The sequence below is a fragment of the Neptunicoccus cionae genome (genome assembly GCF_002860325.1).
Classification (GTDB): Bacteria; Pseudomonadota; Alphaproteobacteria; order Rhodobacterales; family Rhodobacteraceae; genus Amylibacter; species Amylibacter lutimaris.
The window spans coordinates 1-57671 of the sequence record NZ_PKOJ01000007.1; the positions used below are offsets into that span (position 1 = coordinate 1).

General features: G+C 56.1%; 44 protein-coding genes, 1 tRNA gene and 1 pseudogene (1 of these 46 running past the window's edge). 30 read left to right on the forward strand and 16 right to left on the reverse strand.

Annotation, left to right across the window (positions count from 1 at the left end):
* The 11 genes from C0U40_RS15235 to C0U40_RS15285 form a co-directional block, all read left to right on the forward strand.
* Positions 1-2457 (forward strand): type VI secretion system contractile sheath domain-containing protein (locus C0U40_RS15235; protein ID WP_180957723.1); only part of this gene is annotated, 2457 nt, incomplete at its 5' end.
* A gap of 52 nt (positions 2458-2509) precedes the next feature.
* The gene (locus tag C0U40_RS15240; protein ID WP_101656674.1) at positions 2510-4561 is read left to right on the forward strand and encodes a type VI secretion system Vgr family protein; all 2052 of its coding nucleotides are present in this window, start codon (positions 2510-2512) and stop codon (positions 4559-4561) included.
* A gap of 11 nt (positions 4562-4572) precedes the next feature.
* On the forward strand, positions 4573-5169 hold the full coding sequence (locus tag C0U40_RS15245; RefSeq protein WP_101656675.1) for a DUF6931 family protein: 597 nt from the start codon (positions 4573-4575) through the stop codon (positions 5167-5169).
* 69 nt (positions 5170-5238) lie between these two features.
* Entirely contained in the window at positions 5239-5532 is a 294-nt protein-coding gene (locus C0U40_RS15250) for a PAAR domain-containing protein (protein ID WP_101656676.1), read from the forward strand.
* Between the two features lie 19 nt (positions 5533-5551).
* Entirely contained in the window at positions 5552-7150 is a 1599-nt protein-coding gene (gene tagH, locus C0U40_RS15255) for a type VI secretion system-associated FHA domain protein TagH (RefSeq protein ID WP_101656677.1), read from the forward strand.
* A 15-nt stretch (positions 7151-7165) separates the two neighbouring features.
* Positions 7166-7606, forward strand: a complete 441-nt coding sequence (gene tssJ / locus C0U40_RS15260; protein WP_101656678.1) for a type VI secretion system lipoprotein TssJ — start codon at positions 7166-7168, stop codon at positions 7604-7606.
* Positions 7607-7620: 14 nt separating this feature from the next.
* Positions 7621-8961 carry a type VI secretion system baseplate subunit TssK gene (gene tssK, locus C0U40_RS15265; RefSeq protein ID WP_101656679.1) on the forward strand — a complete coding sequence of 447 codons (1341 nt, stop codon included), beginning with the start codon at positions 7621-7623 and terminating at the stop codon, positions 8959-8961.
* 24 nt (positions 8962-8985) lie between these two features.
* On the forward strand, positions 8986-10350 hold the full coding sequence (gene tssL, locus C0U40_RS15270; protein ID WP_101656680.1) for a type VI secretion system protein TssL, long form: 1365 nt from the start codon (positions 8986-8988) through the stop codon (positions 10348-10350).
* A complete protein-coding gene (gene tssM, locus C0U40_RS15275; RefSeq protein ID WP_101656681.1) occupies positions 10351-13929 on the forward strand; it encodes a type VI secretion system membrane subunit TssM in 3579 nt (1192 codons plus the stop codon). It abuts the gene before it with no gap.
* Between the two features lies 1 nt (position 13930).
* Positions 13931-14503, forward strand: coding sequence for a type VI secretion system-associated protein TagF (tagF, locus tag C0U40_RS15280; protein WP_180957724.1), 573 nt, complete (start codon positions 13931-13933; stop codon positions 14501-14503).
* 10 nt (positions 14504-14513) lie between these two features.
* On the forward strand, positions 14514-15224 hold the full coding sequence (locus tag C0U40_RS15285) for a PP2C family protein-serine/threonine phosphatase (RefSeq protein ID WP_286135026.1): 711 nt from the start codon (positions 14514-14516) through the stop codon (positions 15222-15224).
* Positions 15225-15405: 181 nt separating this feature from the next.
* Here the strand turns inward: C0U40_RS15285 and tdh are convergent, their stop codons facing one another.
* From tdh to C0U40_RS15300, 3 genes are all read right to left on the reverse strand, one after another.
* Positions 15406-16443 carry an L-threonine 3-dehydrogenase gene (gene tdh, locus C0U40_RS15290; RefSeq protein WP_101656684.1) on the reverse strand — a complete coding sequence of 346 codons (1038 nt, stop codon included), beginning with the start codon at positions 16441-16443 and terminating at the stop codon, positions 15406-15408.
* Complete coding sequence (locus C0U40_RS15295) at positions 16440-17633, reverse strand: glycine C-acetyltransferase (RefSeq protein WP_101656685.1); 1194 nt, start codon at positions 17631-17633, stop codon at positions 16440-16442. Before C0U40_RS15295 ends, tdh begins: the two co-directional genes overlap by 4 nt.
* A 626-nt stretch (positions 17634-18259) precedes the next feature.
* Positions 18260-19183 carry a Hint domain-containing protein gene (locus tag C0U40_RS15300; RefSeq protein ID WP_101656686.1) on the reverse strand — a complete coding sequence of 308 codons (924 nt, stop codon included), beginning with the start codon at positions 19181-19183 and terminating at the stop codon, positions 18260-18262.
* A gap of 426 nt (positions 19184-19609) precedes the next feature.
* Here C0U40_RS15300 and C0U40_RS15305 point away from each other — a divergent pair, with 426 nt between their 5' ends.
* The 4 genes and pseudogenes from C0U40_RS15305 to C0U40_RS15320 all read left to right on the forward strand — a co-directional run.
* Positions 19610-20701, forward strand: a complete 1092-nt coding sequence (locus tag C0U40_RS15305) for an ABC transporter ATP-binding protein (RefSeq protein WP_101656687.1) — start codon at positions 19610-19612, stop codon at positions 20699-20701.
* Between the two features lie 92 nt (positions 20702-20793).
* Positions 20794-21894: an extracellular solute-binding protein gene (locus tag C0U40_RS15310; RefSeq protein WP_101656688.1), complete on the forward strand. Its 1101-nt coding sequence runs from the start codon at positions 20794-20796 to the stop codon at positions 21892-21894.
* A 78-nt stretch (positions 21895-21972) separates the two neighbouring features.
* The gene (locus C0U40_RS15315; RefSeq protein WP_101656689.1) at positions 21973-23277 is read left to right on the forward strand and encodes an ABC transporter permease; all 1305 of its coding nucleotides are present in this window, start codon (positions 21973-21975) and stop codon (positions 23275-23277) included.
* Between the two features lie 36 nt (positions 23278-23313).
* Positions 23314-24135, forward strand: a pseudogene (locus C0U40_RS15320) (ABC transporter permease); the annotation flags it as partial.
* Positions 24136-24201: 66 nt separating this feature from the next.
* Here C0U40_RS15320 and C0U40_RS15325 read toward each other — a convergent pair.
* The 7 genes from C0U40_RS15325 to C0U40_RS15355 all read right to left on the reverse strand — a co-directional run bounded on the left by C0U40_RS15325 (position 24202) and on the right by C0U40_RS15355 (position 30678).
* Positions 24202-25140, reverse strand: coding sequence for an AEC family transporter (locus C0U40_RS15325; RefSeq protein WP_101656690.1), 939 nt, complete (start codon positions 25138-25140; stop codon positions 24202-24204).
* A gap of 13 nt (positions 25141-25153) precedes the next feature.
* Positions 25154-25954: an MBL fold metallo-hydrolase gene (locus tag C0U40_RS15330; protein ID WP_101656691.1), complete on the reverse strand. Its 801-nt coding sequence runs from the start codon at positions 25952-25954 to the stop codon at positions 25154-25156.
* Positions 25954-26754, reverse strand: a complete 801-nt coding sequence (locus tag C0U40_RS15335) for a TatD family hydrolase (protein WP_101656692.1) — start codon at positions 26752-26754, stop codon at positions 25954-25956. Before C0U40_RS15335 ends, C0U40_RS15330 begins: the two co-directional genes overlap by 1 nt.
* Before the next feature lie 23 nt (positions 26755-26777).
* Positions 26778-27899, reverse strand: coding sequence for a DNA polymerase III subunit delta' (locus C0U40_RS15340; RefSeq protein ID WP_101656903.1), 1122 nt, complete (start codon positions 27897-27899; stop codon positions 26778-26780).
* Positions 27896-28519, reverse strand: a complete 624-nt coding sequence (gene tmk / locus C0U40_RS15345) for a dTMP kinase (RefSeq protein ID WP_101656693.1) — start codon at positions 28517-28519, stop codon at positions 27896-27898. The genes C0U40_RS15340 and tmk overlap by 4 nt, the downstream gene beginning before the upstream one ends.
* On the reverse strand, positions 28520-29647 hold the full coding sequence (locus C0U40_RS15350) for a D-alanyl-D-alanine carboxypeptidase family protein (protein WP_101656694.1): 1128 nt from the start codon (positions 29645-29647) through the stop codon (positions 28520-28522).
* A gap of 122 nt (positions 29648-29769) precedes the next feature.
* Complete coding sequence (locus tag C0U40_RS15355; protein ID WP_286135027.1) at positions 29770-30678, reverse strand: SPOR domain-containing protein; 909 nt, start codon at positions 30676-30678, stop codon at positions 29770-29772.
* Between the two features lie 262 nt (positions 30679-30940).
* Between C0U40_RS15355 and C0U40_RS15360 the strand changes: the two genes are divergently transcribed.
* The 3 genes from C0U40_RS15360 to C0U40_RS15370 all read left to right on the forward strand — a co-directional run bounded on the left by C0U40_RS15360 (position 30941) and on the right by C0U40_RS15370 (position 33117).
* Positions 30941-31028, forward strand: a tRNA-Ser gene (locus tag C0U40_RS15360).
* A 259-nt stretch (positions 31029-31287) separates the two neighbouring features.
* Positions 31288-32514, forward strand: coding sequence for a hypothetical protein (locus C0U40_RS15365; RefSeq protein ID WP_101656695.1), 1227 nt, complete (start codon positions 31288-31290; stop codon positions 32512-32514).
* A 147-nt stretch (positions 32515-32661) separates the two neighbouring features.
* Positions 32662-33117 carry a c-type cytochrome gene (locus C0U40_RS15370; RefSeq protein WP_101656696.1) on the forward strand — a complete coding sequence of 152 codons (456 nt, stop codon included), beginning with the start codon at positions 32662-32664 and terminating at the stop codon, positions 33115-33117.
* Between the two features lie 132 nt (positions 33118-33249).
* Here the strand turns inward: C0U40_RS15370 and C0U40_RS15375 are convergent, their stop codons facing one another.
* The 4 genes from C0U40_RS15375 to bcp all read right to left on the reverse strand — a co-directional run bounded on the left by C0U40_RS15375 (position 33250) and on the right by bcp (position 36516).
* Complete coding sequence (locus tag C0U40_RS15375; protein WP_101656697.1) at positions 33250-33774, reverse strand: bactofilin family protein; 525 nt, start codon at positions 33772-33774, stop codon at positions 33250-33252.
* Entirely contained in the window at positions 33764-35101 is a 1338-nt protein-coding gene (locus tag C0U40_RS15380; RefSeq protein WP_101656905.1) for a DUF5930 domain-containing protein, read from the reverse strand. Before C0U40_RS15380 ends, C0U40_RS15375 begins: the two co-directional genes overlap by 11 nt.
* A 144-nt stretch (positions 35102-35245) precedes the next feature.
* Complete coding sequence (locus tag C0U40_RS15385; RefSeq protein WP_101656698.1) at positions 35246-36058, reverse strand: ferritin-like domain-containing protein; 813 nt, start codon at positions 36056-36058, stop codon at positions 35246-35248.
* Entirely contained in the window at positions 36055-36516 is a 462-nt protein-coding gene (gene bcp / locus C0U40_RS15390) for a thioredoxin-dependent thiol peroxidase (RefSeq protein WP_101656699.1), read from the reverse strand. The genes C0U40_RS15385 and bcp overlap by 4 nt, the downstream gene beginning before the upstream one ends.
* A gap of 141 nt (positions 36517-36657) precedes the next feature.
* Between bcp and C0U40_RS15395 the strand changes: the two genes are divergently transcribed.
* The 7 genes from C0U40_RS15395 to lipA all read left to right on the forward strand — a co-directional run bounded on the left by C0U40_RS15395 (position 36658) and on the right by lipA (position 48212).
* Positions 36658-39945 (forward strand): YhdP family protein, encoded by a 3288-nt coding sequence (locus C0U40_RS15395; RefSeq protein WP_101656700.1) that lies wholly within the window; start codon positions 36658-36660, stop codon positions 39943-39945.
* 75 nt (positions 39946-40020) lie between these two features.
* Positions 40021-41079, forward strand: coding sequence for a tRNA preQ1(34) S-adenosylmethionine ribosyltransferase-isomerase QueA (queA, locus tag C0U40_RS15400; RefSeq protein WP_101656701.1), 1059 nt, complete (start codon positions 40021-40023; stop codon positions 41077-41079).
* A gap of 105 nt (positions 41080-41184) precedes the next feature.
* Positions 41185-42459, forward strand: coding sequence for an MFS transporter (locus C0U40_RS15405; RefSeq protein ID WP_101656702.1), 1275 nt, complete (start codon positions 41185-41187; stop codon positions 42457-42459).
* A 93-nt stretch (positions 42460-42552) separates the two neighbouring features.
* Positions 42553-43131 (forward strand): DUF924 family protein, encoded by a 579-nt coding sequence (locus C0U40_RS15410; RefSeq protein WP_101656703.1) that lies wholly within the window; start codon positions 42553-42555, stop codon positions 43129-43131.
* A gap of 130 nt (positions 43132-43261) precedes the next feature.
* The gene (gene lpdA, locus C0U40_RS15415) at positions 43262-44656 is read left to right on the forward strand and encodes a dihydrolipoyl dehydrogenase (RefSeq protein ID WP_101656704.1); all 1395 of its coding nucleotides are present in this window, start codon (positions 43262-43264) and stop codon (positions 44654-44656) included.
* 225 nt (positions 44657-44881) lie between these two features.
* Positions 44882-47089: a catalase/peroxidase HPI gene (gene katG / locus C0U40_RS15420; protein ID WP_101656705.1), complete on the forward strand. Its 2208-nt coding sequence runs from the start codon at positions 44882-44884 to the stop codon at positions 47087-47089.
* Between the two features lie 169 nt (positions 47090-47258).
* Complete coding sequence (gene lipA / locus C0U40_RS15425) at positions 47259-48212, forward strand: lipoyl synthase (RefSeq protein ID WP_101656706.1); 954 nt, start codon at positions 47259-47261, stop codon at positions 48210-48212.
* 45 nt (positions 48213-48257) lie between these two features.
* On the opposite strand, the gene C0U40_RS15430 is transcribed toward lipA, so the two are convergent.
* Positions 48258-49166, reverse strand: coding sequence for a c-type cytochrome (locus C0U40_RS15430; protein ID WP_101656707.1), 909 nt, complete (start codon positions 49164-49166; stop codon positions 48258-48260).
* 152 nt (positions 49167-49318) lie between these two features.
* On the opposite strand from C0U40_RS15430, the gene guaB reads away from it, so the two are divergent.
* From guaB to C0U40_RS15445, 3 genes are all read left to right on the forward strand, one after another.
* Positions 49319-50773 carry an IMP dehydrogenase gene (gene guaB / locus C0U40_RS15435; protein WP_101656708.1) on the forward strand — a complete coding sequence of 485 codons (1455 nt, stop codon included), beginning with the start codon at positions 49319-49321 and terminating at the stop codon, positions 50771-50773.
* Between the two features lie 3 nt (positions 50774-50776).
* Positions 50777-51946, forward strand: coding sequence for an RsmB/NOP family class I SAM-dependent RNA methyltransferase (locus tag C0U40_RS15440; RefSeq protein ID WP_101656709.1), 1170 nt, complete (start codon positions 50777-50779; stop codon positions 51944-51946).
* Between the two features lie 83 nt (positions 51947-52029).
* A complete protein-coding gene (locus C0U40_RS15445) occupies positions 52030-53802 on the forward strand; it encodes a hybrid sensor histidine kinase/response regulator (protein WP_286135053.1) in 1773 nt (590 codons plus the stop codon).
* A gap of 21 nt (positions 53803-53823) precedes the next feature.
* On the opposite strand, the gene C0U40_RS15450 is transcribed toward C0U40_RS15445, so the two are convergent.
* The gene (locus tag C0U40_RS15450; protein WP_101656710.1) at positions 53824-54426 is read right to left on the reverse strand and encodes a sulfotransferase family 2 domain-containing protein; all 603 of its coding nucleotides are present in this window, start codon (positions 54424-54426) and stop codon (positions 53824-53826) included.
* A 192-nt stretch (positions 54427-54618) separates the two neighbouring features.
* On the opposite strand from C0U40_RS15450, the gene recA reads away from it, so the two are divergent.
* Both recA and alaS read left to right on the forward strand, forming a co-directional pair.
* Positions 54619-55695 carry a recombinase RecA gene (recA, locus tag C0U40_RS15455; RefSeq protein WP_101656711.1) on the forward strand — a complete coding sequence of 359 codons (1077 nt, stop codon included), beginning with the start codon at positions 54619-54621 and terminating at the stop codon, positions 55693-55695.
* A gap of 186 nt (positions 55696-55881) precedes the next feature.
* Positions 55882-57671: the 5' portion of an alanine--tRNA ligase gene (gene alaS / locus C0U40_RS15460; RefSeq protein ID WP_101656712.1), read on the forward strand. Its footprint extends 862 nt past the window's final position; 1790 of the gene's 2652 nt are visible here — the first part of the coding sequence; it begins with the start codon at positions 55882-55884; its stop codon lies beyond the right edge, outside the window.

The window sequence follows — 57671 nt, forward strand, 5'->3', positions numbered from 1 at the left end:
GACGAGGGTACCTCTGTCGATAGCCTGTTGTCGGATATGGCTGAAGAATTGCCCGACGACGAAGAGGAAGACGATGTTGAAGAATTGCTGGCAGGTGTGACGCAAGACACTGATTTGGGCAGTGATGTCGGCGATGATGAGGGTGAAACCGACCTCGACGATCTGTTAGCGGGAGAAGAGGACAGTACCGACCTCGATGAGCTGCTGGCGGAAGGTGAGGGTGACACTGACCTCGACGATCTACTGGCGGAGGATGAGGACGACACTGACCTCGATGATCTGTTGGCGGAAGATGAGGGTGACGCTGACCTCGACGATCTGTTGGCGGAAGAACAGAGCGATACCGACCTTGATGACCTGTTGGCGGAGAATGAGGACGACACTGACCTCGATGAAATGCTGGCGGGAGAAGAGGACGATACCGACCTTGATGACCTGTTGGCGGGAGAAGAGGACGATACTGACCTCGACGATTTACTGGCGGATGTCGATGACGACACAGACCTTGAAGACCTGCTGGCGGATGACGGCGAGGAATTGGAAACGGAAGGGGAGGCGAGCGACATGGAGGCAGAGGCGACAGCCGCGAAGGCGCCTTACAATCCGGCTTTTGGCAAGATGACCGCCCCGAAACCGGAAATCAAGCCGGGGGACCGGCGCAAGATGCGGATAGCTATCCTCGGAGATTTTTCGGGCCGGGCCAATAACGGAGCGTTACAAGGTGGTGCCGATCTTGCCTCACGTAAGGCGATCAAGTTTGACATCGATACGGTCGAAGACGTTATTTCTCGATTTGCGACAACTCTGACGTTGCCTGTGGGCCGCGACGGATCCGCTATCGAGGTGGAACTGGGAGAGATCGACGATCTGCATCCCGACGAACTCTACGACAATGTAGAGCTGTTTGCCGAACTCTCGGGATTGCGCAGCCAGATCAAGCGGGGCAGCAATCTGGAAGCGCTGGCTGCCAAACTACGCGAATGGGGCGTGGAATTCGGTGATTTCAAACTGGCGCGCAAAGGGCGGGCCAAGGGGGCAGCAGCAAATGCGTCCCTGCAGGTCAGCGAATTTGCCGCGCTGATCGGGGCCGAAGCTGCGCCGAAACCAGAGGCCACCGCAATAGACGACATGATCCAGCGGATCGTTGCACCTTTTGTGGTGGCGGCACCCGATGCCGGCCAGGACTCCCTTTTGGCCGCTGTTGATCAGGCGCTGGGCGCGGCGATGTCCTCTATCCTGCACCACCCCGACTTTCAGGCGGTGGAGGCCAACTGGCGCACGCTCGACATGCTGGCGCGGCGGATAGAAACAGGCAGCCATCTGGAACTGGTGCTTTACGACGTGGCGGTAGAGGAATTTGCCGCCGATCTCGCCGCCCATGAAGATCTGGGGGAGAGTGCGCTTTATGATATGCTGGTGGAACGCCCGCGTCTGAGCGAGGATCAGGGGCCGCTTGCCGCTGTACTGGGGCTATACACATTCGAGGAAACGCCTCCTCATGCAGAACTGCTGGCGCGGATGTCCAAGATCAGTGCGCAGATGGACGCGCCATTTATCGCGGCGATGGGGGCGGGGTATCTGCAAACCAAGGCCGAAGACCTGCACCCGCTTATTGCAAAAACATGGGCGGCCCTGCGCGAAACACCCGAAGCAAAGTACATCGCACTGGCTACGCCACGTTTTCTGTTGCGGATGCCCTACGGCAAAAAGACCGATCCGGTAGAGCCTTTCGCCTATGAGGAATTCAACACCCGCGAAGGAATGCGTTCCCTGCTGATGGGCAATCCTGCGGCGCTGGTGGCGATCCTGCTGGCGCAGACACTGGCGCAGCAGGGGGCAGAGATGTCGCTTGGATCTATTATGACGCTGGACGATATGCCGTTCCATTACATGCAGGACCAGTACGGCGATCAGGTGGCGCTGCCGTCAACCGAACGTCTGATAAACGTGCGCATGGCAACCGAAACCGTACAGCGCGGCTATCTTCCGGTTCTTTCCATTCAGGGGCAGAACGTGGTGCGGCTTGGTTCTTTTAACGGGCTTGGCGGGGGCAAGTTGCTGGGCCTGTGGTCCGGTGAGGAAGCAAAACTGCTGCAATCGGGAAAAATTCAGCCCCGAACCGGTGTCGCATTGGGCGCAGGTCTGGCCAAAGCCCCGCCAGCAGATGCGGGCGGAGACGGTGTCGAAGAAGATGATGGCGAAAGTGCCGACGATGATGATGGTTTCGGCTTCGGGGGCGACGACGATTTGGATCTTGGAGGTGACGATGACGATTTCGACCTCGGAATTGATCTGGACGGCGACGATGATGATGACGCCCTTGATTTGGATCTCGGGGATGACGGAGATCTTGATGACCTGCTGTCGGGTTTTGACGACGATGATGATGACAGCGCTAATGATGGTGATGACGAAGATATGGATGAAGATCTGGCAGCCTTGCTGGCGGATCTCTGATTGAAAATGCACCGGCGGGCACCTGAGTGCTTCTGCCGGAAAGGAGATTAAAATGGCCGACCCACTGCCGCTTGAAGGCCGTTCGCAAAGGGTGACTTGCGAAGGCCAGCCCTGCGATCTTTACATGCTTTCGGCTGACATCAGCGAGGGCATCGACCGGTTGAGCGATTTCACGGTAGAGTTTCTTGCAGAGAAACCCGATCTTGAAAGCAGGGATTTTCTGGCGAAGTCCTTCACCATCGAAATGGATTTGGAATCCGGTGTGCGCAAGTGGTTGGGCACCTGTGTCGAGTGTACGTTTCTTGGCATGTCTGCGGGTATGGGGTTTGGAACCTATGCCCACTACAAGGTACGCCTGCGGGCCTGGCCGTGGTTGCTGACCCGCAATGCGAACTGCCGGATTTTTCAGGAGTTGACCGCTGATGAAATCATCAAGGCGGTGCTGCGCGATGCCGGTTTTAGTGATCACCGCTGGGTTGTCAGTGAAACACCGCCGGTGCGGGAATACTGTGTGCAATACCGCGAAAGTGACTGGAACTTCATCCGCCGCCTTTTGGAGGAAGAAGGTAGGTTCTTCTACTTTGATTACAGTTCCGGCAAGGACCAGCTGACAATAAGGGATGACAGTGCTGCTCTGCCACCGATTGACGGGGATCCGGAGATCGAAATGATCGACAAGGAAGCGGGCCAACGCTCTGAGATCGATTACATCGACAACTGGAAGGATGGCTACCGCGTCGATACGGATAAAGTCACTCTGGATGATTACGATTTTACCAAATCGAAAACCAAATTGACGGGGACCCGCAAGCACGAAGCCGAGAAACTTGAAGTGTTCGATTATCCGGGCCGGTTCAACGTCGGTGCAGATGGTACCAAACGGGCCCGTCGGCGGATGGAAGCGATCATAGCGGGCAAGAATCGCGTGTGGGGGCAGGGAATTGTCAAAGCCATGACACCGGCAGCAAAGTTCACGTTGAAAGAGCATCCTGCCCGCGCCCAAAACAAAGAATATCTGGTTCTGACGCTGGAGCAGAAGCTGCGCATTGAACGGACAGACGAAAAACGTGAAATGTCCCGCAGTGGGAAACACGACCCGCTGGCGCTGATTGAATCCCAAACTATCGAGCTAACCGCGCAGGATGCAAAAATCGCGTATGTACCGGTGTCTACAATTCCCTGGCCTGTCATTCACGGCGTCCAGACGGCTGTAGTGGTTGGCCCAAGCGGGGATGAAATCTACACCGACGAGCACGGACGCGTGAAAGTTCAGTTTTTCTGGGATCGTGGAGGAAAAACCGACGAAAAATCCTCCTGTTTTATCAGGGTTGCCACGCCAATTGCCGGAAAAGGCTGGGGGATGATCCATATTCCGCGCATCGGACAAGAGGTGGTTGTCCAGTTTCTTGAAGGTGATCCGGATCGGCCTTTGATCGTGGGCAGTGTGTATAACGATCAGCAAACCACGCCGTTTTCCTTGCCTGACAACAAAACCCAGATCGGTCTTGTTAGCGATACCCACCAGAACGAGGACACAAACGCCAAGCATGAATTTGTCATGGAAGAGAAAAAGGACGAAGAATACATACGTATGCAGTCCGAGCGGGATTACACCCAGATCATCAAAAACAGTGCGGATGTAAAGATCGGTTGCGCGGATAAACCGGACGGGGATTATACCCAGTCGGTCTGGCGCGATACCACACGGAAATACGGCGTCGAAAGCGGCGAGGGCAATCTAACCGAAACTGTTCAGACCAATTTCAGCAAAACAGTCAGTGACGGGGATTATACGTTGGCCGTGGAAACCGGAGGGCGCACGACAACCATTACATCCGACGATACACTGACGGTGGATGGTAATATTGATATGACCACGTCGTCTTCAGCTACGCTGACCGCCTCAAGCTCGATCACTCTGAAAGCGGATTCCTCGATCAAGCTGGTTTGCGGGGGATCGACAGTTGAACTAACGCCAAGCGCAATCAAGCTGACCTCCTCACAGATCAAAATCCAAGGTAGTCAGGTTAAGGTTGCTGGGAGCGTGGTTGATGTCGCGGGGAGTATGATCAAACTGGCGGGTGCATTGGTTAAAATCAATTAGGGGGCGATGTAATGGACAAAGCGTCAAGCAGTGCTGTAGATTTCAGCGGTTTGAAAAAAATTCCCGACGTTGCTTTCGGGCCGTTCTGCCGCGAAAACAAAATCAAGATCGATCCGGATTTGGGAATTGCTCCTGAGACACCATTAAAGGATGGGCTGGCTGCCTTATACGATGCACGGGCGGTTCCGTCATTCCTCCACGTGATGGCGCACGGGCTCCCAGTGCGGGAGTCCGTCTGGCTAGCTTGCCATGCAGCAGAACGAATGGTGCCTGAAGGGGCAGAACCGCCAAATACACTGCAAACCGCGCGGGCTTGGGTCTATAAACCAGACACGAAAACCCGTGCTGCCGTACAGCAGGCGATCGAAAAGGCCGATCAGGAAGATCCAACACTGATGGCGGCAGATGCCGCGTTTCACGGCATCGTTAAGGGGCTGGAAGACGAAGTGAAAAGCCCTCCAACGGCTACTCCGACACTGGTGTTCGCAGTGTTGCTGAGCGCTGCGCTACGGGAAGAGGACATGGAACAGGCAGAAGCGAACTGGCAGGATCTGGTCGCTCTCTCAGTCGATATCGCCTCCGGTGGCACAGGGGAAAAACATTCGTGACAGCGCTATAAAGATGGAGAAATTCATGAAAATACTTATAATGATCAGCAAAAGTGAGGAGCCAGCCCGATGAGCCTGCCTGCTGCCCGAGTAACCGATCTTCACGTCTGCCCTTTGGTGACGGGTGTCGTGCCGCATGTCGGTGGGCCCGTTCTGCCACCGGGCCAGCCGAATGTGCTGATCGGCAACCTGCCAGCCGCGAATGTCGGGACGATGTGCACCTGTGTCGGGCCACCTGACGTGATCGTCAAAGGCTCCATCTCTTGCTTTATAGGCAACAGACCTGCCGCCCGTCTGACAGATTCTACAGCTCACGGTGGTGTAATTACCGCACCGGGCTGTCCAACAGTTTTAATCTCGTGACGGAGCTCAGCCGATATTTATGACCCTCACGCTGCAAATTCTGTCCAGTGGTGCCCAGCCGGGCCGTGAAACCGCCTTTCCCTTGATCGGCGGCGCGTTAACCATCGGGCGGTCCGAGACCAATAACGTGGTTCTGCCCGATCCCACCCGCGAGATTTCCTCTTCTCATGCGGTGGTGCAGGAAAGGGCAGGGGATTACGTGATCGTCGATACCTCTACAAACGGCACTTTCCTCAATGGCGAAACCGAACCGCTCGGGGATTTTCCGACGCCCTTGAATGACGGGGATGTTTTGCGGATCGGACCTTATGAAATGCAGGTCGTGATTGCCACGGCCAGTGCCTCTTCTGATCCATTCGACGATCTGCCTCCCCCGCTGGGGGAAGAACCGATTGTAGAGGATAGGGCTCCGACGCTCGATACGTTGGCAGAGGTCGGCAGTCTGGACAATGACGGCGGAGATTTTCTCGATGATCTTCTGGGGGAAGCGCCGCCGAATGCAATGAATATGAAAACGCCGGAACTGTCAGATGATCCCGATAACACCATTGACGATTTTCTTGACGTGGCCCCCAACCCTGACCGCGAAGGCGGCGCGAGTGTTCCGGATCACTCAGGGCCCGGACATGATTTCTTCCATTCCAACAGCACCGCGCCCTCTATTCCCGATAATTGGGAAGACGATCTGTTGGGCGCGAAACCCGAACCGATGGGAGGGCCGCCAAATGCAAGCACGCCAACATCTCCTGCGCCTGCGGGGGGCGGGTTGATACCGGAGACAACGTTTTCTTCCGAGCCGTTCACCATACCGGACCCTCAGGCCGCTCCGGACAAGCCGGAAATTGTGGAAAACTCCAGCGGTGCTGATCCGATAGACGAATTGCTCGGCGGCCCGTTGGAACCTGCCCCGCAGGCGTCGTCAGAACCGGATATCCAGCCGGAGGAACAGGCCGAGCCGCAACCGGACCCACCAGCGGAGCCTGCGCCAGTTGCTGTGCCCGAGCCTGCTGACGGCCCTGTCTCCGGCAGTGACGCTGCGCTGGCACGACAGTTTCTGAGCGCCGCAGGCGTAGATCACAGCCGGATTGATGACATTGAACTCGGCCCGATCATGGAACGTACAGGTATCGCATTCCGCACCCTTGTCGAAGGCGCGCGGGAAGTTTTGATGGCGCGGGCCTCGATCAAGGACGAATTGCGGCTGGGCCAGACCATGATTTCGCCGGATGGTAACAACCCGATCAAGTTTTCCATCTCCGGTCAGCAGGCGGTTGAAGCGATGATCAAGCCGACCGTTGCAGGGTATCAGGCCGCTGACAAAGCCGCCGCCGAAGCGATGATGGACATCAAGGCCCATGAGGTGGCGATGATGTCAGGCATGGAAAGCGCGATAAAAACCCTGCTGTCGCGGTTCGATCCGGCGGAACTTGCAACCCGAATAGAGGACAGCGGCCGATTGGGAGGCTTGCTCAAAGGTAAAAAAGCGCAATACTGGGATGTATTTGAAAAACTCTACAAACAACTGTCCGAAGACGCAGAAGAAGATTTTAACACCTTGTTCGGCAAGGAATTTGCCAAAGCCTACAAGGATCAATTGCAGAAACTGAAATCGAATTAGGAAAGGACTGGAATTATGTTAGCGAAATTCAAGCTTACGGGCCTGTCTCTGGTCGTAGCCGGGTTAATGGCAGCTTGTACGCCATCACCGACCGAAGTTGCCATGAACATCACCGCCAGCGCAGGAGTAAACGGCGGACTGCCGGTCAAGGCGACGATCTACTATCTGAACTCGACCTCGAAGTTTAACGGTGCGGATTATGCCTCGCTTGCGGGCAGCCCCGAAGCGGTGCTTGGTGCAGATCTGGTGCGTACGCAATCTGTCCTCTTGTCTCCCGGACAAACCAAGAATGTATCCGCGGCCTTTGAAGGCGAAGGCCCTGCTGCCCTTGGCGTAGTTGTAGGGTTCAAGGCGATTTCAACTGCAAAATGGCGCACCACAACGGCTTTGGCCAGTGGGAAGGTCAATGCGTTGACGATCTCGCTCGGCGCAAACAGCGTGAATATCTCTAAATAGGAAGGACGCGCTACGTGTCTTGGGAAAGTAAAGTCATCTGGTCCGAAGGGTTGTTCTTGCAGCCCCATCACTTCCAGCAGAATGACCGCTATCTGGAAAGCCAGATTGCGGGTGTATCGCGGGGGGCTGCGCCCTATGTCTGGGGGCTGCGCGAGCTGACCATAGATGACGAATTGTTAAGGCTGGGTAAATTCGCCATCAAATCCTGTGACGGGATCACACCGGACGGCACCAGCTTTCGCATTCCGGCGGTGGATGACCTTCCGCCCGCGATGGAGGTTCCCACGACGGTTAAGGATTCCGTGGTTTATCTGGCAATCCCGACACGGCGTCACGGTGCGGTAGAGGTGGAACTGGAATTTCACGAAAACTCCGCATCGCGCTACCAACCCGCAGAGGTCGACGTGACCAATGCCGTCGGGCGGGATCGCAAGGCGACGACCATTGGCGTGGGCAAGCTGCGATTGCAATTCGCCCTTGATCTGGATGATCTGGAAGACCAGCTTGTCATCCCGATCGCCAAGGTGATCGAGGTGCGATCGGACGGGGAAATCCTGCTGGATCGCTCTTTTATACCGACAGTTCTGGACCAGCGGGCAGCAAAGCCGCTGACCGAGTTTCTGAGAGAAATCGAAGGGCTGCTCGGCCACCGTTGCGAAGCGCTTTCGGGGCGTCTGGCGGACAACGGGCCCGCCAAAGGTGTGGCAGAGCTGTCTGATTACCTGTTGTTGATCACAGTGAATCGCTACCTTCCGCAAATCCGCCATCTGGGGCTGGTGGAAAATACCCATCCTTGCGGGCTGTTCATGCTGCTTGTAGGGCTGGCTGGCGAACTGGCGACATTCATGGCGCCGGAAAAACGCCCTCCGGAGTTTCCTCCTTACCGTCACGACAGTCTGACAGAGACCTTCCAGCCGCTAATCCGCACGCTGCGCCAGTATCTGTCCGCAGTTCTGGAGCAAACGGCGGTGTCGATCCCGCTGCAACCGCGCAAATACGGCGTTTCTGTCGGCGTGATCGCGGACAAACGGCTGCTCAGCGATACGCAGATGGTGCTGGCTTGTAAGGCGGAAACCGCCGCCGAAAACATCCGCCGCCATATGCCGACACAAGCCAAGCTGGGACCGGTGGAGGATATCCGGCAGCTGGTGAATTCCGCGTTGCCGGGGATCGGCCTGCGCCCCTTGCCGGTGGCACCGCGCCAGATCCCTTACCATGCGGGGGTGGTGTATTTCGAACTCGATCCGGACAGCGAGTACTGGAAAAAGATGCGCACCTCGGGTGGGCTGGCAGTGCATGTGGCCGGGGAATTTCCGGGACTGGAAATGGAATTATGGGCGATCCGCAACGGATGAGCCGCTTGAAAACGAGGTGCTAGGGTGAACAAAGACGATCCTTTTGCGGAACCGGGGGACACCGAGAAAACGGTTGTGAACCTCAATCCGGGCGGTCGCTCTCCCGCCGCACCTGCTACGCCCGCGGCACCAGCACCAGAGCCAAGCCCGCCGCCGGTGGCTGCGACGCCTACGCAACAGGCGGCACCGGTTGATATAAATGCGGCGCGTTCCGGCCTGAACCCGTTAAACGCCGCCGCAGCGCCACTGTTCTCTCTTGTTGGGCGTATCCGCAACCGCGCCCAGCACAATGATCCGACTGCGCTGCGCAACGCGGTCGTGCAACAGATACAGACCTTCGAAACCACAGCCTTGCAGGCGCAAGTTCCGGCACAACAGGTTAAAATCGCGCGTTACGCGATCTGCGCCACCATCGATGACGTGGTGCTGAACACGCCTTGGGGCGGGCGATCTATCTGGGCGCAGCAGTCTATGGTCGGTACGTTCCACAAGGAAACCCATGGCGGTGACCGCTTTTACGAACTGCTGGCTCGGCTGGAAAAGGAACCGACCGTTAACCTTCTTCTCCTAGAGTTCATTTTTATGTGCCTCTCTCTCGGCTTTGAAGGGCGCTTGCGCGTCGAGGATCGGGGCGCGGAGAAACATGCAACCATTCGCGCAGGGCTCGCCAGCTTGATCCGCGCCCAGCGGGGACCACTGGAGCCGGAGGTCGCGCCGGTGTGGAAAGGATTGAAATTGCCACACAAACCGCTCAGCGCCTGGATGCCTGCATGGCTGATCTTTGGCCTGATGACGGTGGTTCTGGGTCTGTCCTATGTCGGTCTGGCTTGGGCGCTGTCGGGGGATACGGAGCGACTGCAAGGCCAGCTTGCGGCATTAGGCGCGCGGGAACAGGTAGAACTGAAACGGCAGGCACCACCGCCACCGGCCCCTCCACCTGTGGAAAGCGGCCAGAAGGAGCGTGTGGCCAAATTTCTGGAAAAAGAGATTGAGGAGCAGCTTGTCACCGTATTTGACGATGCCAATACAGTAACTGTCCGGATCAAGGGTTCGGGTATGTTCCAGCCGGCCTCGGACACATTGGTAGACCGGTTTGAACCGATTATGAACCGGATCGCCGAAGCCTTGAATGAAGAACCCGGAAAGATCATCATTGCGGGTCATTCCGATAACATTCCGATCAAGACCGCACGGTTTCCGTCCAATCTGCATCTGTCGCTGAAACGTGCGGAAAAAGTGATGCAATCCATTGCCGGCACTTTGAACGATCCTGCACGTATGTCTGCTGAAGGACGGTCCGACAAAGAGCCGATTGCCGATAACGGCACCCGGGAGGGACGGGCGGAAAACCGGCGGATCGAAGTAATTTTGATGAGAGAGAACAACTAGATGGCGGTTTTCCGGCGGATATTTCAGTGGATTTTCCACACCAATGGCATTCTCGCTATTGTAGCGGGCCTGTTGATGGCGTCGGTCTGGTTTCTCGGGCCAATTCTCGGGATTGGTGGCAGCTTTCCACTGGAAACGGTAACGGCCAGACTGATCGCCATCGGTATCATTTTTGTCTTTACCCTGTTCCTAATGCTGCTTCTGGCTCTGTTGCGGGCACGCCGCGAAGGTAAGATGGCAGACGAGATCGTCGAGGTGGAGGACGATCCTGCGGAAGAACAGGATGAAGCCGTCAAAGCCGAAATGGCGGAAATGCGCAACCGGATGCGCGACGCGCTCAAAACCCTGCGCAAATCCAAACTGGGCGGGCGCGGGCGCAGCCAGAAGCTCTATCAACTGCCGTGGTATCTGATGATCGGGCCACCGGGAGCGGGCAAAACCACAGCGATTGTTAATTCGGGTCTGAAATTCCCACTGGCCGAAAAAATGGGGATGCAGGCGATTGGCGGTATCGGGGGCACGCGCAATTGTGACTGGTGGTTCACGGATGAGGCGGTTCTGATTGACACGGCCGGCCGCTACACCACGCAGGACAGCGATGCAGAGGCCGACAGTCGCGCGTGGAACGGCTTTTTGAACATGTTAAAGAAATTTCGCAAACGCCAGCCGATCAACGGGGCGATAGTTGCGATTTCCCTGTCCGATATTGCGGTGCAAAACGAAGCACAACGTAAGGAATACGCCACCGCAATCCGGCTGCGTCTGACTGAGTTGCGCGAAAAACTCGGGGTGCGTTTTCCGGTTTATATCCTGCTGACAAAAGCAGATCTTCTCGTTGGTTTCACAGAGTTTTTTGAGAACTTGGGCAAAGAGGCCCGCGAACAGGTTTGGGGTTTCACCTATCCGATGGAAGGCCCCAAGGACAAGCGCAAGCCGCTGGATGGATTTGATGCGCAGTTTGAAACCATGCTGGCCCATCTGAACGATTTGTCACTGGACCGGATGGCACAGGTTTCCGATCCCCAGCGTCGTTCCATGATTGCCGGTTTTCCCCAGCAGGTGGCCAGCCTGCGTCCGGTGGTGCGGGAGTTCCTGTCGGAGATTTTTCTCGACAGCAAATTTTCACAGACTCAACTGGTGCGCGGGGTGTATTTCTCTTCCGGTACACAGGAAGGCACGCCGATCGACCGGCTGATGGGCGGCATGGCACGGACCTTTGGTCTGGGGCGTCAGGCACTCGGGTCAGGGCAGGGCGCAGGACGCAGCTATTTCCTGCGCAATCTGCTGGATAAGGTGATCTTTCCGGAAGCCGGTCTTGTCTCGGTCGACGATAAGGTGGAGCGCCGCTACCGCTGGATCGTTCGGGGGACAGTGGTCGCCGCGGTGCTGCTGACCCTTGGTGTTGTGGGGCTTTGGACCAACAGCTTTCTGGGAAACCGGCAGTTGGTGGCAGATGCAAAAACGCAGATCGAACTTTATTCCTCAAAAGTCGCCGATGTGCCGGGGAACCCGATTGCCGATACGGATGTGCGCCAGCTTGTTGAACCGCTGGATATTCTGCTGGCGATGCCGGGCAACCCGTCCCAGACCGATCCGCTGCCGCCGCGCAGTCTGACCTATGGTCTGTATCAGGGGGATGCAGTGGGGACGGAAGCGGCGCAAACCTATCGCGCAGCCCTGAACCAGAAACTCCTGCCCCGTCTGCTGCTGCGGATGGAGGAGCTGATCCAGTCCAATCTGAACAATGAAACCCTGCTGTTTGAGGCGCTGAAGGTGTATATGATGCTTGGCCAGCAAGGACCAATGGACCGTGATCTGGTGTTGCAGTGGTTTACCCTGGAATGGGCCAATGAATTTGCCGGTGAACCTGACGCAGCTTCGCAAACGGCGCTTGTGACCCATCTGACAAATATGATCAACCAGCCCATGATCTCTATCCCGCTGGACGGTCCGTTGGTGGAACAGGTGCAGGGCATTCTGTCAGAAACTCCGGTGGCGGCGCGGGCTTATCGTACCATCGTGGAAGGGCCGGAGGCCAAGGCGCTTCCGGACTGGACCCTGCTTGTGGCGGGTGGTGCCGCGACCAATCAGGTTATGGTCCGCCCGTCCGGTCTGCCCCTGTCAAGCGGTGTGGAGGGGATCTATACCTATGACGGTTTTTATAACGTCTTCCTTCCCGCCGCCCTTGATGTGGCCGAACAGATCAAAAAGGATAACTGGGTTCTTGGCCCCCGCGCAGAAGATCTGAGCGATACAAATGCGCTGGCGCTGATCGCGCGGGATGTACTCGACCTTTATTACGCCGACTACATCATCGCCTGGGAAACGATTTTAGGCGATGTGGATATTGCGCCGATGTCATCCATGTCCCAGACTGTGAAAACATTGAACCTTCTGTCCGGCCCGTCCTCGCCTGTGTTCAAAATCATGAATCAGGTGGCGGAACAAACGCGGTTGGCTGAACGGCGTGCAAATGAGGTTGTAGAGGGCGTGGCCAGCGGATTCAGTGAGGAAGGCAGCGCACTTGCACTGGAAGGGCTTGGCGTACGCACGCAGCGGTTGCTGGCTGTGCTGCAGTCTGCGGCTACCGTGGATGGTGCAGCCCCGCCCAAGCCCGGCCAGCAGGTACAGGATCGGTTTAACAGCCTGCACACCTTCGTCAAAGGTCTGGACGAGAATACACCGGGCGATATCAACCGCATCATGGAACTCTACGTCGCGGTCTATCAGGAGCTGAACCGCCTGTCGGTCGGGGGCACAGTGACGGGGCAGGGAGAGGCGGTACAGCGTTTGCAGGAAGCTATCGTGCCGATGGATGGCCCGATCAAACGCTGGTCCACCCAGATAATCGAATCCGCCTCGGGGGCTGCAGCGGGCGGGCAGCGCTCCAAGCTGAACAACCAGTGGCAGGCACAAGTCCTGCCATTCTGCAAGCAAGCTTTGGACAACCGCTATCCATTTAACAGAAAATCCCGCGCAGAGGTGGGCATACAGGATTTTGCCCGCCTGTTTGCACCTCAAGGGTTGATCGATACATTCTTTACCACCCATCTGGCAGAGCATGTGGACGTATCCTCGCGCCCTTGGAAGTTCAAACGGACCACGGGTAAGGATCTCGGGATTTCAGACAGTGTACTGCAACAGTTTGAACTGGCTGCCGAAATCAGGGATGCCTATTTCCTTGCGCCTGGCCTGCCGTCAATTACCTTTGATCTCAAACCTATCGCGCTCGACCCGAACGCACAGGAGGTGACTCTGCTGATCGACGGGCAGCCCCTGAACTATGCCCACGGTCCGCAACAGACGACATCTCTGAAGTGGCCGCAGGGCGGCAGCACGTCTGTCACCTTCAGTCCGTCAATCGAAGGACGCAGAAACCAGCGCCAGATGGACGGGCCTTGGGGGTGGTTCCGTCTGCTTGACAGTTCGGAGATCCGCCGCACCAATGTAGCCGATCAGACCCGCATTGTGTTCAATGTGGGCGGGCGCATCGCCGTATTCCAGATGCGGGCCGGTTCTGCGATCAACCCGTTCTCTTCCAAGGCGGTGCGGCTGTTTCGCTGCCCCAATTCGCTCTGACGTGTTCGGTTTTTTTGGCAAAATCCCCGCCCACGGCGATTTCATCCGCTCCCGCGGTAATGTATCCTTCATCAACGGATGGGATGGTTTTTTGCAACAGGGGCTGGAGGAAAGCCGTCGTCGTCTCAAAGGAGACTGGGATGCGGCCTATCAAAATTCTCCGATCTGGCGGTTTCTTCTGGAACCGGACATTTGTGGGGGGCAGGCCGTGACGGGTGTTCTGATGCCCAGCCAGGATCGTGTCGGTCGCCGCTTTCCCCTGACACTGTTTCATCCGCTGGCAAATCCGGCCGTGCCTGAATTGCTCGACGATGATCCTTTAATGACGGAGCTCGAAAACATCGCGCTGGCCTGTCTGGATGCGCAGATCGACAAGGGTGAACTGGTCCGAAGGCTTGAAGGGGTAGATTTCAGTACAGCGCCGGCCTCGGGCAGTATGAGCAGGCAATCCTACTGGCTTTCCACCTTCTTTGGCGGCGCTGCGAGACGGGATACACGCCGCTTTGACGGGTTACCGGAGCCTGCGCGTTTTGAAGAGCTTCTTTCACCGGATCGGGGGCAACAGGATGTTTGAACAGGGACCAATGTTCCGCACTGACGCGGCCACCCATGTAGGACTTGTGCGCGACCTGAACGAAGACAGTATGATCAGCCGGGAGAACCTCGGGCTGTGGACTGTTGCGGACGGCATGGGGGGGCATGCGGGCGGCGATTTCGCCAGCCAGACCATTGTGGCGGCGATCAGGGCTATTCCGGACGCGCTTCAGGGGGGCGAACTGATGCAGGCGGTTCGCGATGCGTTCCATTCGGCACATCAAACCATTCAAAACGAAGCCGAACTGCGTGAAGGGGGCACTATGGGCTCCACAGCGCTCTCGTTGATCCTGCGACAGGACTATTTCGTCTGCTTGTGGGTCGGTGACAGCAGGCTGTACCATTGCCGGGACGGAGCCGTGCGTCAGTTGTCCTCGGATCATTCTCTGGTGAATGAGTGGGTGGAAGAAGGCAAGCTGACCCGCGAAGAAGCCGAACGCCACCCCCATGGCAATGTCATCACGCGCGCGATCGGGGTCGGAGAAGTGCCAGAAGTTGCCAAGATCCGCGGCCAGTACGAGCCCGGAGACCGGTTCCTGTTATGCTCTGACGGGTTAAGCGGGTATATGGAAGAGGCGGATATCTTCAGCGTGCTTGCCAATGACCCGATGGAAGGGATTGCCGACCGGCTGGTACAGGGGGCTCTGGATGGTGGCGGGCGGGACAATGTGACCGTAATCGTGGTCGAGGTGCCGTGGTAGGTTCCATTTTCGACAAATATCCCCGCGCGGAGCGCAGAAATTTCGCCTTCGGCGAGGATATTTTAAGAAAATGGAAAGAAACCGGCGGTTATGATCCTTCTACGGTACAGGCGGGGACGCCGATGGCCGTGAAAATGGAGACGCCCTGCTGAAATTTTCACGCAGGGCGTTTTACGCGCTTTCAGGGCCAGTCCATCACCACTTTACCGGCAGACCCGTCTATCATGGCCGCAAACCCTTCTTCAAAGGCATCGATCCCGATGCGGTGGGTGATCAAACCGGAGACATCCAGACCGCCCTGAACCAGCGCGATCATCTTGTACCATGTCTCAAACATTTCACGACCATAGATGCCCTTGATGTGGAGCATTTTAAAGATCACCTTGTTCCAGTCGATCTCGAACCCGACCGGTGCGATCCCGAGTACTGCCATCTTGCCGCCGTTGTTCATCGTGTCGATCATATCGCGAAAAGCCGGTGGCGCACCGGACATTTCCAGTCCGACATCAAAGCCTTCTGTCATGCCGATCCGCGCCATTGTATCGCGCAGGGATTCTTCCGCGGCGTTAACAGTGTATTGAACGCCCATGTCCTGTGCCAGTTTCAGGCGAATTGGATTGATATCCGTGATCACGGTTTTTCGTGCGCCGGCCTTCTGGGCAACGAGTGCACCCATTATGCCAATAGGTCCGGCACCGGTGACAAGGACATCCTCGCCCACACAATCAAATGAAAGGGCTGTGTGGACCGCATTGCCAAAAGGATCGAAAATTGCAGCAATCTCGTCCGGAATATCGTCGGGAATGGGAACTACGTTGTCTTGGGGCAGGGCGATATATTCTGCGAAACTGCCCGGATGATTGACGCCTACGCCTTTGGTATTGCGGCACAGATGCCCGCGGCCGGCACGGCAATTGCGACAGTGGCCGCAGACGATATGGCCCTCACCGCTCACTCTCTGGCCGATTTTCAGGTTTGTAACTGCCGCGCCCAATTCAACAATTTCGCCGCAAAATTCATGCCCCGTTACCATCGGCACCGGAACAGCTTTCTGACTCCACGCGTCCCAGTTCCAGATGTGAACATCGGTTCCGCAGATGGCGGACTTGCGAACTTTAATCAGAACATCGCGCCGCCCGATTTCGGGGATCGGTACATGTTCCATCCAAAGCCCTGTTTCAGCGCGGGATTTTACCAAAGCGCGCATTTGGTTGCTCATTTGATCACTCCCAGTTCACGACCGGCGGTTTCGAATGCGTCGATGGCACGGTCAAGGTCCTCGATACTGTGTGCAGCGGACATCTGCGTGCGAATACGATCCTGTTCCCGCGGAACGACCGGAAAACTGAAAGCGGCGACATAAACACCAAGCTGATCCAAGCGCGCAGCCATTTTGCTGGCCAGTTTCGGGTTTCGCAACATGACCGGTATGATGGGATGATCGCCCGGTAGCAGTTCAAACCCCAATGCGCCCATCCGGTTGCGGAAGTGGCCGGCATTGCGGCGCAGTCGAGCCCGCAGCTCGCCGCCGTCTGCCAGCTTGTCAAACACGGCGATGGAGGTCTGCGCGATCACAGGCGCAAGCGTGTTGGAAAACAGATAGGGGCGGGATCTCTGACGCAGCCAATCCACTATTCGTGCGCTGGCTGCGGTATAACCACCCGATGCACCGCCCAGTGCCTTGCCAAGCGTTCCGGTTATAATGTCGACCCGCCCTTCAACACCGCAATGTTCGGCTGTGCCGCGTCCGTTTTCGCCCATAAACCCCACCGAATGACTGTCATCCACCATGACCAGTGCATCGTATTTATCGGCGAGGTCGCAAATTTCGGGCAGTTTGGCAACAAATCCGTCCATTGAGAAAACCCCGTCTGTGGCAATCAACCGGAAGCGGGCGTCTTTGGCTGCGATCAACTGGCGTTCCAGATCCGCCATGTCGGAGTTTTTATAGCGGTAGCGCTGCGCTTTGCAGAGCCGTACACCATCAATAATGGATGCGTGGTTCAACGCATCGGAAATAATAGCGTCTTCGGGTCCGAGAAGGGTTTCGAACAGGCCGGTATTTGCATCGAAACAGGCTGCGTAAAGGATCGTATCCTCCATGCCCAGAAAATCCGAGATACGTTTTTCCAATGCTTTATGAGGGGCTTGCGTGCCACAAATGAAGCGGACTGACGCCATTCCGTAACCGTATTCGTTTAGCGCTTTTTTCGCCTCTTCAACGAGTTCCGGATTATCCGCCAGCCCCAGATAATTATTTGCGCACAAATTAATGGTTTGCCGGTCACCCAGATTGATTACTCCGGATTGTGGTGAGGTAATTACCCGTTCGCTTTTGTAGAGGCCCTGATCTTTCAGTTCCGCCAGCGCCTGTTCGAGCGTTTCGTCAAACCTGTCTGATGCTGCCATAGTCATGCTCCACTGCTGCATTTCCTGTTTAGTAGTGGTGTAACACGAAGTATTCGGGCTGTCTTTCTTAGTTGGATGATGCGGTGAGGTAGGGAATCACTTTTGGAGCTGGGTTCAAAAATCATTGGGTTGACGGCCCGACAACAGCAGATTGTGCCAATATTGTGGCGTGAATATAGCTGGGAGAGACGTGTGCCGGAGGTAGGTCAGGCTTGAAAATTAAACTTTCAATTTCTTTTAAAATTCCGAAGTATCAATAGGCTACGGGTTTCTGTTAAAGCTTCGTTTACTTTCTGTGGACAAACTTGTGTGAAATTAGAAACAAATATGTCGAAACTTTGGCGTTATAACCACTTCATCCAAGTATCAGGCGCAGTTGTCTGAATTTCAGTAGTTCAGTGTAAGTGAGTTCAAAAATGGTTATTGCCAGCATCTTCGCATCAGGTATCGCAATCGGGTTTCTTGTAGGGTTTGTCAGCTTCACGCTGATTTACGCCTTCTTGGCCTAATCTGCCTTCAGGCGGGGTTGCAAGTTTTGCGACCTGAGGTGTTACAAGTCTGAGTGCACGCATAAAAAAACACCGCTCCGGGAGAAGCGGTGTTTTTTGTGTTTAAGAGCGATATTGTCAGGCGTCGATGAAACCGCGGGCGCATGGGCCGTAGGCATCGGGTTGCCGCCGCAGAACCGGGAAGGTCTCTAGCACACCGTCACGGCTGTCTTCGGGCAACAGGTCCAGATTTTCCGGAGTGGGCATGAAACTTTCCGAAGCGGCTGCCTCTGTGTAGATAACTTCGTGGCGGTCTGTCACGATCTGGAAAAACTCCATCTCTCCGCCGACAGCCTGAATGACTGTTACATCATCAACCAGAATGCGGGCAGGGATGAGCACCTCTTTCACACCGTAAACTGCCATGGCTTCGGCGCCTTTCAGAACCACACGCTGGTCCGCGCTGACGACCAGATCACGGGCGTTCTTGATCGCGCCTTTTCTGAACAGAATTGGCGCGTTGTCCCGTGTAATCTTAACGTTATGAGAGCCGATCCAGCGAATTTCCTGCATTCCGCGATCCCGTGTGATAACGCGGTCACCGGCGACGAGGTTTTCCACCCGCACTTCACCACGGCTGGTCATAACATGGGTGCCACGTGCGATGCCAAGGCGGTTCTGGGCCTTGTTTTGCTGTGTATCTGCTTCTTTAACAGGATTTTCACCTGTGTGAGGCATGGAAACGCTGACTGTTTCGTAAACGTGATCTTCGATTAACGGTCTGTCGCTGACCAGTTCGGAATAAAGCGCAGCGTGGTTGCTGGAAATATCCTGACGCGCAGTGAAAACCTCATCCGTGAAGCGATCCCGCAGCACCCAGATAATCTGTGCTTTGGTCGGGGCAACGCTGGTGTTTGCGTTTGGTTTCGGTGTGCTCGTCAGTTTTTGGATCTTGCTGTTTTTAATGCAAATGCCAGTGCGGAAGTTAGCAAATCCGCCTTTGGTCAGAGAAAACGGAGTGGTATTTGCGGCAATTGTGTAGCTGTGAAGATTTGCAGACATATCCGATACTCGCTCACTAAATTATGCGCCTCGGGTTTAAACAACTTAAATTTCTTGCATTCGGCGCTTTGAAAAATTGATGGGGGCCAAATGAGGCGCAAATGGGGCAGCAATTTGCTCAAACTTGGTTTTCTCGAAGCGTGAAAGCCCAACGAGAGCGGTGCATGCCGGTTTTCGCGGCGGGGCCGCAGTGGCTCCGGCTAGAGCCAAATGTCTGACACTGTGTCGCAATTTAGTATTTCTAGGCCGTTTTTGGCGGTTGCTATTCCATGTCATGTTTGCTTAGTCTGAGGGCATACCAACAGGGTCTCATGGCCTGAACACAAAAAAACAGGCTGAAAACAGCCTGATAAAATTCCGGTCGTACAGATCGCACAAATTAAAAAACGGGTCTTCAGGCCTGGCAAAGTCAACTGGGAGATAGTTTTGACTGCAACTTCGCACGACGACGCTTTTGTCGTATTTGATCGCGTTCAAAAAAGCTACGATGGCGAGATTCTTGTTGTAAAAGATCTCAATTTACAAATTGCAAAAGGTGAGTTTCTGACAATGCTTGGCCCGTCAGGGTCCGGCAAGACGACCTGTCTTATGATGCTCGCTGGGTTTGAAACAGCCACAAGCGGGGATATCCTGCTGGGCGGCAATCCTATCAACAATATTCCCCCGCATAAACGCGGGATCGGCATGGTGTTCCAGAACTACGCCCTGTTCCCCCATATGACCGTTGGTGAAAATCTCGCCTTTCCACTGGAAGTGCGCAAGATGGGCAAGTCAGAGCGGGAAGCCAAAGTGAAACGCGCCCTTGATATGGTGCAGATGGGCGATTTTGCAGGTCGGCGTCCGGCACAGCTTTCGGGTGGTCAGCAGCAGCGGATCGCGCTGGCGCGGGCGTTGGTGTTTGATGCGGAACTGGTGCTGATGGACGAACCACTCGGGGCGCTCGACAAACAGCTGCGCGAACACATGCAGTTCGAGATTAAACACATCCACGAAAATCTGGGTATTACCGTGGTCTACGTGACCCATGACCAGTCCGAGGCGCTGACGATGTCAGACCGGATTGCCGTGTTCAACGACGGTGTGATCCAGCAACTGGCACCGCCGGAAGATCTTTACGAACGCCCAGAAAACTCCTTCTGTGCGCAATTTATTGGTGAAAACAACACCTTGATGGGCACAGTTGAATCTGTATCGGACGGGGTCGCCTCTATTACGCTGGACGACGGCGCAAAAGTGCGCGGTCTTGCGGTGAACTGCGGTGGCCCCGGCAGCCGCACCACCATGTCGCTGCGTCCCGAACGGGTTTATGTGGGCGGAGAGGAAGGGCTCGTCACCACGGAAGCACAGGTCAAGGAACTGATCTATCTTGGCGACCATATCCGGTGCCGCATGAGCGTGCACGGGAACGACGAGTTCGTCGTAAAAGTTCCTAACGCTGCGGGTCACAAACACCTGCAAGTTGGTGAAAAAACCATGATCAGCTGGGAAACAGCTGACTGTCGGGCGCTCGACGCCTGAGGGACAAAATCCAAAGAACACCGACCGTTCCGCACCCGTGGACGGATGGACCAACGATATAACGGGTAAAATGTAAACAAGGAGAAGTTTCTATGAAAATGAAGTCTATTATTCTGAGCACAGCAGCCGGCGTTGTCGCCGCATCTGCAGCTGGCGCTAAGGACATGACGATTGTTTCTTGGGGCGGTGCATATTCGGCCTCTCAGGATGCAGCCTATCACCAGCCTTATATGGCGGCGAACCCGGACGTAAACATCATCAACGACGAAAGCTCCGCCGAAGCGGTTGCCAAGCTGCGTGCGATGGCCGAAGCCGGTAACACAACATGGGATGTTGTGGATGTTGTTGCTTCCGATGCGATCCGTCTGTGTGACGAAGGTCTGGCGATGGAAATCGATCCGGACACAATGCTGGCAGACGCGCCTGACGGTACAAAAGCTTCTGAAGATTTCGGCGACCTGCTGGTATCCGAGTGCTTTATCCCGCAGATCGTGTATTCCACAACATTCGCGTATCGTACCGATGTGGACGCATGGGGCGGCAAAGAGCCAAGCAACATCTGTGACGTGTTCGATCTGGAAGCCTTCCCTGGCAAGCGTAGCCTTGAGAAGCGTCCGATCAACAACATGGAGTGGGCACTGCTGTGTGATGGCGTAGCCAAGGACGAAGTTTATGATGTTCTGGGCACAGAAGAAGGCCAGCAGCAGGCTCTGGCCAAGCTCGACACCATCAAGGACGAAGTGATCTGGTGGTCTGCCGGTGCGGATACGCCACAACTGCTGGCCGACGGCGAAGTCGTGATGGGTTCTACCTATAACGGTCGTCTGTTTGCGCTGATCGAAGAGCAAAAACAGCCGGTTAAAATGATGTGGGACGCACAGGTGTTCGACCTTGACGGTTGGATCATCCCTGCAAACCTGAGCGACGAGCGCAAGCAAGCCGCACTGGACTATATCATGTTCGCGACAGACACACAGCGTCTGGCCGATCAGGCGAAATACATCTCCTATGGTCCGGCCCGTGCGTCCTCTGCACCACTGGTAGGCAAGCACGCCGAACTGGGTATCGACATGGCGCCACACATGCCAACAGATCCCGAGAACGCCAAGAACACATTCCTTTATAACTACGAGTTCTGGGCTGACTACCGCGACGACATCGACGCGAAGTTCCAAGCCTGGCTTGCTCAATAATTAATTACACAGGGCGGCTTTCGGGCCGCCCTGTTACCCTGAACCCGATGGTTTCAACAGGTGGACAGTACTAAGATCATGGCAAACACAGCAGACAGCTCCCAAGATATCGCCCATTCCGCACCGGTTACCGGTCCGGTGCTGGGCAACGACGGACGCCCCCTAAAAGCCAGTCTCGCCAAAAGCCTGCGTCGTCAGAAATTACGCGCGCTTGGCCTGATTGCACCGCTGCTGATCTTTGTTCTTCTCACCTTTATCGCGCCGATTGCGGATATGTTGTTTCGCTCGGTTGAAAACAATATTGTCGGTGACGTTCTGCCCCGCACGGTAGTTGCCTTGCAGGACTGGGATGAAACCAGTGGAGAATTGCCAGACAATGCCACGTTCAAAGCGATGGCTCTAGATTTGAAAGAGGCGGTCGAGGACAAAAGCCACACGCGGCTCGGCTCACGTCTGAACTACGAACAATCTGGTATTTCCAGCCTGTTCCGCCAAACGGGCCGCAAGGTGAAGCGACTGGACGTGGAAGAAACGACGGATTTCGTCGCCGCGTTCGAGGATATGAACAAGAAATGGGTGGATGTCGAAAACTGGCAGACCATCAAAGCCTTCTCCGGACGGTTTACTGACGGTTATTTCCTTGCCGCAGCGGATCTGACCAAAGGGCCGGAGGGTATCGAGCGGGTGCCCGAGAACGAACAGATTTACTATACTCTGTTGCTGCGCACGCTGAAAATGTCGCTGATCATCACCTTCAGCTGTATTTTGCTTGGCTATCCGATTGCCTTCCTGCTGGCGACATTGCCACTGCGCACCTCCAACCTGCTGCTGATCCTCGTGCTGCTGCCATTCTGGACCTCGCTTCTGGTGCGCACCTCGGCGTGGAAGGTTCTGCTGCAACAACAGGGTGTGATCAATGACACGCTGGTCTGGCTCGGGCTGGTGGCGGATAACGCGCGGCTGGAACTGATCAACAACCAGACCGGCACCATAATCGCGATGACTCATATTCTGCTGCCCTTCATGATCCTGCCGCTGTTTTCCGTAATGAAAACCATTCCGCCATCCTATGTGCGGGCTGCGAAATCACTGGGCGCGAATGACTGGACAGCCTTCTGGCGGGTCTACTTCCCGCAGTCCGTTCCGGGTATCGGGGCGGGGTCCATCCTGTGCTTCATCCTGTCGATCGGGTATTATATCACGCCGGAAATCGTGGGCGGCACAAAAGGTGTCTTCATCTCCAACCGGATCGCTTACCACATTTCGTCCAGCCTGAACTGGGGCCTCGCGGCGGCTCTGGGGACGTTGCTGCTGGTGGTGGTGCTCGGGCTGTACTGGCTCTACGACAAGTTCGTAGGCATTGATAACGTGAAACTGGGGTAAGGTAATATGGCTCTTCCAATCTACGCATCACCGCTGCAACGGGCCTGGTACTATGGCTTCCGCACCATCTGCACGCTGATCTTCCTGTTCCTGATCGTGCCGATCCTTGTGATCCTGCCGCTCAGCTTTAATGCAGAGGATTTCTTTACCTTCACGCCGGAAATGCTGCGGTTTGATCCCGAAGGGTATTCGCTGAAACACTACCGTGATTTCTTCTCGAACTCCGATTGGCAGAATGCGGTTGTAAACTCGCTCCGGATCGCGCCGATGGCGACTTTCCTGTCGGTGTCCTTCGGCACACTGGCCGCGATCGGCCTGAGCCAGCCCCATGTGCCATTCCGCCGTGCAATTATGGCGATCCTGATTTCGCCAATGATCGTACCGTTGATCATCTCGGCTGCGGGTATGTACTTCTTCTACTCCCGTATTGGCCTTCAAGGCACATACTGGGGCGTTGTCATGGCCCATGCAGCCCTTGGCATTCCGTTCGTTATCATCACCGTGACGGCGACATTGGTGGGTTTTGACAACTCGCTCACACGGGCGGCGGCAAATATGGGGGCAGGGCCGGTCCGCACCTTCTTCCGTATCCAGATGCCGCTGATCCTGCCCGGTGTGATCTCAGGCGGCCTGTTTGCCTTTATCACTTCGTTTGATGAGGTGGTCGTGGTGCTGTTCGTCGGCTCTGCCGGTCAGAAAACCCTGCCGTGGCAGATGTTCACCGGTCTGCGTGAACAGATCAGCCCGACAATCCTTGCGGTGGCGACAATCCTGATCGCGATTTCCATTGCCTTGTTGACAGTGGTCGAACTGCTGCGCCGCCGCTCTGAACGGCTGCGGGGCATGTCACCGGGTTAAACCGGACCGCTGAGTTTGGAATTCAGGACGGGGCCGCTTTCGCAGGCCCCGTTTTTCTTTGCGCGGTCAAAGGGCGCGCAGGATAACCAGCCAGATCGAAACGCTGAACACCGCACCCGCTGTACCAAGCAGGATGGCACCGGCTGCGCTGCCTTTGGCGCGGTCATACATATTGGCGAAAACATAGCCATTTACGCCCGGTGCCATTGCAGCGGTCAGAACCACGACGCGGGTGATATCTGGATCAAGGTCAAAGACCTGCGTTGCCATGATCAGCGCAATCAGCGGATGAACCACCAGACGTAGGGTGAGTACGAAGGCTGTCTCTCCCACGTTCGCGGACAGCCCGTACCGAACCAGAACAGCCCCCAGTCCGAACAGCGCAGCGGGCAGGGCGGCGCGGGCCATCATCTCGGTTGCAGCCCAGAGCCCCTCTGGAAGCCACATGCCAGTCAGGTTCACAACAAAGCCGAGCGCGAGACCGATCATCAGCGCATTCTTGAACATGGCCTTGGCAACGATTTTGGCTGTCGTGGGCAGGCTGCGCCCGTCGGCGCGCACCAGTTCAATCGTGGTAATCCCTAGCAGATAACAAAACGGCGCATGGATCGCGACAATCGCGGTGATCGGGCCAAGCGCTTCGGTTCCGAAGGCCCGTTCGACAATTGGAAAGCCCAGCAGGACCGAATTGGCAAAGAGCGCACAAAAGCCCAGCACAACCGCCTCACCCGGACGGCGTTTGAAAATGTAGACAGCCCCGAGACACCCGAGTGTGAAACAACTGATGGAGCCTGCGTAAAAGCTGCCCAGAATGCGGAATTGAAAGACGGACGACAGGTCGAGTTTTGCAATCGCGCCGAAGAGCAGGCAAGGAATGGCAAAGTTCTGGGTGAACTTCATCAGTGCGTCAGCATAGTCATCCGGAAAGAGCTTGAAATACACAGCAGCGTATCCTGCGCCGACGACAAGAAACACCGGCAGGACAACTGTAAAGACTTCTATCATTTGATCTTCTTCTTCAGACAGAGAGCCTGATTTTCATGCCGTCAAAAGCCGGCGTAATGTGATCGGGGGTTTCCCCGCACAGGGTTTCATAATCCAGATCCACGTGCATATTGGTCAGCACCGCCTGTTTGGGCGCGGCCCGCTCGATCCAGTCGAGCGTTTGGGACAGGTGGGAATGGGTCGGATGGGGCTCACGGCGCAGGGCGTCCACGACCCAGCACTCCAGATCCGCTACCGCTTTCCAAGCGGTTTCGTTCATTGCAGAGACATCCGGCAGATAAGCCAGAATGTCATCAATGCGAAAGCCGTTTGCCTGAATCGGCCCGTGATCCACCAGAAACGGGGTGAAGGTGATCGCGCCGCCTTCGCCGTCAATGGTGACGGGGCCGGTCATGTCGTTCATTTCAAGGATCGGTTTGTAAAGCGTTCCTGGCACCTGTTCGAAAGTGTAACCAAAGCGCTGGCGCAGGGTGGTTTGCGTTGTCGCGTCGGCCCAGATCGGCAGACGCTTGCGCATGTTGAAAACGACCATACGCAAGTCGTCGATCCCGTGGGTGTGATCGGCGTGGTCGTGGGTATAGATCACCGCATCCAGCGCGCTGACTTCGGCATCCAGAAGCTGGCGGCGCAAATCCGGAGAGGTATCAATCAGAACCGTCGTCGTGCCGGCATCCGTGATACGCTCCACCAGCATGGAACAGCGCTGTCGAGCGTTTTTCGGATTGGCCGGATCACAATCTCCCCAGTTGCCGCCGATCCGCGGCACGCCACCTGATGATCCGCAGCCCAGAATGGTAAAGATGTACTCTGCCATCAGGCAGCTGCCTTATAGAGTGCCGCCTTGCCAAACAGCCGATCGAAATTGGCGGTGGTTTGTGCGGCAAACTCTGCGTAGTCGAGCCCGAAGATCTCGGCTCCGGTCCGAGCCGTATTGGCGGTGTAGGCCGGCTCGTTCCGCTTGCCACGATAAGGCGTAGGCGCAAGATACGGAGCATCGGTTTCAACCAGCACCCGGTCGAGCGGCACAGCGGCGAAAATATCCCGCAATTCCTGACTTTTCTTGAAGGTCGCGATGCCGCTCATCGACAGGTAAAACCCCAGATCAAGGGCGGCTTTGGCCAGTTCCATACCGGAAGAAAAGCAGTGCATCACGCAGCTGTAGGCGCCGTTGCGGTATTCTTCGGTCAGGATGCGGGCCATATCGTCATCCGCTGCGCGGGCATGGATGATCAGGGGCAGTCCGGTTTCCCGCGCCGCAGCAATATGGTTGCGCAGGCTGTCTTTCTGAATCTGTGCCGTATCCGCCGTATAATGATAATCCAGTCCGGTTTCCCCGATCCCGACCATTTTGGGGTGGCGGGTCAGTTCAATCAGACGTTCTGTCGGGACGAGATCGTAATCTGCCGCGCTCATCGGGTGGATACCGGCGGCATAAAACACAGAGTCATAGGCTTCGGCAATCCCGCGTACGGTTGGTTCGTTCTCCAGCTTGGTGCAGATCGTGACCATTCGTGTTACACCTGCATCATGGGCGCGTTTGATAATTTCGTCTCGTTCGCCGTCGAAATCCGGAAAATCCAGATGGCAATGGCTGTCTACAATCTGTGGTGTCATGTGATCTGCCTACTGGCGCGCGATCAAAGGCGCGCCGCTTCGTCAAGTTTTAGCAACATATCAAGGATCACGCCGGAGGGGTCAAGGTTAACCGCACGGGCATGACCGACACGGGCCGATAACTCTTGTGCAAGATTGGCCCATTTGCGGGCAGCAGCGCTGTTTGGGGCCAGTTTGGCCAGCATCCGTGCCTCATGAGGAGCGGCTTCAGTCCAGACGGCCGGTTGCAGGGCGCCATACCGCGCCAGTCTGGTCAAGAGAAGGTCGATCAGCAGAACAGTGATGTCGTAGTTTTCCGCATTGGCAGCACCTCCGCATTTCTCGGCAATGGCTGTAGCCTGACCACGATCAAGTCCGGGTGCCTGTTCCATGAGGGCCACTAGTGCACTGTATCGTTGTGCACCGTCCCCGTGGGCCAGCCGCAGTGCCGCGCCAACAGACCCGCCGGAAAGTTCGGCAAGCGCCGGATCGCTGCCAATTTCCAGACCAGCGGCCATCAGAGCGTCGGACTGATCTTGGGGCGAAAGGGCCGTGCAGCGCAGGTCGCGGCAGCGGGACCGGATTGTGGGCAACAGGCGGGCGGGCTGGTGGCTAACCAGCAGCAGAACTGTCTTTTCGGGTGGTTCTTCTAGGATTTTAAGAAGTGCATTGGCAGCGCTGACATTCATCAGGTCAATGTCGTCCACAATCGCCACGCGCCAGCCGCCATCCGCCGCGGAGAGCGCGAAGAAGCTTTTAAGCTTGCGCACCTCATCGACGGTAATCTCTTTCTTCAAACGCGGTGGCTTGGCCTTGTCGTCCCAAGGGCGGCGGCACAAAAACAGGCGCGGCTCGCCCAAGGACATGGCACGGCGCACGGCCGGATGGTTCGGGTCCGCATCAAGACTTTCGGGTGGAGGAGGGGCGCCGAACATGCCGCCGTCATCTTCCGGCTGGGCCAGCAGGAATTTTGCAATCCGCCATGCCAGCGTTGCCTTACCTACGCCGCGCGGTCCGGTCAGCATCCACGCATGGTGCATCCGCCCGCCGTTATAGGCCGAAAGGAAAGCTGCCTCGGCCTGAGCCTGTCCAACCAGAATACCGGTCTCCCGCGGGTGAGGGGCACCCTCGGCGCGATCCGGTTCGGGGATTTCCTCGGCCGTTATGACAGCCATTGTTCAACCACGGTCTGGATTTCACCGGATACGGATGCGGGGGACTGGTTCCCGTCAATCACATGGCAGCGGTCGGGAAACTGTTTCGCAAGCCCGAGAAACCCTTCACGCAGCTTCTCCTGAAATCCAAGGCCCATATCTTCAAAACGGTCCTCACCGGAATGCCGCGCCAGTCCGCGCCCGAGCGCGATTTCAGGGTCCATATCGATGATGAAAGTCAGGTCGGGTTCCTTTGCAATCATCAGATCGTGGAGGCGGTCCACTGTCGTGCGCAATTCCGCCCGCGCCGCACCCTGATAAACGCGGGTGCTGTCCGCGAACCTGTCGCAGATCACCACTTGATCTGCTTCAAGGGCTGGACGGATGGTGCGCTCCAGATGATCGCGGCGGGCAGCCGTGAACAGCAGGATTTCGGTTTCGGGGGACCAGCGGTTCGGGTCTCCTTCCACCAGAAGGCGGCGGATATCTTCGGCCCCTTCGGAACCGCCCGGCTCGCGGGTGTGTAGCACATCCTGGCCGTAATCCCGCAACAAAGTTGCCAGAAGGCGCGACTGGGTGGTTTTGCCGGACCCGTCAATGCCTTCAAATGTAATAAAAAATCCGCCCTTCACTTACCGCAAAGCCCCTTGGAGCTTTTGAGCGGAAACTTTCAGACGTTTCATCAATCCGGCATATTGCACGTCGCTGGAGGCATAAACAGGGTACCTTTGGGACGGAAGGTCCGGAATTTCGATATTCAACACGCCCAATTCAGTTCCTTTGGCAATCGGCGCCTGAATAGGCCCCTCGTATGTGACGCTCATTTTGATTTCGTCACGGGAGGAATAGGGGATCAATGCGGAAATGTCATCTGCAACTTCCAGCCCGACAGTCGTCTCTGCGCCCAACCAGACTTCTGCTTGGGCGACGTTCTTTCCCGCTTTGAGAAGGGTCTCCTGTGTAAATTGCCGGAAGGCCCAGTTCATCAGACGCTCGGCCTCGCGGGCGCGTTCATCTGCAGTGTTCAGCCCCGAGATCATCAGGATCACGCGACGGTCGTCCTGACGGGCGGTGCCGACAAGCCCGTAACCTGCCTCTTCGGTATGGCCTGTCTTCAAGCCGTCCGCTCCGATACCCTTGTCCAGCAGCGGATTGCGGTTCTTTTGGGTGATATTGGCCCAAGTGAAGGACTCTTCGGCAAAATAGCCGTAATATTCCGGAAATTGGGTCATCAGGCGATTGGCCAGCGTGACCAGATCCCGCGCGCTCATCCGGTGGTTGGGATCGGGCCAGCCCGTCGCATTGGCAAAGGTGCTTTCGTTCATTCCGAGTTTTCGTGCACGCGCGGTCATGATCCGTGCAAAATCCGCTTCGGAGCCCGCGAGATTTTCAGCAACCACGATACAGGCATCATTGCCGGATTGCACAATGATACCGCGGATCAGGTTCTCGACGGTAATCCGGTCGCCCTGTTTGACGAACATCTTGGAGCCGCCCTTTTGGGACGCTTTTTGCGACACGGTAAATTCGGTATCGAGATTCACGCGCCCGTCCTGCAAGGCCTCGAACAGCATGTTGAGTGTCATCAGTTTGGACATGGAAGCCGGTGGGATCGGGATATCCGCTTCTTTTGCCAAAAGCACAGTGCCGCTGGCCTGGTCCAGCACCAGTGCCGAACTTGCAATTGTGTCAAAGGCCGAGACGGGCAGGGTGGTGGCCAGCCAGATAGCTGCCGCGCGTAGTAGGAATTTAGGTCGCATGCCGCGCTCCGTTGGAACGAAACAGATGGGAAGCCCCATCCCTGTAGTCAGGGAACGGGGATCAGTACTGTTCGGGGTTACATTGTCTTATCGCTTAACGCTGCCATCCATTCCGGAAGACGTCAACCTGACACCATGTAGGCATCGGCGAACCCTTGCCCTTTTACCATGTTGAGCAGCTGGCGCTGTTCACTGGCAGAGCTTGCCGGACCGGCGAGAACCCGCCAGAAGGCCTTGCCATTGGTGGTGGACTTAACGATCTTCGCCGGAACGCCATTCTTTTTCAGACGGTCCACATTGGCCTTGGCATTCGACTCGACGCTGAAAAATCCGATTTGTGCGTATTTTGCACCCTTTACAGAATTCGGGGCGGCGGCCGGTTTGGCTGCTGGTTTCGGCTTGGTTTCTGCCGCTTGAACGGATGCACGGGCCTTGGCTGCAAGATCATCCTCAGCTGGCGCATCCAGCGCTACAGCTGTGACGTTCTCTGTAACGTTGCTTTCAACGTCCGCATCCATTTCTGCATTTTCGTCGATGGTTTCCTTGCGCAATGCAGTGACGCGCAGCTTGGTCGGAGAACCTGCCTGAACACCAAGGGCAGCAGCTGCCTCGGAAGACAGTTGCAGGTTCGGGCCCGGATTGTCCCGTTCCCGGCGGAACAGGGCGCCAACGACAAATTTACCATTGCTTTCGTTGCGAATGATGACCCGTTCGGGCTGTTTGCTGTCAGGGTGTGCGATCCAGACACCACCAAGTGAAGGGCGGCCATCCCACAAGGCGTTTTCGTTCTTTTCGAAGACTTCTGGGGCTTCAACGTCGCGTTCGACCAGTTTAATCGGTTTGCCCGAACCCGGTGTGACCTCTGCTAAGGCTTCGGTTGCTTCCGCGTCTTTCTTGCCAAACCCGAGGTTCATTCCCTCAAATCCGCCATCCTCACAGCCTGCAAGGGCTACGCCTGCCAGCAGTGCGAAAACCAGTTTGCTTTTGGATGAAGAAAAATTACCGTTGCTCATGTTGCCTGTCCAGATCATCTTGCCTGTCTCCTTGGTCGCGGAATCTGCTTCACCGATCTGGCGCCGGTTCAAAGTCAAACACCGCGTTAATGTTCCGCCTCATCCCGCTGTGTCGCGGGTTTTGATCATACCCTAACCATAAAGCACTTTGTTATGGAAGCCTGTTAATCCCCGGACGCCCAGAAACCAGCAGCCTGTTGCCGAGAAAAAAATGGGCTTGCAGTTTGGCGCGCGCGCAATTACGAAACCCAAGCACGCGACATGCAGGCACCCGAAAAGCGGAGAGGTGGCAGAGTGGTCGAATGCGGCGGTCTTGAAAACCGTTGAGGTGAGAGCCTCCCAGGGTTCGAATCCCTGTCTCTCCGCCAGCCTGACAATGGTGTATCTTTCACAAAATAACCTATAGTTGTGCAAAATTCCCGCAGGGGTTGAATCGCCCAAACTCGCACTTTTCGGGCCGATTTTGACAGAAAATTGAGCGAAATTTACCGAAAATTGCTGTTTCTAGAAGTTGAGATTTTAGGACGCTGCCCGATTTCCGTCCTTTTTTGGCCCAAATTGGAACTTACCAAAACCCTACGACAAGAAAGAAAAACGACACCGCATACCGAATCCCAAGGACAGTTTATGTTTGCCAATCCTTCCAATAGGCCTTTCTACTCCTATGTGCTTACACAATCCGCCCTTGTTCTGATCGTTCTTGCAGCCTCTTACCTGCTGACGTTTCTTGCTTACGAACATTTCGGCCTGCAAATCGACCGGCTTTTGCTGTCTTTCGGGCTTGTCCTTGTGACCCAATTGCCTGTGGCAGCGATGTACGCCCGCAGCGAAGGTCAGGAGGTTGACGGGAACCGGGGTTGGGCGCTTGCCTTTATTTTTGTTGCGGTCACTTTTGCCGGAGAGGCTGCCTTGCAACTGGCCAGCGGGCACCTTCTGGATACTTGGGAACAGTTCAACGGCTTGGCGGCATCAGCCCGATTTGACACATTGGTAACCGCCGTCTGCGGCCTGTTGGCTGCGGTTCTGCTCTTCGTTACTTTTTCAAAGATTGTCTTCCGGCTGGCTGTCGCATGCCATTTGCGCCAGTATGCAAAAATTGCCACTCTTGCTGAAGAAACAGCTGAAGAAATTGCTGACTCTGCCGGAACGGAGGACCGTGCGCGCAACCTTCACCGCCCCAAAGTCTCACAGGATTTTTCCGAATTCTTCCGGCGTGAACTGATTGGCGCGAATATCGGAATTTTCGGGTTGTCTCTGGTGGTCTTCGGGCCGGAGTTTATGACTATTCTGAAGCTTAGTATTCCGGCGTCGCTGGTGTTTTCGGTTATCTGCGTGGCAAACCGTCTGGCGCGGTCTGAAACCCGTACGTCACTTTCGGCCCGTAGTTTGCACATTTCCTTACAGATGCTGCCACTGACCGTGACTTGCCTGATCCTGTTGGCACTGGGCGAGCTTTACAGAGATTATACCGCTACTCTGGCTGTGAACGCTACGCCCTACGAATTTGCCAGCGCTGCGGCCAGCGGTCTGGCTCATAACTCCAACGTTCTGTGGAGCGTCATCGTTGATCTTGGCATGATTTTTGCCTTGTCGATTGCTGCCAACACCTTGTTGCTGGTCCTGTTTACAAAACTGATCCGCCCCGTGGTGCGCCGCGCAATTCCGGCGGCTGTCACTGCGCGTGTAGATACGCCTCGCACCACTCCTGAAAGCCGTCTGGCACAGATGCCAGTGGCTCCGGATACTGTCGGATTTGTTAAGGGCCGCGATGTTGCAGCAACCTTGAAACATCGTGAGACCTCTACAAAACGTCCCAAACTTCTGTTGCAGCTCAATCAGGAATCCGCTGCCTGACGCAGGGTCGAGCCTGTAATGCAGAGGTTGCGGGTACAGCCGGTCTCCTGCGGCAGAATAGCCCCAAGCGTTTTTTGTCTCTAGCCCCGCACCGGTGGAATGCTAGGTTCGGTTTAAGGTTAGCCGATCAGGGGAAAGGATATTCTGATGAAGTCAAACCGTATCTGGGGTGTTGCCACCACCGCAAGCATCCTCCTTAGCTTGGGCGGGATTGCAGTAGCCGAAGAAACAACCGCAACGACGCAGACTGGAACAGCGACCGTCGCCGCAGAGTCCGAAGTCGCGAAAGTGGTGATTGATGGTGACGCGAAAAAGGGCAAGCGGGTTTTTAACAAGTGTAAAGCTTGTCACAAGCTTGAGGCCGGTAAGAACGGCGTCGGACCCTCACTGGCTGGATTGTTCGGCCGCCCGGCGGCAGAAGTGGAAGGGTTCCGGTACTCGGATGCGATGATCAATTCGGGGATCGTCTGGACACCTGAAACCCTGACGCAATATCTTCACAAACCGAAGGATTTCGTGCCCGGAACCAAAATGACCTTTGCCGGTTTGAAAAAGGACAAGGACATTAACGATTTGCTCGCCTATCTGGCAGAGGAATTGTAGGACTGAACGTCAGGCACCGTGATGTATCGCTTATGATCTGAAACAAAACAGCCGCCGGAAGAATATCCGGCGGCTGTTTTGTAGTTGGAAAGAGGCAAAGCATTGCCTCTGCGCACATATAGGAACGTGCGATTAGCCGTTGTTTGGCGTGCTTGCCGCAGGTTTGGCCGCAGCAGCGCTACCAGCGTTAAGCGGATCTTCCTGACGCTGTACGGACCCTTCGAAGTGGGCGCCGCTCTCGATGGCGATTGTCTTGTGGATGATGTCACCCTCAACCCGTGCGGATGAAGTCAGACGTACTTTCAAACCGCGTACACGTCCGATCACACGACCGTTGACAACGACATCGTCAGCCATGATCTCACCTTCAACGGTGGCGCCTTCGCCAACAGTCAGCAGATGGGCGCGGATGTCGCCTTTGATCTTGCCTTCGATCTGAATGTCGCCAGTCGTTTGCAGGTTGCCTGTGATCGTCAGATCGGAAGACAGGGACGAGGCCGGAGGTTTGGCCTTTGGCGGCGTAGAAGGTGCAGAAGCCGGTGTTGGCGGCGTTGCTGGCTTGGAAGGGGGCGAGGCAGGGGCCGCACCGGAGGGTTTGTTCGCTTCTGCCGAGGGGGCCGGCTTGTTGGTCTCACTGATTTTGCTTTTAGAAAACATTTCTAGCTGCCTTCATATATTTAGAGGGGTTAACTGCAGTACCATTTATGCGCACCTCATAGTGAAGATGCACGCCGGTGGACCGGCCCGTGTTGCCCATATCACCAATTCGCTCTCCGCGCGAGACCCTTTGACCGGACTTCACGCGAATTTTGCTCATGTGGGCGTAATAAGTTTCAAAACCACGCACGTGGCGGATTTTGACGAGCTTTCCATAACCGCTCTGGCGGCCTGCAAAGGTAACGACCCCGTCACCGGTGGCCAGGATCGCCGTCCCGCGTGCGCCGGCCAGATCATTGCCCTTGTGCATTCGGCGCCCGCCGGTTTTCGGGTCGCGACGATAGCCGAACCCCGAGGTGTTGCGATAGCCGCCATCAACCGGAAACGAGAGAGGCAGCTTGGAAACAGCCATTTTAGCCAGACCGACGCGATCCATTTTATCCAGAATATCGACCGCGTCGCGGCTCAGCTGGTTTGCAGCATCCCCTTTGGTGGAAATGGAAAGCGCTGTCAGTGGTCCGCCGGTGCCCGAATGGGTGCGACGCATTTCGTCAAGAATACTGTCGGTGTTGATTCCGGCATTGCTGAGCGCCTGCTGGAGCGGGCCAAGCGTAACATCGACGGCCTGTTCTAGGCGGGCAAAGATCCGTGCGGTTTGCTGTTCCTTCAACTGTTGGGCCAGCGACATTTCGGACATCTGCGTGTAAAGTTCTTCAGCCGTGGTTTCCAGTTGGTCCCGTTGCTGAACCGTAGCTTCAAGCGCCCGGGCCATTGTTGTCAGTGTTTCTTCGGTGTCGTTTGCGCTGCCCAGCTTGGTGCTGAGACTTCCGGTAACGGCCTGCATTTCGGCCATCACACTATCGGATTGCTTTTGCGCCTCATCCCGTTCCTTGATGGCCACCTGCAGTTTTTTCTGCATGATTTTCAGGCCAGTCGCCAGTTCACGGCGTTCTTCTTCGGCCTGAAGCAATTCGCTCTGTTGTTGGGAAATCTGTTCCAGTGCGATGTAAAAACGGTCCTGCGCAGTCTGGGCTTCCAATGCGCGGGTGTCACGTTCCTTGCTCAGTTCGTTCAGACGTGCCTCGTAGGCGCGCTGCATCACCTGCGCCTGCGTTTTGTCGGATCGTGCACTGATCCGGTCGATCATCAGCGTAGATGTCGCAATAACGGTCCAGCAGACGGTTACCGTAATAACCGCGCCGACCGCTGTCTGGAACAGAGGGGTCGCCCGAAAGTAACGGGTGGTGCGCTCTGTGCGCATGTAAATACGTTGCTCGGGCACATGGCGTGCAAGCAGCGCGTTCAGTTTTGCAAACGGTCCGTTCATCATTTTCCCTTAGCCTCTGTATTCTGGCACCCTTTGTCGGGACCGTTGCTCGGCTTGTTTCAGAACACCCCAGTGGTTTACAAAACCCTTTGGAAACAGGCAAGATTTTCTTGCCCGCTCCGCAGGTTTCCGCCAATCGGGGTGTTATTCACCTGCCATGGGCCAGTAGAAATCCAGCGGCAGTCCGGCCTCGGCGCGTTTTTCGTCGTTGAACGGCGGCTTCAACCCGCCCGGAAAATAACGCTGCACGAGGCGGTGAAATTCGTCCTTCGGGTCGATGTCGTGACGCCCGCACAAGAAGTGGAACCACTTGGAGCCATAGGCCACATGGCCGACTTCCTCGGCATAGATAACTTCCAGTGCACTGACGGTTTCGGCATCCTTGGCGGATTTAAACTGCTGGATCATGCCCGGGGTAACGTCCAGTCCGCGGGCTTCCAGCACCATCGGCACAATGGCCAGCCGTCCCATAAAGTCTTCTGCGGTTTCCTGCGCGGCGCGCCACATGCCCGCATGGGCCGCGAAGGCGCCGTAATAACTGCCCAATGCTTCAAGACGGTCACACAACAGGTTGAAATGCTTGCTTTCTTCATCTGCGGCTTTCACCCAGTCGTCATAATATCCCGATGGCATTCTGACATGGGCAAACCGCGCGATGATGTCCCAGTGCAAATCCACCGCATTAAGTTCGATATGGGCGATCGCATGGATCAAGGTATTGCGGCCCTCAACCGTGCCGAGCCTGCGGCGGGGAACTTTGTTTGGCGGTAGCAATTCGGGCGCGTCGGGCCGGGCGGGAAAATCCGGTGGCTGGCTGTTGCCGATTTCCAGCGGGGTGCCGGCCTCTTTCATGGAAAACCACAAGGCAGCGGCGGCATGGCTTTTGGCTGTTTTCTCACGCCCGTCAGCCGTATTCAGGACCGAGCAGGCCAGTTCTGTCAGGGTCGGCTGGCTCATAGGGCTTTTACCGCGTCCAGAACCGCGTCCACATGGCCGGGAACCTTCACCTTGCGCCAGATTTCACGGATTACACCGTGCCCATCGATCAGGAAGGTGGCACGTTCGATTCCCATGAACTTCTTGCCGTACATGTTTTTTTCGACCCAGACGCCCATATCTTCGCACAACGTTCCGGATTCGTCGGAAACCAGCGTGACGCCGAGGTTGTGTTTGGCTACGAATTTGTCATGGCTGGCGACGCTGTCCTTGGAAACCCCAATGATCACGGCGCCGGCGGCTTCGAATTCTGCGGCTTTCTCGCTAAAGCCGATGCTTTCCTTGGTGCAACCCGGTGTGTTGTCTCGTGGATAAAAATATAGAACCACAGTGCGTCCGGCATAATCCGAAAGGGACACGGTTCCGCCTCCGTCCCGTGGCAGTGTGAACATAGGCGCTTTTTCACCGATTTCAGGCATTTGTATCCCCCGTTCGCAAAAACTTGTTAAACTGGCGCTGGTATCAGCGGCCCGGTCACGTAAATAGGGTGGGCGCGCAGAGATCAAGTGTGGAAAATAACCGCATGTCACTGTTGCCGGTAAAAGACGAGCGGAGAGGCATTGATCTGGATTAGACATGTTCTGGTGGCCGGAATGGCCATGCTGATGGCGGGCATCGTTCTGACGGTGCTTTGCGTTGGCGTGGTGAGCATTCTGTTGCGCAACGGTCCGGTTGAAGTCCCCTTGATGCAAGCCTTCGTTCAGGACCGCCTGAACGCCCAGATGGCCGATGAAACTGTGTTGATCGGCGGTGTGTCCCTGACGTCCGGTGCTCAGGGCGTGGGCAACAGTATCCAGTTGCGGGATGTAGAGATTGCGGATGCCGAAGGCCGGACGCTGCTGGTTGTGCCGGAACTGCGTACACGTTTTTCGCTGTTGTCGCTGTTGCACGGTCGGGTCGCCCCGGAAGATATCGGAATTGTCGGATCGGAACTGTCTCTGGAACGGGCAGAGGATGGTACGATCACCCTGTTCGGAGATGGCGCGGGGCTGACTGAAGGGCTTGATGTGCTGGCCCTGCTGGACGGGCTTCAGACAAGGGTCGGCCTGCGGAGCCTGAAAAAGATTGCCTTGTTCGATACGGAAGTGACCTATCTGGACCGCGCATCGGGCCGGTCTTGGGTTCTTGCCAATTCAACGCTGACAATCACACGGGACGGGGACCGGTTGTCGGGTCGTGCAGAACTGGCGCTCAGCGGCACGGACGGTGGCGCGCAGTCGAATGCGGCCAAACTCAAGACGGCTACGATGATCCTGAACGGTGACTACGTGCTCGGTTCCGAAGAGGCGACTGTTTCCTTTCAGTTTGCACAGGCCGCGCCTTCGGAAATCGCGGATCTTTTTCAGGCGTTCGACTGGTTGCGCAATCTGGAGACCACCTTGTCAGGCTCTGTCCGCGCGAGCCTGTCCGGTGACGGAACCCTTGGTGATCTTCACGGTGTATTGCAGTTGTCGGAAGGGGCTTTGGCGGAAACGCCGGACAGTCAGCCGCTTACCTTCAGTCAGGCCAAAGTCTATTTTGATTACAATCACGAGAAAGACACTCTCAACCTGACGCAGGTCGATCTGGAAACCAGTTCCGGTGCTCTGCAAGCCACCGGCTTTGCCCAGATGCACCGTAGCGTTTCCGGAAGCGTGGACGCTCTTTCGGGGCAATTGCGCCTGTCTGATATCAACATCCAGCGTCCGGACCTGTTCGATCAGGACGTGGGCCTGTCTGCTGCCGCCCTTGATGCGCGCGTTTCCTTTTCCCCGCTTACAATCGAGGTCGGCCGGCTGGCTGTTTTTGACGCAGACACAACCATCAAGATCAAGGGCAGGTCGGTTGCGGGGGAAACATATTGGGAAAACAGCTACGATGTGGATGTGAACCGGATCGGGCTGGCGCGATTGAAACAGCTCTGGCCGAAACCGGTCGTTGAAAAAACGCGCCGCTGGATGAACGAGAATGTTTCGCAAGGGCAGATCGTGAATTTTGGCGGTGGTATGCGATCCTATTCCGGTGAGTACGAATATGCGTTCAACTTCGGCATCGAAGACGCGAACTTCCGCTTTTTAAAAACCGTTCCTCGATTGCAAGAGGGTGTCGGATTTGGCTATCTCACCCACAAGGACTTGAGGCTCGATCTGAGCAGCGGCTATGTGGTGGCCCCAAACGGGACCGAAGTTGATGTGGCCGGATCATCCCTGTTCATTCCTGACATCCACCAGCGCCCGTCTCCCGGTGAGATCACGCTAAGTGCAAAGGGGAGCGTGGGGGCTGCACTCGCCCTTTTGAACGTGGAAAAATTTCAGTTTCTGAAAAAGGTCGGGCTGTCCGAGGATATTGCCGAAGGGCAGGCTGTTGTGCAGGGCACCTTCAAACTGCCGCTTGATAAAGACGCCAAGACCAGTGATGTGAAAATGGATCTGACTGCCCGGTTGACGGATTTGCATTCTCACACCTTGATCAAAGGAAAATCCCTGACGGCAGATGTGCTGGAAGCGCAGATTACAGACCAAGGGGTGACCCTTTCGGGGGATGCGGTGCTGGATGCTGTACCCGTGACTGCCCGCTGGAAACAGGCTTTTGGCAAGGATGTTCCAAAAGAAAGCACAGTTTTTGCGCAATTCGATCTGTCGGATCAAAACCTGCGTTCTCTGGGCATTCAATTGCCCGATGGAACGATCCGCGGTCAGGCAAGGGGGGCGATGGATGTTACCCTTCGGAAAGGGGCGGCACCGGTATTTGAATTGTCGTCGAATTTGCAAGGGGCGCGACTGTCGATTCCTGCGCTTAACTGGTCCAAAGCCGCAGGAACCGCGGGGAGTCTGGATATAACGGGCCAGTTGGGAGACCAGCCGCAAGTGGATCGGATCGCTTTTCGCGCGCCGGGATTGGCAGCCGAAGGAACATTGGATCTGAACCCTGACGGAAGTTTGCGCCGCGCCCGTTTCGACAGTGTTTCGGTTGGACGCTGGCTTGACACTTCGGCAATTCTGACGCCGCAGGGGAATGGCAGCGCCAATATCTCTGTCAACGGAGGGCGTGCTGACCTGCGTTTTCTGGACGATGCAGCGGACGGCGGGCAATCCGGTGGGTCCGGCAACTCCACGATCAAACTGGCTTTGGATCAGGTCCGTATAACCGACAGCCTGACCCTGAGCTCTTTTTCTGGCAAGCTGACCACTGCCCAAGGTTTGCGGGGCAGTTTCGTAGGGCGGATCAACGGGGGCACGCGGGTGGACGGCAAGCTGTTCCCTCAGTCCCATGGCACAGCGTTGGAACTGAGCAGCAAGGACGCCGGCGGTGCGCTGCAATCTGCCGGACTTTTGAAGAACGCACGGGGCGGAGAGTTGCGTCTGGTGCTGGTGCCCCGTTCGGGCGACGGGAATTACGACGGCAACCTGAATATATCGCGCACCCGTTTACGGGATGCCTCAGCGATGGCGGGGCTGCTGAACGCGATTTCGGTTGTCGGTCTGCTGCAGCAATTGGAAGGGGAAGGAATCCATTTCAACACTGTTGAAGGCGGATTCAAACTGCGCTCCAACGGGGTAAAGCTGGAAAGGATCAGCGCCGTCGGGCCTTCAATGGGAATGACGCTGGACGGATGGTATGACACGGCCCGTAAATCGGTTAACTTCGAGGGCGTTGTCACGCCTCTTTACGCTGTAAACGGCATTTTCGAACGCCTATTCGGCCCGTTGATGGGGCGGCGTAAAGGGGAAGGCATGTTCAGCTTTACCTACAGGATGCAAGGTCCTGCGGACAATCCGAAGGTTTCGGTCAACCCGCTATCAATCCTCACACCCGGCGCCTTCCGTGAGATTTTCCGCACCCAGCCGCCCGCACCACCATCGCAATGAACGTTAAATGCGCCTCCGTCGCAATGAGTGCAAAAATAGTTGCACTCCGGCGCGGGTTTGGGCATGGGCAGGGCCATGAAACTCTCTGATTTTGATTTTGACCTGCCCGAAAGCCTGATCGCATTGCGTCCGGCCAAACCACGCCCGTCCTCGCGCCTGTTGCTGGCCGAGGGCACGGCTCTGTCGGACCATCACTTTTACGATTTGCCCAAGTTCCTGCGGCGGGGGGATCGTCTGGTTCTGAATGACACAAAGGTCATTCCCGCGCGGTTGAACGGCAAGCGGCGGCGCATGTCCGATCAGGGCGAAACCTTTGCGGCGGTTGAAGTGACCCTGTTGTCGCTGGACGGGCAGGGCGACTGGATGGCACTGGCCAAACCGGGACGACGGGTTCGGGTGGGAGAGGAAATCGCCTTTTCGCCGGAACTGTCAGCCACAGTGCTCGACAAGAGCGCGGACGGGCTGCGGTTACGGTTTTCCCTGTCCGGGCCCGCGTTCGACGCACAACTGGCAGCTTTAGGCGCTATGCCGCTGCCGCCCTATATCGCTGCAAAACGGGCTGCTGACGCGCAAGACGCGCAGGATTATCAAACGGTTTTTGCCCAAAATTCCGGTGCCGTTGCCGCGCCGACAGCTTCGCTGCATTTCGATCAGGGAATACTGGATGCGCTTGCGGATACGGGCGTGACTTTCACCAAAGTGACCCTTCACGTCGGGGCCGGAACATTTCTTCCGGTGAAGGTGGATGATGTCAGCGATCACAAGATGCATGCGGAATGGGGCAGGGTAGACGAACAGGCCGCTGCCGAAATCGCGCAGACCAAAGCACAGGGCGGGCGGGTTATTCCGGTTGGCACCACAGCCCTGCGCCTGATCGAAACCGCCGCCCGCGACACCGGCGAGATTGCCCCCTGGGTCGGGGAAACCGATATCTTCATCAAGCCCGGTTTCGAATTCGCCGTGACAGACGGGCTGATCACGAATTTCCATCTGCCGAAATCGACGCTGATGATGCTGGTCAGCGCCCTGATGGGGGTGGATACGATCAAATCCGTTTACGCGCATGCGATCGCAGAGAAATACCGCTTCTTTTCCTACGGCGACAGCTCTCTTCTCTTGCCTGAACGGCGGTAAGCTGCGCAAGGAGGCGAATAGCTTGCCAAAGGTGTCGTGTTTGTCTTGTACCATGACAGGCGAATCCCATATGGCTGGCAAAATTCAAAGCGGTTAGGCGACGACATGACACTTGTACTGAAAAACTCCTGGGCGCTTCTGCTGGGAATGTTCCTGCTGATGCTGGGCAATGGTGTGCAAGGTACACTGCTCGGGATTCGCGGGGCGCTCGAAGGGTTCACACCGGGCGCCATGTCCCTGATCATGTCCGGCTATTTCGTCGGCTTTCTGGGGGGATCGCAAATGGCGCCGGGGATGATCCGGCGGGTCGGGCACGTTCGCGTATTTGCCGCTCTTGCCTCTATGATCTCTGCTGCGTTGATCCTCTATGCGGCGATCCCGAATGAGTATGTATGGTTCTTTCTGCGAGTCATTGTCGGTTTCTGCTTTTCCGGCGTGTATGTGGTCGCTGAAAGCTGGTTGAATGATTCTGCGACCAACGAAACACGCGGGCAGGCACTATCGGCATATCTCATCGTTCAGATGATGGGGATTGTCGCAGCGCAGTGGCTGCTGAACTTTGCCGATGTGGGCGGCTTCATTCTGTTTATTATTATCTCGGTTGCGGTTTCTGTTTCCTTTGCGCCGATTCTCCTCTCGGTCAGCCCCGCGCCGGTGTTCCACACCACCAAACCGATGAGCCTGAAAGAACTATACCATGCCTCGCCGCTCGGGATTACCGGCTCTTTCCTGCTGGGGGCGATTTTTGCTGCTCTCTTCGGGATGACGGCGGTTTACGGCACCGAAAAGGGTATGAGCGTTGGTGAGATTTCCTTCTTTGTAGGGATCATCTATGTCGGCGGGATGTTGTGCCAGTTCCCGATCGGCTGGCTGTCAGACCGGATGGACCGGCGTCTGCTGATCATCGGGATCACGCTGATCGGAACGGCTGCAACACTGGTAGCCTTTGCTTTTGCAGGGAATTTCACACTGATCCTGATCTGTAGCTTTATCATCGGCGGTGTCGCGAACCCGCTGTATTCGCTGTTACTGGCACATACCAACGACTTTCTGGAACTGGAAGATATGGCTGCGGCCAGTGGCGGTTTGATTTTTGTCAACGGGATCGGGGCCATCGCCGGCCCGCTGATCGTGGGCTGGATGATGTCCACCTTCGGGTCTGACAGTTTCTTCCTGTATATCGGTGCGCTGACCATGACGATGGCGGTCTATGCGATCTACCGGACGTTCCAGCGTGCCTCGCCGGATGTGGACGACACAAACAGCTACGCGCCGGTGTTCAGCACGGCCTCTCCGGTGGCCTTTGAGGTTGCGCAAGAAGTCGCAATCGAGATGGCATTGGAGGGTGAAGAAAACAACGATAGCGTTAACAGTTTGTAAAATAGTTAAAAAATGGTTGACGCATACCTGTGAAGTAACAAGTCTGTAACGTAAGGCCCTGTTATTTTGTGTGTAGCTATGTCGGAGAGAACGATGGACAAAGCCAAAGAGATTATCGAGTTCTGGATTAACGAAGTCGGACCCAAAGGATGGTATCAGGGCACCAAGGCGCTTGATGACACGATCAAAGACCGTTTCATGGACGACTATGAGGCGGCAAAACGGGGCGAATATGACAGTTGGGGCAGTTGCCCTGACAAATCGCTGGCGTTGTTGATCCTGCTGGACCAATTTCCCCGCAACATGTTTCGTGAAGACCCGCGCGCTTTTGAAACCGATGGCAAGGCGCTTAAAGTGGCCGCACATGCCATCGACGAAGGGTACGATATGCGAACGGGCGAACCCGAGCGCCAGTTCTTCTATCTGCCGTTCATGCATTCCGAATGCCTGACTCATCAGGAACGCTGTGTCCGTCTGATCGCAAAACGGATGAGCGCGCAGGGCAGCACTAATTTGCTGCATGCCAAAGTCCATCGTGCTGTGATCCGCAAATTCGGACGTTTTCCCTACCGCAACAATGCGCTGGGGCGCAGTTCCACAGAAGGCGAAGTCGCGTTTTTGGAAAACGGCGGCTACCAGCAGATGACACAAGAGGTCAAAGCCGCCGCCTGAGCAGGAATGGTCACAGGTTTTCACAGGCTGATTTTGTCTTAGTTTATGGTGTGCTCTTGCGAGCGGGGATGAAATGTAGCATCCTAGTTGCAAGATAGTTTAACCTTGAACCAATTCTGCGAGGACGAGAATGGCCGACACCCAGTTTGATATGATTGTGATAGGCGCAGGGCCCGGAGGCTATGTCTGTGCGATCCGCGGGGCGCAAAACGGTCTGAAGGTTGCCGTTGTCGAGCGGGAACATCTGGGCGGTATCTGTCTGAACTGGGGCTGTATCCCCACCAAGGCGCTGTTGCGCTCCTCCGAAGTATTCCACCTGATGCACCGCGCCAAGGAGTTCGGTCTGAAGGCAGAAGGTATTGATTACGATCTGGATGCGGTGGTCAAACGCTCTCGCGGGGTGGCCAAACAGCTTTCGGGCGGCGTCGGACATCTTTTAAAGAAGAACAAGGTCACCGTCGTAATGGGCGCGGCCAAACTTGCCGGTAAAGGTAAGGTTCTGGTGACGAACAATGACGGGGAGCAAACCCTGTCGGCCAAGAATATCGTTGTCGCCACAGGGGCGCGTGCCCGCGAACTGCCGGGGCTAGAGGCTGATGGCGAACGGGTCTGGACCTATCGTCATGCTCTGAACCCGCCCCATATGCCGAAAAAACTGCTGGTGATCGGCTCGGGCGCGATTGGCATCGAATTCGCCAGCTTCTTCAATACGCTCGGCTCGGACACAACCGTTGTCGAGGTGATGGACCGTGTGTTGCCGGTAGAAGACGAAGAAATCTCCAAACACGCCAAAAAGCAGTTTGAAAAGCAGGGCATGACCATCATGGAGAAATCCACGGTCAAGAAACTGGACCGCGCCAAGGGTAAGGTCACAGCCCATATCGAAAAAGGCGGTAAGGTCGAAAAGCTGGAATTTGACACGGTCATTTCCGCTGTTGGTATCGTTGGCAATGTCGAGGGGCTGGGTCTGGAAGAAGCGGGGATCAAGGTGGATCGCACCCATGTAATCACCGATGAATACTGCCGGACGGCTGCGGACGGGGTTTTTGCAATCGGTGATATCGCCGGTGCGCCGTGGCTTGCCCACAAAGCCAGCCATGAAGGTGTCATGGTGGCTGATCTGGTGGCGGGCAAACATGCCCATCCGGTCAAACCCGAAAGCATAGCAGGTTGTACCTACTGTCACCCGCAGGTGGCCAGTGTCGGCCTGACCGAAGCCAAGGCCAAAGAAGCAGGCTATGAGGTCAAGGTCGGGCGCTTCCCGTTTATCGGCAACGGCAAGGCCATTGCGCTTGGCGAACCCGAGGGCATGGTGAAAACTGTCTTTGATGCCAAAACCGGCGAATTGCTGGGGGCGCATATGGTCGGTGCGGAAGTGACCGAACTGATTCAGGGCTACGTGGTGGGGCGCCAGTTGGAAACCACCGAGGAAGACCTGATGCAGACGGTCTTCCCCCATCCGACCCTGTCAGAGATGATGCACGAAAGTGTTCTTGATGCTTACGGTGCGGCGATTCACTTTTAGCAAGACAGGCAATTTGTTCTGAAAAAGGCGGTTCTGCAGGGCAGGGCCGCCTTTTTCATGTGTAAATCTTGGTGATAATTTTTAACTATCAAAAGTATCGTTTAATCAAACTTAAACTTCTGAACTGTCTTTGTTAAACAGGCTTCAGGCAAAATCGGGATCGGTTGTTACAGGACTCAGTAAGGATCGACCGCGAGATTCTAATCACCCAACGGAGGGAACACGATGGACGGTAATGACGTCAAAACCGGTGGCAAATGCCCCGTTATCCACGGCAGCACAAATGCAATGAGCCGTGGCACTGGCAATTCTTCATGGTGGCCGAACCAGATCAACCTGCGGATTCTGCACCAGAACTCCATGGAAGGCGACCCGATGGGGCCGGACTTCGATTATGCGGAAGAATTCCAAAAACTTGATCTTGAAGCCCTCAAGAAAGATATTTTTGACCTGATGACGGATTCCCAGGACTGGTGGCCTGCGGATTACGGACATTACGGCCCATTCTTCATCCGGATGGCGTGGCACTCTGCGGGGACTTACCGCATGGGTGACGGCCGTGGCGGGGCGACATCCGGCACACAGCGGTTTGCGCCGTTGAACAGCTGGCCTGACAACGTGCTGCTGGACAAAGCGCGCCGTTTGCTCTGGCCGATCAAACAGAAATACGGCCGCCAGATTTCCTGGGCCGATCTGATGATCCTGACAGGAAACTGTGCCTTGGAATCGATGGGACTGAAAACCTTCGGTTTCGCAGGTGGCCGCGCAGACGTCTGGGAACCGGAAGAGGATATTTATTGGGGCACGGAGACCACATGGCTGGGCGGTGACACGCGTTACAGCGACGACCGCAAGCTTGAGGATCCGCTGGCCGCAGTTCAGATGGGGTTGATCTATGTGAACCCGGAAGGACCGGACGGAAACCCTGATCCGCTGGCGTCGGCTTTTGACATCCGCGACACATTCGGCCGCATGGCCATGAATGACGAGGAAACAGTGGCTCTGGTCGCTGGTGGTCACACCTTCGGCAAGGCCCATGGTGCGGGCACACCGGACCATGTGGGCGCGGAGCCCGAAGGGGCTGCGATCGAGGAACAAGGTCTTGGCTGGACCAGCAAATTCCGCAGCGGTAAAGGTGTTGATACCATCGGTAGCGGCATCGAAGGCCCTTGGACGTCCAATCCGATCCAGTGGGACAACGGTTACTTCGAGGCGCTGTTCCGCAACGAATGGCAACTGACCAAAAGCCCTGCCGGTGCCCATATCTGGGAAGCCAAAGACCTGCCGCTGGAGCACCACGCCCCACAAGTGGACGGCTCAGGTGAACCTGTCAAATTGATGATGACCACAGCCGACATGGCGCTGCGGGTTGATCCAGTTTACGAAAAGATTTCCCGCCGTTTCTACGAGAATCCGGAAGAGTTTGCGGATGCTTTCGCCCGCGCTTGGTTCAAGCTGACCCACCGTGATATGGGGCCACGTGATCTGTACCTCGGGCCGGATGTGCCACAGGAAGTGCTGATCTGGCAGGACCCGATCCCTGCGGTTGATCACGACCTGATCGACGCCGATGATATTGCTGCATTGAAAGGCAAAATCCTTGCCTCTGGCCTGTCCATCAGTGAATTGGTTTCAACAGCTTGGGCATCTGCATCGACCTATCGCGGATCTGACAAACGGGGTGGTGCAAATGGTGCACGTATCCGTCTTGCGCCGCAAAAGGATTGGGAAGTGAACGAGCCGGAGCAACTGGCGCGTGTGCTTGAAACGCTTGAAGGGGTGCAATCGGACTTTAACGCAGCCCAGACTGGCGGCAAGAAAGTGTCTTTGGCCGATCTGATCGTACTTGGAGGTTGTGCCGCAATTGAACTGGCAGCGCAAAATGCGGGCCACGTGGTTGAAGTGCCGTTCAAACCGGGCCGTATGGATGCGTCACTGGAGCAAACGGATGTCGAGTCCTTCGATGTGCTTGAGCCAATCGTTGACGGGTTCCGTAACTTCCAGCGCAAACAGTATTCGGTCTCTCCCGAGGAACTGCTGGTGGACCGTGCCCAACTGCTCGGCCTGACAGCTCCGGAAATGACCCTGCTGGTCGGCGGCCTGCGTGTACTCGGCGCGAACACAAACCAGTCCCAACATGGCGTGTTCACCGATCGCAAGGAAACCCTGACAACAGATTTCTACGTGAATCTGCTGGATATGGCGACCGAGTGGAAGAAATCCGAGGAGGAAGGCGTCTATGAGGGCCGCGACCGCAAAACCGGCGAGCTGCGCTGGACTGCGACCCGCGCCGATCTGGTGTTCGGTTCCAACTCGCAACTGCGGGCATTGGCCGAGGTTTACGCCAGCGAGGATGCAACGGATGCCTTCATCCCGAACTTCATCGCCGCTTGGAACAAGGTGATGAATGCCGATCGCTTTGATGTGAAGTAATTCAGGTCAATTCGAAACGATTAAAGGGGCAGGGCCGCAAAGCTCTGCCCTTTTTTATCGTATCGTCCGCGCTTTCCGGTCTGCGCATGGCTGCCATGCGGATTCCCTACTGCTCCTGTTGCAAATTCGCGATAATATGGGGATAAAGGGGCAACCAAGGAAGGCTCTCATGCGCGATCTGAAAATCCCGTCCCAACGGCATCCCGAAAAAGCCAAGCGACCCGACAACGCCCAGCCCAAAAAACCGGACTGGATCAGGGTCAAGGCACCGACCTCAAAAGGGTATTTTGAAACCCGCAACATCATGCGCGAAAACAAGCTCGTCACGGTCTGTGAAGAAGCCGGTTGTCCGAATGTAGGCGAATGCTGGTCACAGGGCCACGCCACCATGATGATCATGGGCGAGGTCTGTACCCGCGCCTGCACATTCTGCAACATTGCAACCGGAAAGCCGCCGGAAGCACTGGATGTGTTCGAGCCGGGCCGCGTGGCGGCTGCGGTGAAGAAGCTGGGTCTGAACCATGTGGTGATTACTTCGGTGGACCGCGACGATGTGGAAGACGGCGGGGCAGAGCATTTTGCCCAGACCATCCGCGCCGTGCGAAAACAATCGCCTGATACAACGATTGAAATCCTGACACCGGATTTCATCCGCTGCGCCCCTGAAGCGCTGGAAGTGGTGGTTGCGGCCCGTCCGGATGTGTTCAACCATAACCTTGAGACGGTCCCGGGGCTCTATCCCGAGGTGCGCCCCGGTGCACGGTATTTCCATTCCCTGCGCCTGTTGCAGCGGGTAAAGGAACTTGATCCGTCGATGTTTACCAAATCCGGTATTATGGTTGGTCTGGGAGAAGACAAACAGGCCGTGATGCAGGTGATGGATGACATGCGGGCAGCCGACATTGATTTCATGACCATCGGCCAGTATTTGCAGCCAACGCCAAAGCACCATGTGCTCGACCGGTTCGTAACGCCGGAAGAATTTGCGACCTATGAAAAGGCGGCCTACGGCAAGGGGTTCCTGATGGTTTCGGCCACGCCACTGACCCGTTCAAGCTATCACGCGGGGGATGACTTTGCCCGTCTTCGGGAGTCTCGGAACAAGGCGCTGGGGCTGGCCTGAACCGGTATTTACCCGGCTATATGAATTCGTTCGTCGCGCGCAGGTTTATTCTGCGCGCGCAAGCGGTTCCAGTCTTTTCAGATAAGCGGCAATGGCTGCGTGATCTTCGGGGGGCAGCAGCTTGGTGTTCTCCACCACATCCGCCATTTGCCCGCCAGCCACGTCAAATTCAGGTGTGAAGCCGGAGTTGAGATAGGTTTCGATATCTATTGCAGCCCAGCCACCGATTCCGTCTTCATGGGGGGTGATGTTGGGAATGCGCCCTTCGCCATCGGGATTGGGGCCACCTGCCATCCAGCGGCTGCGGTCCATGCCACCAATGGCATTGCGCGGCGTATGGCACTCCGCACAGTGGCCCATCGCTTCTACCAGATAACGGCCACGGGTTTCCTCTTCGTTCAAATCTCCGTCAAGCGCCCAGCCTTTACCTGCAAACAGGAATTTCCACCCGCCCAGAGTCCGGCGGATATTGAACGGAAAGCCGACTTCGTGGGGGAGGCTCGGCGTTTCCACGGCTGGAAGGGTTTTCAGATAGGCATAAAGATCGGCGAGGTCGGTAAGCTCCATATTTTCGTAAGTGGTGTAAGGGAAAGCGGGATAATAGTGCTGCCCGTCCGGCGAAGTGCCAAAGCTGACCGCATTGGCCAGATCGGCAAAGGACCAGTTTCCGATCCCGTGTTCAACGCTTTGCGAGATGTTCGGGGCGTGAAATGTACCAAAGTCGGTTTCAAAAGCCTGACCACCGGCTAGTGCCAGTTTATCTGCACCTTCACTGCCTTTGACCGCATGGCAGGACGCACACCCTGCCGCTGCAAACACGAGCTCGCCCTTGTCGGCATCGCCACTCACACCAGCCAGTGCGTCGGGTTCCCAGACCTTGGGAGTCGTGATCCACCAGAACACTCCGGCCCCGACGACGATACCCAACAAGCCCAGCCTGACCAGTTTTCCCATCTTCCCGTATCCCTGCTTTAGCCTTGGTTTCCCTTAGGGTAGCGCTTATGCCGCAACCGCTGCAATCCGATTTCTGTGATCGGGTCTTTTCTTTTCCCCAAACCCGTGAGATAGGGACGTGCCAACAGCGGTATTCCAGCAGGAGATATGCAATGGAGATTCGTGAGGCCCTTACCTTTGATGATGTACTCTTGGTGCCAGGTGCGTCCAACGTCTTGCCAGCCACGGCAGACACCAGAACTTTTGTGACCAAATCCATCCCCCTGAACATTCCCTTGCTGAGTTCGGCAATGGATACAGTCACCGAAGCGCGGATGGCGATTGCAATGGCGCAATATGGCGGCATGGGGATTTTGCACCGCAACCTGACCCTGGACGAGCAGCAGAAACAGGTGCGTCGTGTGAAACGGTTTGAAAGCGGGATCGTCTATAATCCGGTGACGCTGCGCCCCGACCAGACATTGGGCGATGCCAAAGCGCTTCAGGAACGCTATCGCGTGACGGGCTTTCCGGTCGTTGATGAAAAGGGTCGTGTTCTCGGGATCGTAACCAACCGCGATATGCGTTTTGCCAATGCAGACGACACGCCGGTCCACACGATGATGACGGGTGACAATCTGGCCATCCTGCGCGAACCTGCCGACCTGACCGAGGCACGGTCCATGATGCATGCCCGCCGGATCGAAAAACTGTTGGTTGTTGACGGTGAAAACAAGCTCACCGGCCTGCTGACCATCAAGGATATCGAACAGGCGGTTCTGAACCCGCAGGCCTGTAAGGACCAGCGCGGACGCCTTCGGGTTGGTGCGGCTTCCACTGTCGGGGATGCAGGCTATGAACGTTCGGTGCAACTGATCGAAGCGGGCGTTGACCTGCTGGTGATCGATACGGCCCATGGCCACTCTGCCAGCGTCTCGGAAGCTGTGACGCGGATCAAAGCCTACAACAACGATGTACAGGTCGTGGCCGGTAATGTTGCCACCGCCGAAGCCACCCGCGCCTTGATCGACGCAGGTGCGGATGCGGTAAAGGTCGGGATCGGGCCGGGCTCTATCTGCACAACGCGGATCGTGGCGGGGGTCGGGGTTCCCCAATTGACCGCCATTGACGATTGCGCATCTGAGGGTGCGAAAACAGGTACGCCGATCATTGCCGATGGCGGGATCAAGTTTTCTGGCGATTTTGCCAAGGCGATCGCGGCAGGCGCATCCTGTGCGATGGTCGGTTCCATGCTGGGTGGCACGGATGAAGCGCCGGGCGAGGTGATCCTCTATCAGGGCCGCAGCTATAAATCCTTCCGCGGCATGGGGTCTGTCGGAGCAATGGCGCGTGGTTCGGCTGACCGGTATTTCCAGAAGGAAGTCACCGCCGAGAAACTGGTGCCCGAAGGGATTGAAGGTCAGGTGCCGTACAAGGGGCCGGCTGGCACAGTAATCCACCAGATGATCGGTGGCCTGCGGGCTGCAATGGGCTATACCGGCAGTGCAACGATTGAAGACATGCGCACAGGCTGCAAGTTCGTGCGTATTTCTGGCGCCGGACTGAAAGAAAGCCATGTGCATGACGTGCAGATCACGCGGGAATCCCCGAACTACCGCGTCGGTTGATCCATGACACCTGCCGCGCGTTATGCTGCCGCTATTGAGGTTCTGGACGGTTTCCTTACGGGGGAACCGGCAGAAAAGCTGTTGTCCAACTGGGCGCGGCGCAACCGCTATGCTGGCAGCAAGGATCGCGCGGCGGTGCGTGACATTGTGTTTGATTCCTTACGCAACCTGAACAGCTTTGCCATCCTGTCCGGTGTCGGGCAGGGGCGGGGTATTGCGCTTGGACATTGCATTGCGGCGGGGATCGCACCTGATGAGATTTTCAATGGCGCTGGATATGGTCCTGCGCCACTGGATGAAAGCGAGCGCAACGCGATAGCAGGCGCAGAAAAAGCGCAATCAGAGGAGTTTGACCTGCCGGAGTGGCTGGTCGAGGTTTTCAAGTCCGATCTTGGAGAAGAAGCACAGGCCAGCGCAGCAGCCCTGCGCGAGCGGGCACCGGTTGATCTGCGCGTAAACATTGCCAAAACCACGCCGGAGGCTGCGGCCCGTGCGCTGGCGGCGGAGAGTATCCTGACAGAGCCGGTCACGGGGGTGCCAACTGCGCTGCGGGTTATTGAAAATGCCCGTCGTGTTGCTGGTTCCAAGCCTTACCTGTCCGGTCTGGTGGAACTTCAGGATGCTGCATCGCAAGCTCTGGTGCAAATGCTGGAACTGCGAGGCGGCCAGCGCGTGCTTGACTATTGCGCAGGCGGTGGTGGCAAGACACTGGCGATGGCTGCACAGGAACCCCGCACAAGGCTGTGTGCCTGGGATATCAGTCAGGCCCGTCTGGCGCCTCTGGCGGAACGTGCGAAACGGGCAGGTGCAAAGGTAAAGCTGCTGGCAGCGAAACCGGTCAAGGCGGAATTCGATCTGGTTCTGGTCGATGCGCCCTGTTCGGGGTCCGGTGCGTGGCGGCGCAACCCTGAAGGCAAATGGCGCTTGCAACCGGAGGGGCTGGCGTCCTTGCAGAAAACCCAGGCACAGGTCCTGTCCGAAGCAAGCGCACTGGTCGTACCCGGCGGAACGTTGATCTATGCAACCTGTTCCCTTCTGAAACGGGAAAATATCGAAGTGGTTAACGGCTTTTTAAGCAGTCACAGCGAATATTCGTTGCAAAATTCCCGCAGCTTCTTGCTGGACCGGCCGGGTGACGGATTTTTTTGTGCGATATTACAAAAACAACTATGACGTGTATTTGTATTATGATAAGTGTTCTTCTGGGAGAGTGAGTGGTGGGATTTTGACAGCAACGGCTGGGGGGCTTTTTGGCTGTGTTCAAAATTTCGCAATACGTCACGCAAGTGGCGCTTGTCTGGATTGTCGGCTGTAGTTTCGTATTACTGTGGTTGATGCCGGAACCTGTCGTCTGGTTCGGATTTTTCGCCTTTCTTGCAGGGTTTGCCTTGGTAGTTGCTGCCCGAAGGCAAAGAAAACTATACCGACAACACACTGATAAAAATCAAGAAATTGTTTCGGAACTGCCGCAGGACCGGCAGCAGGAAAATCCACCGCCCGAACCAGCCCTTAACCCGATGAGCGAAACTCTGGTTGCTGAGAAGATGCAACAGTTGTTTGACAGGCTGCCAATCGCTCTTGTTCAGATCGACTCGCGTGGGCGGGTTGGACAGTCAAACGCTGCAGCTCGGGAATTCCTGCGTCTTGAACCTGCAGAATCGCCGTTGTTTGCCAGTCTTGTTGAAGGAATGGGGCGCAGCGTATCAACGTGGATTCAATCAGCGCGTGATCTGCATGAGCCGACAAACCCTGAAATGGTTCAAGTGCGACGCTCCAACGGGGAAGAGATTTTACAGGTGTCTCTGATGCCGCCGCCGGTTGAAGGTCAGGGCGGAATGATCGCAACTCTGAGCGATGCGACAGAGTTGAAATCACTTGAAGCGCAGTTTGTCCAAAGCCAGAAAATGCAAGCCATTGGCCAGCTTGCCGGCGGGGTTGCCCATGATTTCAACAATCTGCTGACGGCGATATCAGGTTATTGTGATTTGCTGTTGTTGCGTCATGAGAAAGGCGATCCGGACTACAACGATCTTATCCAGATTACCCAGAACGCCAATCGTGCTGCTGCTTTGGTGGGGCAGTTGCTGGCGTTTTCTCGCAAACAAACCATGCAGCCCAAGGTCGTATCGGTGAACGAAACCCTGTCCGATCTCACACATCTGCTCAGTCGGTTGTTGGGGGAAAAGGTGCGATTGAACGCAGAGTATGGCAAGGATCTGCCCCGCGCTTATCTTGACGGCCGCCAGATTGAACAGGTGATCTTGAACCTTGTCGTCAACGCACGAGATGCCATGCCGGACGGAGGGGAAGTCCTTATCAAAAGCGGAATGCGCGTGTATGATCGTCCGACCCGCGTCGATCGTGTACTGGTGCCGAAAGGCAAGTATGTTACGATAAGTGTCGCCGACACAGGCTGCGGTATCCCACCGGAACATATGGAAAAACTCTTCGAGCCCTTCTTCACAACCAAAGAAACAGGCGAAGGCACGGGGCTGGGGCTGTCCATGGCCTATGGGATCGTTAAGCAGACGTCGGGATTCATCTTTGCCACCAGCACGGTGGGCGAGGGATCCGAGTTCACTCTGTTGCTGCCAGCCCATGAGGGGCGCGAGAAGGTTGCAGCCGTTGCCAAGCCGCATCGCCCGAACCTGTCGAAAAGTCTGAACGGGCTGTCGGTTATGCTGGTCGAAGATGAAGCTCCGGTCCGGACCTTCGTGGCCCGCGCACTCGCGATGCAAGGAGTGCGTGTGACCGAAGCAGCATCAGCAGAAATTGCCCTTGAAAAGCTTCAGGACACCGATCTCCACATTGATCTGATCGTGTCCGATGTGGTGATGCCGGGCATGGACGGGCCCACGTGGGTGGTGAAAGCACAGGAAAGCAGACCGGATGTGAATGTGATTTTCGTCTCCGGCTATGCCGAAGAGAATTTCACCTCAGAATATGGCGAAATCCCGAACGCACATTTCCTGCCAAAGCCGTTTTCACTCAAACAACTGACAGAAACCGTGCGCGACCTTGCGGCGTAAAATCGGGTTCTTGTGCGTGGATCAGGGCTCAGGTGCCAGTCGTTCGTAAATCTCGAAGTCTTGTGCATAAGCCTTTTGATATTCGGCGAGAAGTGCAGGGCTGAGGGTGATTTCCCCCGTCGGGGACTGGTTTGCCCGCCCGAGGGTGAACTGTCGGTTCAGACGGTTCTGCAAAAAGCGGACCAGCCCTTCCATGTCATCGTATCGGAACAGATGGGACAGACCCAAGGCACCGTCCTTATCCGACATGAATTTTGCCTGAGAGCCGACACGGGCAAATTCGGGCGGATTGTCAGACAGGTAGGCCGCAACAAATTCATCAAAACTGATACCGGCGGTTGAATTGGCCGTACCATTCAATTCTTCACGGGAACGATAGCGGTACCAGCTTCCCAGCCATTCCACAGGCTCTCGGATGACGGCAACCGTGTCCGGTTCATCCTTGGTCAAGGTCATAATGAAGGGTTCAAGAAGACGCTGGTACTTCCTGTAGGGTGTGTGTTTCGCATTCGGTACTTTGGAAATGCGGATGTCACAATTCGGGCCGAGCGCCATTTCGATAGAGGTCGAAGCGGTTTTCGGCGTTGCAAAGAACACCAGCTTCTCTTTTAGAAATACCATCATGCGGGGTAATTGTCCCTGTTCAACTTAAAACTGCACCTCGTTTACCATTCATAAACATTCATCGCGGATTGTTAAGTTGAAAGTTTTACTTGTAATGTTCCCGTTTTGATCTCATATATGCTAGGAGAACAAGAGGCGAACATCAGCAGCGATTGCCGAGTCTCCGGCGATGTGAAATAAGGGATGTCAAAGATGGCTACAAACCTACTCGATTTAACTGAAAGACAGTCCATGGATAAGCAAAAAGCACTGGAATCAGCCCTTGGGCAGATCGAACGTCAGTTCGGCAAAGGCTCTATCATGAAGCTGGGCGCGAATCCTGTGATGGATGTGGAGGCAACCTCTACAGGGTCGATCGGGCTGGATATTGCGCTAGGGATCGGTGGGATTCCAAAGGGGCGGATTATCGAGATCTATGGTCCTGAAAGCTCCGGTAAGACAACCTTGACATTGCATTGCATCGCGGAAGAACAGAAAAAAGGCGGGGTTTGCGCCTTTGTGGATGCGGAACATGCGCTGGACCCGACCTACGCCAAGAAATTGGGCGTTGATCTGGACGAGTTGCTGATCTCCCAGCCGGACGCTGGCGAGCAGGCGCTGGAAATTACCGATACGCTTGTGCGGTCTGGTGCGGTTTCCATGGTCGTGGTCGATTCGGTTGCGGCGCTGACGCCGAAATCGGAACTTGAAGGGGATATGGGCGACCATCAGGTTGGGGCTCAGGCCCGTTTGATGAGTCAGGCCATGCGCAAGTTGACAGGCTCTATCAGCAAATCCAAATGTACCGTGATCTTTATCAACCAGATCCGTATGAAAATCGGCGTGATGTTCGGCTCGCCCGAGACCACTTCCGGTGGGAATGCGCTGAAATTCTACGCTTCCGTGCGTCTGGACATCCGCCGCACCGGTGCGATCAAGGATCGCGACGAAGTGGTTGGCAACGCGACCCGTGTCAAGATCGTCAAAAACAAGGTGGCTCCGCCGTTCAAACAGGCGGAATTCGACATCATGTATGGTGAAGGAATCTCCAAACGGGGTGAACTGGTGGATCTGGGCGTCAAAGCCGGTATCGTTGAAAAATCGGGCTCCTGGTTCTCTTACGGGGACCAGCGGATCGGGCAGGGGCGGGAAAACGCCAAGAACTTCCTCAAAGAAAATCCACAAGTGGCCTGGGAGATCGAGGACAAGATTCGCGCCTCCCACGGTCTGGACTTCGATATGCCGAAACCCGCCGCAGACGAAAGCGCGGATGACGTGATTGAAGGTTAAGATTTGCCGCTTCCGCCGGTGCCTCCGGCGGGAGTATTTGGCGAACATTGAAAACTGTTTTTGCGGCGCCGCAGGCAATGTCTGCGGCGCTTTGCGTTGGGGCAGTCCTAAATGGGATGTGGACAGAATGCACAGGCAGGGTATAACCGCCCCTGATAAAATTCCCAAGACTGCAAAGGCATACACATGGTTGGCGTAAACGATATCCGCAGCACGTTTCTGTCCTATTTCGAGAAGAACGGCCATGCGGTGGTGGACAGCTCTCCGCTGGTGCCGCGCAACGACCCGACTCTGATGTTCGTCAATTCGGGGATGGTGCAGTTCAAGAACCTGTTCACCGGCGCGGAAACACGGGATTACAAGCGGGCGACTTCGGCGCAAAAATGTGTGCGCGCAGGGGGCAAACACAACGATCTGGACAATGTGGGGTATACCGCGCGGCACCATACATTCTTTGAAATGCTCGGGAACTTCTCTTTCGGGGATTATTTCAAGGAAGAGGCAATTCCTTATGCATGGAAGCTGATCACCGAGGAGTTCGGGATTGACAAGTCCCGTCTGGTCACGACCGTTTACCACACCGATGACGAAGCTTTTGAAATCTGGAAAAAGCTTGGCGTGCCAGAGGACCGGATCATCCGCATCGCGACCTCTGATAACTTCTGGCAGATGGGGCCGACGGGGCCATGTGGTCCTTGTACCGAGATTTTCTATGACCACGGTGATCACATCTGGGGCGGACCGCCGGGTTCTGCCGAAGAAGACGGCGACCGGTTTATCGAAATCTGGAACGTCGTTTTTATGCAGAACGAGCAGTTCGAGGACGGTTCCATGCGGGAACTGGACATGCAGAGCATTGATACCGGCATGGGGCTGGAGCGGATAGCAGCGCTGTTGCAGGGCAGCCATGACAACTACGACACCGATCTGTTCAAGGCATTGATCGAGGCTTCGGCCCAAGGCACCGGAGTGGACCCTTACGGGGATCAGAACGTGCATCACCGTGTGATTGCGGATCACCTGCGGTCCACGTCTTTCCTGATTGCGGACGGGGTTCTGCCGTCAAACGAGGGTCGCGGCTATGTCCTGCGCCGGATCATGCGCCGTGCCATGCGTCATGCCCATTTGCTGGGTGCGAAAGATCCGTTGATGCACCGTCTTGTGCCTGAACTGGTGCGTCAGATGGGGCAGGCTTATCCGGAACTGGGCCGTGCCCAGCCGATGATCGAAGAAACGCTTTTGCTGGAAGAATCCCGTTTCCGCACCACGCTGGACCGTGGACTGAAACTGCTGGATGCGGAACTGGAAGGTATGGCCGAAGGTCAGGCGCTGGAAGGGGAAACGGCGTTCAAGCTTTATGATACCTACGGTTTTCCGCTGGATCTGACACAGGATGCCCTGCGGGAAAAAGGTGTAGAAGTGGACACCGACGGATTTAACGCAGCGATGGAAGCACAGAAAGCCAAGGCGCGGGCGGCCTGGTCCGGTTCGGGTGAGGCTGCGGATGAATCCGTCTGGTTTGATGTGGCCGATAAAGAAGGTTCGACCGAGTTTCTGGGCTATGACACGGAAGAAGCCGAAGGCCAGATCCGTGCGGTGGTTGTGGATGGTAAGCCGGTTGAGCGGGCCGAAACCGGCGCGGCCGTACAACTGGTGCTGAACCAGACACCGTTCTATGCGGAAAGCGGTGGTCAGGTAGGAGACACAGGCGTGATCAAAACCGCCGGTGGCGTTGTGCAGGTTTCTGATGTGAAGAAGAAAGCTGGTGTATTTATACATATTGGCACGGTCAGCGAAGGGGCCGTTGCCAAAGGTGATGCTGCTGAACTGGTGGTGGATCACGACCGGCGCAGTGCTATCCGTGCCAATCACTCCGCTACACACCTGCTGCATGAGGCCCTGCGCATTGCTCTTGGCGATCACGTTGCGCAGCGCGGGTCACTGAATGCCGAGGACCGTTTGCGCTTTGATTTCAG

Bases quoted from the DNA above. Each gene is read 5' to 3' on its own strand.
- C0U40_RS15240 (WP_101656674.1), top strand. From the start codon at position 2,510: ATGGCCGACCCACTGCCGCTTGAAGGCCGTTCGCAAAGGGTGACTTGC.
- C0U40_RS15245 (WP_101656675.1), top strand. From the start codon at position 4,573: ATGGACAAAGCGTCAAGCAGTGCTGTAGATTTCAGCGGTTTGAAAAAA.
- C0U40_RS15250 (WP_101656676.1), top strand. From the start codon at position 5,239: ATGAGCCTGCCTGCTGCCCGAGTAACCGATCTTCACGTCTGCCCTTTG.
- tagH (WP_101656677.1), top strand. From the start codon at position 5,552: ATGACCCTCACGCTGCAAATTCTGTCCAGTGGTGCCCAGCCGGGCCGT.
- tssJ (WP_101656678.1), top strand. From the start codon at position 7,166: ATGTTAGCGAAATTCAAGCTTACGGGCCTGTCTCTGGTCGTAGCCGGG.
- tssM (WP_101656681.1), top strand. From the start codon at position 10,351: ATGGCGGTTTTCCGGCGGATATTTCAGTGGATTTTCCACACCAATGGC.
- C0U40_RS15285 (WP_286135026.1), top strand. From the start codon at position 14,514: ATGTTCCGCACTGACGCGGCCACCCATGTAGGACTTGTGCGCGACCTG.
- tdh (WP_101656684.1), bottom strand. From the start codon at position 16,443: ATGAGCAACCAAATGCGCGCTTTGGTAAAATCCCGCGCTGAAACAGGG.
- C0U40_RS15295 (WP_101656685.1), bottom strand. From the start codon at position 17,633: ATGGCAGCATCAGACAGGTTTGACGAAACGCTCGAACAGGCGCTGGCG.
- C0U40_RS15300 (WP_101656686.1), bottom strand. From the start codon at position 19,183: ATGTCTGCAAATCTTCACAGCTACACAATTGCCGCAAATACCACTCCG.
- C0U40_RS15310 (WP_101656688.1), top strand. From the start codon at position 20,794: ATGAAAATGAAGTCTATTATTCTGAGCACAGCAGCCGGCGTTGTCGCC.
- C0U40_RS15315 (WP_101656689.1), top strand. From the start codon at position 21,973: ATGGCAAACACAGCAGACAGCTCCCAAGATATCGCCCATTCCGCACCG.
- C0U40_RS15325 (WP_101656690.1), bottom strand. From the start codon at position 25,140: ATGATAGAAGTCTTTACAGTTGTCCTGCCGGTGTTTCTTGTCGTCGGC.
- C0U40_RS15330 (WP_101656691.1), bottom strand. From the start codon at position 25,954: ATGGCAGAGTACATCTTTACCATTCTGGGCTGCGGATCATCAGGTGGC.
- C0U40_RS15335 (WP_101656692.1), bottom strand. From the start codon at position 26,754: ATGACACCACAGATTGTAGACAGCCATTGCCATCTGGATTTTCCGGAT.
- C0U40_RS15350 (WP_101656694.1), bottom strand. From the start codon at position 29,647: ATGCGACCTAAATTCCTACTACGCGCGGCAGCTATCTGGCTGGCCACC.
- C0U40_RS15355 (WP_286135027.1), bottom strand. From the start codon at position 30,678: ATGATCTGGACAGGCAACATGAGCAACGGTAATTTTTCTTCATCCAAA.
- C0U40_RS15365 (WP_101656695.1), top strand. From the start codon at position 31,288: ATGTTTGCCAATCCTTCCAATAGGCCTTTCTACTCCTATGTGCTTACA.
- C0U40_RS15370 (WP_101656696.1), top strand. From the start codon at position 32,662: ATGAAGTCAAACCGTATCTGGGGTGTTGCCACCACCGCAAGCATCCTC.
- C0U40_RS15375 (WP_101656697.1), bottom strand. From the start codon at position 33,774: ATGTTTTCTAAAAGCAAAATCAGTGAGACCAACAAGCCGGCCCCCTCG.
- C0U40_RS15380 (WP_101656905.1), bottom strand. From the start codon at position 35,101: ATGAACGGACCGTTTGCAAAACTGAACGCGCTGCTTGCACGCCATGTG.
- C0U40_RS15385 (WP_101656698.1), bottom strand. From the start codon at position 36,058: ATGAGCCAGCCGACCCTGACAGAACTGGCCTGCTCGGTCCTGAATACG.
- bcp (WP_101656699.1), bottom strand. From the start codon at position 36,516: ATGCCTGAAATCGGTGAAAAAGCGCCTATGTTCACACTGCCACGGGAC.
- queA (WP_101656701.1), top strand. From the start codon at position 40,021: ATGAAACTCTCTGATTTTGATTTTGACCTGCCCGAAAGCCTGATCGCA.
- C0U40_RS15405 (WP_101656702.1), top strand. From the start codon at position 41,185: ATGACACTTGTACTGAAAAACTCCTGGGCGCTTCTGCTGGGAATGTTC.
- C0U40_RS15410 (WP_101656703.1), top strand. From the start codon at position 42,553: ATGGACAAAGCCAAAGAGATTATCGAGTTCTGGATTAACGAAGTCGGA.
- lpdA (WP_101656704.1), top strand. From the start codon at position 43,262: ATGGCCGACACCCAGTTTGATATGATTGTGATAGGCGCAGGGCCCGGA.
- katG (WP_101656705.1), top strand. From the start codon at position 44,882: ATGGACGGTAATGACGTCAAAACCGGTGGCAAATGCCCCGTTATCCAC.
- lipA (WP_101656706.1), top strand. From the start codon at position 47,259: ATGCGCGATCTGAAAATCCCGTCCCAACGGCATCCCGAAAAAGCCAAG.
- C0U40_RS15430 (WP_101656707.1), bottom strand. From the start codon at position 49,166: ATGGGAAAACTGGTCAGGCTGGGCTTGTTGGGTATCGTCGTCGGGGCC.
- guaB (WP_101656708.1), top strand. From the start codon at position 49,319: ATGGAGATTCGTGAGGCCCTTACCTTTGATGATGTACTCTTGGTGCCA.
- C0U40_RS15440 (WP_101656709.1), top strand. From the start codon at position 50,777: ATGACACCTGCCGCGCGTTATGCTGCCGCTATTGAGGTTCTGGACGGT.
- C0U40_RS15450 (WP_101656710.1), bottom strand. From the start codon at position 54,426: ATGATGGTATTTCTAAAAGAGAAGCTGGTGTTCTTTGCAACGCCGAAA.
- recA (WP_101656711.1), top strand. From the start codon at position 54,619: ATGGCTACAAACCTACTCGATTTAACTGAAAGACAGTCCATGGATAAG.